Here is a 43,384-nt window from a genome sequence, read left to right on the forward strand (position 1 = left end):
CATTGTGCGTGACGACCTTGTTGCCATAAACGAAAGGACGATTGTTGTAAAATGAAACCCTGATGTAACGGGTAACAGTCTGTATCAGGACGATTTTCGGAAAAGGTGGAGGCTGTCTGGTGGAAGTTCAGTCAGTAGCATGATGATTTATCTGAATTTTTCGGAAAAATGATTACCGAATCTTACGGTTTCAGTCATTTACGCTTAGCGGATTCGCTTATATACTCGTGGGTCTGCTATCAGCAAACAGACGGATTTCATGTATCAACCTGTCGCACTCTTTATAGGCTTACGTTACATGCGTGGGCGCGCCGCGGACCGCTTCGGTCGCTTTGTCTCCTGGCTTTCGACTATTGGCATTACGCTTGGCGTGATGGCACTGGTGACGGTGCTTTCCGTCATGAACGGCTTCGAGCGCGAGCTGCAAAACAATATCCTGGGGCTGATGCCGCAGGCCGTTCTCTCTTCCACTCAGGGTTCCGTTAATCCGCAACAGCTGCCGGAAAGCGCGGTGAAGTTACAGGGTGTCACGCGCGTTGCGCCGCTCACGACGGGCGATGTGGTGCTGCAAAGCGCCCGTAGCGTGGCGGTCGGGGTGATGCTGGGTATCGATCCGGCGCAAAAAGATCCGCTGACGCCGTTCCTGGTCAATGTGAAACAAACCGACCTGGAAGCGGGTAAATACAACGTCATCCTCGGCGAGCAGCTTGCCGGGCAGCTCGGGGTCAACCGTGGCGATCAGCTGCGTGTGATGGTGCCGTCAGCCAGTCAGTTTACGCCGATGGGGCGTCTGCCAAGCCAGCGCCTGTTCAACGTGATTGGCACGTTTGCGGCGAACAGCGAAGTCGATGGTTACCAGATGCTGGTTAACATTCAGGACGCCTCGCGTCTGATGCGCTACCCGGCGGGAAATATCACCGGCTGGCGTCTGTGGCTTGATGCGCCACTGAAGGTGGATACCCTTAGCCAGCAGACGCTACCGGAAGGGACGAAATGGCAGGACTGGCGCGACCGGAAGGGCGAACTGTTCCAGGCCGTGCGCATGGAGAAAAACATGATGGGGCTGCTGCTGAGCCTGATCGTGGCCGTTGCCGCGTTTAATATCATCACCTCGCTCGGGCTGATGGTGATGGAGAAGCAAGGCGAAGTCGCCATTCTGCAAACTCAGGGGCTGACTCCGCGCCAGATCATGGCGGTATTTATGGTCCAGGGCGCCAGCGCTGGCATCATCGGCGCGCTGCTCGGCGCGGCGCTGGGGGCGCTGCTCGCCAGCCAGCTCAACAATCTCATGCCGATTATCGGCGCGCTGCTTGATGGCGCGGCGCTGCCGGTGGCAATCGAGCCGCTCCAGGTGGTCGGTATTGCGCTGGCCGCGATGGCCATTGCGCTGCTTTCTACGCTTTATCCTTCCTGGCGGGCTGCCGCCACTCAACCCGCTGAGGCTTTACGTTATGAATAAGATCCTGTTGCAGTGCGACAACCTGTCCAAACGCTATCAGGAAGGCACTGTGCAGACCGACGTGTTGCACAATGTGAGTTTTAGCGTGGGCGAAGGCGAGATGATGGCGATTGTCGGCAGCTCCGGCTCCGGTAAAAGTACGTTGCTGCATCTGCTTGGCGGGCTGGACACGCCAACCGAAGGCGATGTGATCTTCTCCGGGCAACCGCTGAGTAAAATGTCGTCTACGGCGAAAGCCGAGCTGCGTAACCGCGAGCTGGGCTTTATCTATCAGTTCCACCATCTGCTGCCGGACTTTACGGCGCTGGAAAACGTCGCAATGCCGCTGCTGATTGGTAAAAAGAAACCCGCGGAAATTAATGCCCGCGCCAGCGACATGCTAAAAGCGGTAGGGCTGGGTCATCGCGGAAATCACCGTCCGTCTGAGCTTTCCGGCGGTGAGCGTCAGCGTGTGGCCATCGCCCGTGCGCTGGTCAACAACCCGCGCCTGGTGCTGGCGGATGAACCGACAGGTAACCTCGATGCGCGTAACGCAGACAGCATTTTCCAGCTTCTCGGCGAACTGAACGCCGCGCAGGGAACCGCGTTTCTGGTGGTCACCCACGATTTACAACTGGCTAAGCGGATGGGGCGTCAGCTGGAAATGCGCGACGGTCGTCTGAATGCTGAACTGACGCTGATGGGAGCGGAGTAATGACTTCACCGTTATCGTTACTCATCGGGTTACGCTTTAGCCGCGGTCGTCGCCGGAGCGGGATGGTATCCCTTATCTCCGTGATCTCCACCATCGGTATCGCCCTGGGCGTGGCGGTGTTGATCGTGGGCTTAAGCGCCATGAACGGCTTTGAGCGTGAACTGAATAACCGCATTCTGGCCGTTGTCCCCCACGGTGAAATCGAGCCGGTTAACCAGCCGTGGTCCAGCTGGCGTGATGCCCTTAACAAAGTGGAAAAGGTGCCCGGCATTGCGGCGGCTGCACCTTACATCAACTTTACCGGGCTGGTAGAGAGCGGGGTAAACCTGCGCGCCATTCAGGTGAAAGGGGTAAATCCTCGTCAGGAAGAGCGTCTGAGCGCGCTGCCGCGCTATGTGCAAAATGGCGCATGGGCAAACTTTAAGGCTGGCGAGCAGCAGATCATTATGGGCAAAGGCGTTGCCGATGCGCTGAAGGTGAAGCAGGGCGACTGGGTCTCGATCATGATCCCGAACGCCAGCGCTGATCACAAATTGCAGCAGCCTAAGCGCGTACGTCTGCACGTCACCGGTATTTTGCAACTGAGCGGCCAGCTCGATCACAGCTTCGCGATGGTGCCGCTGGAAGATGCGCGCCAGTATCTGGATATGAGCGACAGCGTGACGGGCATTGCCATTAAGGTTAACGACGTCTTCAACGCCAATAAACTGGTGCGTGACGCTGGCAGCGTGACCAATAACTATGTCTACATCAAAAGCTGGATCGGCACTTACGGGTATATGTACCGTGATATCCAGATGATCCGCGCGATTATGTATCTGGCGATGGTGCTGGTGATTGGGGTGGCGTGTTTTAATATCGTCTCGACGCTGGTCATGGCCGTTAAGGATAAGAGCGGCGACATCGCCGTGCTGCGTACCTTAGGGGCGAAAGACGGTCTTATTCGCGCCATCTTCGTCTGGTACGGTTTGCTGGCGGGGCTGTTTGGCAGCCTCTGCGGCGTGGCGATCGGCGTGGTGGTTTCCCTTCAGCTGACGCCGATTATCAACGGGATTGAAGCGCTTATTGGCCATCAGTTCCTTTCAGGCGATATCTATTTTATTGACTTCCTGCCGTCTGAACTGCACTGGCTGGACGTTATTTATGTGCTGGTTACAGCACTTTTACTGAGTCTGCTGGCAAGCTGGTATCCGGCGCGTCGCGCAAGCCGAATTGATCCGGCGAGGGTATTAAGTGGCCAGTAATTTCGTCATGGTTTAGCAGTCTTTTGGCCGCTGAATCAAACAGAGGAATGCATCATGTATTACGGATTTGATATTGGCGGCACCAAGATTGCGCTCGGCGTGTTCGATAAAGACCTTAAGCTACAATGGGAAACCCGCGTACCCACGCCGCGCGAAAGCTACGATGAATTTTTAACCGCCATTGCCGCGCTGGTGGCGCAAGCGGATGAACGCTTTGGCGTCAAAGGCAGCGTCGGCATTGGTATTCCGGGTATGCCCGAAACCGACGATGGCACGCTGTATGCCGCCAACGTTCCTGCTGCCAGCGGCAAACCGCTGCGTGCCGATCTTTCTGCTCTCCTTGAGCGCGACGTGCGCTTAGACAACGATGCCAACTGTTTTGCTCTCTCAGAGGCCTGGGACGACGAGTTTCGTCGCTATCCGCTGGTGATGGGGTTGATCCTCGGAACCGGCGTGGGGGGCGGGATAGTCATTAACGGTAAGCCCATTACCGGGCGCAGCTACATTACCGGCGAATTTGGTCATATCCGTCTGCCGGTGGATGCGCTGGATGTTGTCGGACGTGATTTCCCGTTGATCCGCTGCGGTTGTGGTCAGCACGGCTGTATTGAGAGTTACCTTTCAGGCCGTGGGTTTGCATGGCTTTATGAACACTTCTATCATCAGAAACATGACGCCCCCCAAATCATTACCCTGTGGGAACAAGGGGATGCGCAGGCGCGAGAGCACGTTGAACGCTATCTCGACCTGCTGGCCGTGTGCCTGGGGAATATCCTGACCATCGTCGACCCGGATCTGCTGGTGATCGGGGGAGGGCTGTCAAATTTCACTGCGATTACGGAACAGTTGTCCGGGCGTCTGCCCCGACATTTATTGCCGGTCGCCCGCGTGCCGCGCATTGAACGCGCGCGACACGGGGACGCAGGAGGCATGCGCGGAGCCGCATTCCTTCATCTCACCGATTAGTTTACGAGGTTATTATGCTGTCGCGTCGCCAGGGTCGACTCAGCCGTTTTCGCAAAAATAAACGCCGCTTACGTGAACGCCTGCGTCAGCGGATCTTTTTCAGAGACAGGATGATGCCAGAAGCGATGGATAAACCCAGAGTGGTGGTGTTGACCGGGGCGGGGATCTCCGCCGAATCCGGTATTCAGACCTTCCGCGCGGCGGACGGACTGTGGGAAGAACACCGAGTTGAAGATGTGGCGACGCCGGAAGGTTTCGCCCGCGACCCGGCGCTGGTACAGGCGTTCTACAACGCCCGCCGTCGCCAGCTTCAGCAGCCGGAGATTGCGCCGAATGCGGCGCACCTGGCGCTGGCAAAGCTGGAGGAAGCGCTGGGGGATCGTTTTCTGCTGGTCACGCAGAACATCGACAATCTTCACGAAAGGGCCGGAAACCACAACATCATTCACATGCACGGCGAACTGCTCAAGGTGCAGTGCGCATGGAGTGGTCAGGTGCTGGACTGGAAAGAGGACGTGCTGGACGAAGACCGCTGCCACTGCTGTCAGTTCCCTTCGCGTCTGCGTCCGCATGTGGTCTGGTTTGGCGAAATGCCGCTGGGAATGGATGAGATCTACAGCGCCCTGGCTATGGCGGACGTCTTTATCGCCATTGGTACCTCAGGACATGTCTATCCGGCGGCAGGATTTGTTCACGAAGCGCGACTGCAAGGTGCCCATACGGTGGAGCTTAATCTGGAGCCAAGCCAGGTCGGGAGCGAGTTTGAAGAGAAACATTACGGTCTGGCGAGCGAGGTGGTGCCAGCCTTTGTGGATAAACTCCTGAAGGGGCTGTAAGAGTAACGGGCGACATTGCGTCGCCCGTTATGCATTAACGGCCTGCTTTTAGCTTCTGATAATACTCTTCATACAGGCGGCTCGCGTCACCGACGTCGTTCTGCCATTCCCCTTTGCTGATGGTTTCAGCGTCCGGATAAAGCGATTTATCATTTGCCACTTCAGGGCTGAGCAGCTTCCGCGCGGCCAGGTTTGGCGTCGGGTAGCCGATGGTTTCCGCCACCTCTTTTGCCACATCCGGGCGCAGCAGGAAATTGATCAGCTTCAGGGCGCCCTCGACGTTTTTCGCATTCGCCGGGATCGCGAGGCTGTCCATCCAGAAGATGCCGCCCTCCTTCGGCCAGACCACCTCCAGCGGCGTCCCGGCCTGACGCGCCACAAACGCAGAGCCGTTCCAGACCATACCCAGATTCACTTCACCTTCCATATACGGGTTAGCCGGGTTATCCGAGTTGAACGCCGCCACGTTTGGCATCAGCTTTTTCAGTTCGTTATACGCCGCTTCGATCTCTTTCGGATCGGTGGTGTTACCGGAATAGCCGAGTTTACGCAGCGCAACCTGGAACACTTCGCGCGCATCGTCGGTTAAGAGCAGGCTGCTTTTGTATTCCGGCTTCCACAGGTCAGCCCAGGATGAAACCGTTTTTGGATCAATGGCATCGCTGTTGACGCCAATTGCCGTCGCGCCCCAGATGTACGGAATGGAGTAGTCGTTGTTCGGGTCGAACGGCTTGTTTAGCATCTCAGGATCGAGGTTTGAAAAATTGGTTAGCTTCGTTTTGTCGATCTTCTGGATCATGCCTTCTTTGCGCATCTTGTCGACGAAATAGGTCGACGGCACCACCAGGTCATACGCGCCATCTTTATAGGTTTTGAGCTTGGCGTACATGGTTTCATTCGACTCGTAGGTCGAATAGATCACCTTGATGCCCGTCTCTTTGGTGAACTGCTCCAGCAGGCCCGGCGGCACATACTCGGTCCAGTTGTAGAAATAGAGCGTTTTGCTGTCATCAGCATGCGCGGAGCCCATTCCGAGCACCAGTGCCGCAGCGGCAAGCATTTTTTTCATTTCTGTGTCCCCTGAGATTTTGTTTTATCACGAGCAATAACCTGGCTGGCAATTACCAGAACCAGCGATAACACCAACAGAATAGTCGCCAGCGCGTTCACTTCGGGTGAAACACCGACTTTAACCATTGAGTAGATCTTCAACGGCAGAATTTCATAGCTCGGCCCGGTGACGAAGGAGGACACGACCACGTCGTCCATCGACAGGGTAAAGCTGAGCAGCCATCCTGCTGCCACGGCGGGCATCGCCAGCGGCAGAATGATTTTGCGCAGAATGGTCATCTCGCTCGCACCCAGATCTTTCGCCGCTTCCAGCATGCGTACGTCGAACCCTTTCAGACGCGCGTAGACGGTTACCACCACAAACGGCAGACAGAAGGTGATATGCGAGAACAGCAGCGACCAGAAACCGAGCTGGACGCCCAGCAGCATAAACAGCACCAGCAGTGAAATGGCCATCACGATATCCGGGGACATCATCACCACAAACAGCATGCCACTGACGAACGGCTTACCGCGAAAACGGTAGCGGTACAGCGCCACGGCGGTCAGCGAGCCAATCAGCGTCGCGAAGGTGGCAGAGAATACCGCCATCGTCAGCGAGTGCTGAGCGGCCTGTAGCAGGCTGTCATTGTTCATCAGCAGGCCATACCATTTGGTGGTAAACCCTTGCCAGTTGATCCCGAAGCGTGAGCTGTTAAAGGAGTTCACGATCAAAATGATTATCGGAATATAGAGATACGCATAAATGGCGGTCATAAAACCGCCGCGAAGCAGTCGACCGATCATTCCAGCTCCACCTTCTTATTCAGCAGGCGTGATGCACGCCAATAAACCAGCAGCATCAGCCCCATCACCACCGTCAGCGTTATGCTGGTGGCCGAGCCGAACGGCCAGTCGCGGATATTCAGGAACTGGCTCTTAATCACGTTACCGATCAGCAGGTTTTTCGCCCCGCCCATCAGGTCCGATACGTAGAACAGGCCCATCGCAGGCAGCATGACCAGCAGACAGCCGGCGATAATACCCGGCATGGTCAGCGGAATAATGATGCGGACAAAGGTTTGTAACTTACTGGCGCCCAGGTCTTTCGCCGCTTCCAGCAGCGGTTTATCGAGCTTTTCAATGCTGGAGTAGAGCGGCATCACCATAAACGGCAGCAGGATATAGACCAGGCCGACAATCACCGCGCCCGGGGTGAACATGATGCGGATCGGCGTCTCGATCACCCCCAGCCATAGCAGAAACTCGTTCAGATAACCTTTGGTGCTGAGGAAGATTTTCAGCCCGTAGATGCGGATTAACGAGTTGGTCCAGAAGGGTACAATCAGTAAAAACAACAGCAGCGGCCGTACTTTTTGCGGCAGGCGGGCCAGGAACCAGGCGAATGGATACCCCAGCACCAGACAGGCGAGGGTGGCAATCAGCGCCATATTGAGCGAGTGCAGCAGCACGTCAAAATAGAGCGGATCGAGCAGGCGCGCGTAGTTGTCCAGCGTAAAGACCATCGCGACGAAGTTCGCATCGTCGCGGGTCAGGAAGCTGGTCACGATGATCATCAGGTTGGGAAGAAAGACAAACAACACAAGCCAACCGACGATCGTGGCAATCACCACATTCTGGAACTTACTTGTGTTCTTCATCAGCCAGTACAACCTCCCAGCTTTCTACCCAGTTGATGACCATTTTCTGATCCAGCGAGTGGTCGAAGTCCGGATCGTCCTCGTTAAAGAACTCGCTGACCATCACCATTTTGCCGTTTTCCAGTTCCACAACGGATTCGAGGGTCATTCCCTTGTAGTTGCGTTCGCGAACGTAACCGATCAGACCTTCGACGTCAGCCGTGTCGTGGATCTCATCAACGCGGAGATCTTCCGGGCGCAGCAGGACGTTGAGCTTTTGCCCCTTCTCGACGGCAAAGTTGACGGTAATATTGCATTCGCGGCCTTCCACGTTCGCGCGAACGCGCTGCTCGTCCAGACGCTCAATCACCGTGGCGTTGAAAATATTGATTTCGCCTATAAAGCTGGCGACGAACAGGTTTTTCGGCTCTTCGTAAATTTCACGCGGGGTGCCATCCTGCTCAATCTTGCCGTCGCGCATCACCACGATACGGTCTGACATGGTCAGGGCTTCTTCCTGATCGTGCGTAACAAACACGAACGTGATGCCGAGCTTACGCTGAAGCGCTTTAAGCTCGTTCTGCATCTGCTTGCGCAGCTTGTAGTCCAGCGCGGAGAGGGATTCATCCAGCAGGAGCAGGCGAGGTTTGTTGACCACGGCGCGGGCAATGGCCACACGCTGCTGCTGACCACCGGAAAGTTGATGCGGCTTGCGCTGGGCGAACGCCTCCAGCTGTACCATGCGCAGGGCTTCGGTAACCCGAGGTGGGATCTCGCTGGCCGGTGTTTTTTGCATCCGCAGGCCAAACGCCACGTTCTCAAACACGGTCATGTGCGGGAACAGGGCATAGCTCTGAAAGACGGTATTGACGTGGCGATCTTCGGCTGGAACCTGGGTTATGTCCTGGTTCTCAAGATGGATATGGCCGTTATCGACGCTTTCCAGCCCGGCGATAAGGCGCAGGACGGTGGTTTTGCCGCAGCCGGAGGGGCCGAGCAGCGTGAGAAACTCACCGTCATTGATGGTCAGATTAAGGTCGGAAATGACATCTTTGCCATCGAAACTTTTACGAATTCGTTCCAGTTGCACCAGCGGTGAAAGGGAACGGGGTTGTGTATTCAATTTTCGCGCTGTCCCATATAGACGCCTCAGGCAGCAGACTGAAGCGGGGTTTGTGTGTAACCACCTTGGTGACTCGTAATGAGGGCGGACATTCTACGGCAAACCCATTGAATCGCCAATCCTTCTCACTTATTCATAAGCTACATTTATTAACGCACAACGATATAAACGTAAAAAGTTCTCGTTTGCGGGATAAAAGTGACCTGACGCAATATTTGCGTTTTGCTGCTTAATGATAATGTTGTCACAAAAAGTGAGGGTGACTGCATGGATAAACTACTTGAGCGTTTCTTACATTACGTTTCGCTGGATACCCAATCTAAGCCGGGGGTCCGACAGGTGCCAAGCACCGAAGGCCAGTGGAAGCTGCTAAATCTGCTGAAAGAGCAGCTGGAGGCCATGGGGCTGGTTGATGTCACGCTCAGCGAAAAAGGGACCGTGATGGGAACACTGCCGGCGAATATTGACGGCGATATCCCGGCAATTGGCTTTATTTCTCATGTCGATACCTCACCTGATTTTAGCGGTAAACACGTAAACCCGCAGATTGTTGAAAACTACCGCGGCGGTGATATTGCGCTGGGCATTGGCGACGAAGTGCTGTCGCCGGTGATGTTCCCGGTACTGCATCAGCTGCTGGGGCAGACGTTAATCACCACTGACGGCAAAACCTTGCTGGGGGCCGATGACAAAGCGGGCATCGCCGAGATCATGACTGCGCTGGCGGTGCTGAAGGGCAAAAATATCCCACATGGCGATATCCGCGTGGCCTTCACGCCGGATGAAGAGGTTGGAAAAGGCGCAAAACACTTTGACGTTGAGGCGTTTAACGCGCAGTGGGCCTACACCGTTGACGGTGGCGGCGTGGGTGAACTTGAGTATGAAAACTTTAACGCAGCATCGGTAACGATCAAAATCGTCGGGAATAACGTGCACCCGGGGTCTGCGAAGGGGGTGATGGTAAATGCGCTGTCGCTGGCTGCGCGTATTCATGCGGAAGTGCCCGCCGAAGAGAGCCCGGAGATGACGGAAGGGTATGAGGGTTTTTATCATCTGACCAGCATCAAGGGGACCGTGGACAGCGCGCAGATGCACTATATTGTCCGCGATTTCGACCGCAAAGCCTTTGAAGCGCGCAAGCGTAAGATGATGGAAATCGCGAAAAAGGTCGGCAAGGGGCTACATCCGGATTGCTATATTGAACTCATCATCGAAGATAGCTATTACAATATGCGCGATAAGGTGATGGAGCATCCGCATATTCTTGATATCGCCCAGCAGGCGATGCGCGATTGTGACATCGAGCCGGTGATGAAACCGATCCGTGGCGGTACCGATGGTTCACAGCTGTCGTTTATGGGCCTGCCGTGCCCGAACCTGTTTACCGGTGGATATAACTACCACGGCAAGCATGAATTCGTGACGCTGGAAGGGATGGAGAAAGCGGTGCAGGTGATCGTGCGGATAGCGGAGTTAACCGCGAAGCGGTAATGTTTTATGCCGGGTGGCGGCTACGCCTTACCCGGCCTACATTTCGATCGTAGGCCCGGTAAGCGCAGCGCCACCGGGCAATGGGCAAGGAGTGCCAATGTCAAACTACCGCCGCCACTACATCCCCGGTGGGACCTGGTTTTTCACCGTCAATCTGCAAAACCGCCAGAGCGATTTACTTACTCGCCACATCGACAGCCTGCGTTCCGCTACCGCCACGGTTAAGCGTGCGAAGCCCTTTACCATTAACGCCTGGGTTATCCTGCCTGAACATATGCACTGTATCTGGACCCTGCCGGAAGGAGACAGTGACTTTTCAGCGCGCTGGCGCGACATCAAAAAAACGTTTAGCCGCAACATTGAAATGCGCCACGTCTGGCAACCGCGTTTCTGGGAGCACACTATTCGCAATGAGCAGGATTATCGGCGGTATATGGATTACGTCTACATGAATCCGCTGAAGCATGGCTATGTCGGGAAAGTCGTCGACTGGCCATATTCAACGTTTCATCGGGACGTGCGGGAAGGGTTATATCCGGCAGACTGGGCGGGTGAGATTGAGGATTTTGCGGCGGGGGAGCGGAAGTAAAACAAAGCCGGGTGGCGGCTACGCCTTACCCGGCCTACATTTCGATCGTAGGCCCGGTAAGCGCAGCGTCACCGGGCATTAAAGCGGCTCAGTCCTCAAAAAACCAGTACCCGCTGTTCACCAGCGCGGCCAGCATGGCGAGGAAGGAGGGATCGTCCAGTGCGTCGCCAAAGGTATCCGCAGTCAGCACCATATGGCTGGCAATCGCTTCCAGCGCCGGGCGATGCGGAGAGTCCAGGCGCTCGCCGTTGACGAATACCTCTTCGCCAATGCGTAGTACGCGTAATCCGCCCAGACGAACCAGCTTATCGCCCTGCTGGAGCGCATCATAGATTTCATCTGCCTGATACGGCGGCTCTGGTGGTGCGACGTCCAGTTCGTGACGCGACTGGCTGATAAACTCGCCAAACCACTGTCTGAAGTGCTCCGGTTCGTTGATCAGATCCAGCATCATCCCGCGCAGCTTATCCAGCTCCTCTGGCAGAATATCCGCCGGGTGCTCACGCGCCGGAACGTCCGGATCGCTGTAACGGTAGCTGCCCAGCTCACGCTGTAAAACATAGTCAGCAAATCCGCTGATCATCTCGCGCCCGCTTGGCGCGCGGAAACCAACCGAATAGTTCAGCGAGTTTTCCAGGGAATAACCTTCATGCGGGAAGCCCGGTGGGATATAAAGAATGTCACCTGGCTCCAGCTCTTCATCAATGATCCCTTCAAACGGATCAACCTGAAGCAGATCCGGGTGCGGGCAGTGCTGCTTCATTGGCACTTTTTCGCCCACGCGCCAGCGACGGCGACCGGTACCCTGAATGATAAACACGTCGTACTGATCCAGATGCGGACCCACGCCGCCACCGGGAACGGAGAAGGAGATCATCAGATCGTCCATTCGCCAGTCTGGCAGGGCGCGGAAGGGACGCATTAAGGCTGCGGTGGGTTCGTGCCAGTTGTTGACCGCCTGCACCAGTAAAGACCAGTTGTTTTCGCCCAGGTGATCGTAGCTTTCAAAGGGACCGTGGCTGACCTGCCATTTCCCATCCTGGTGGCTCACCAGACGGCTGTCTACCTCGTTTTCCATCGCCAGACCAGCGAGTTCGTCAGGAGAAATAGGGTCGATAAAATTGCTGATCCCGCGTTTAAGAACGACCGGGCGTTTTTGCCAGTAACGTTCAATAAATTCGGGCCAGTTAAGCGTTAATTGATAATCCATATTTTTGTATTCCGCAGGCTCTTACTGAGACGGATTATAACGGAAGCACCGCCCCCTGACTGCGAGATCCGCGTATTTTTCACATTTCGGGTCAACTATCGTTCGATACGGGATGCTGGCGGCCAAAAATGACTTCCATACGGGCACCGCCCAGCAAACTTTCACCGGTTTCAATCTTGCCCTCGTACTGATCGACGATTTCCCTGGCGACGGATAATCCGACGCCCTGGCCTGGCCGCAGCGTATCGGCGCGCTGGCCGCGATCGAACACCACTTCGCGTTTATTACGGGGAATGCCAGGACCATCATCCTCAACGATAATATGCAGTTCGTTATCCGTTACCCGCGCGGACACCTCGACAAACTCCAGACAATATTTGCAGGCGTTATCGAGCAGGTTTCCCATCACTTCCATAAAGTCATTTTTCTCACCGACAAAGCTAATTTCCGGTGAGATATCCAGACTGATGTTGACCCCTTTACGCTGGTACACCTTGTTCAGCGCAGAGGTGAGGTTATCCAGCAGCGGGGCTACCGGGTGCAGTTCACGGCTCAACAGGGCGCTTCCGGAACGCATGCTCGCGCGGTGCAGGTAATAGCCGATCTGCTGTGAAATACGGCTGATTTGTTCCAGCATCACCGGCTCGGCGTCATCCACGCTCATTTTCGAACTGCGCATGGAACGCAGGGTACTCTGCATCACGGCCAGCGGGGTTTTTAGGCTGTGCGTAAGGTCGGTGAGCGTCGTGCGATACTTGTCGTAGCGTTCACGTTCGCTTTTCAGCAGGCGGTTGAGGTTGCGCACCAGGCTGGTCAGCTCACGCGTGGTCTCCGGGTTTAGCTTCTCGCGGTGATGTTCCTCCAGCTCGCGCACCTCTTTGGCAAGGGATTCAATCGGGCGGAGGCTCCACCACGCAGCAACCCACAGGAGAGGGATCACCAGCAGCAGGTTGGCAGCCAGAACATACACAAACCAGTTCCAGACCATATACGAGCGTTTCAGCTCAACCGGTATGGTATCTATCACCACAATGGTTAACTGCGGCATGTTCAGGGTGGCGGGGTAAAGGTTGATGGCCACAGAGTGGGTCATCTCCGTGTCGTCATCTTCGGCACGGATCTCATTAAGCTTGATCTGTAAGGCGCGATCGTCACGCAGCAGGCTGCTGGTGGAGTTGAGGTCGGCTTCTATTTCATGAAAACCGTTGGTTTTCAGCCATTCCGGACGGATGCGCTTTTTCAACCACGGGACATCGCGCTGGGCCCAAAGCAATTTCCCTTTTTCATCATAGATCAGCGCCAGCGTCGGGCTCTGCTGATTCAGGTTTTCCGGCATCTCGACGGTGATTCGGTTGTTTTCCCACTTCGCCAGGGTATAAAACAGGTTACTTTCGCCGCGAAGCAGGCGGAAGGTGGTTTTATCGAAGCTCACGCTATAACCGACCAACGCCACCATCCCGTAAGAGAGCGACAGCACCAGCACGACGGCGGCGGTTGCCAGCAAAAAGCGAACCCGCAGCGAAAGGGGTAAAATGTGGCGCAATATCCCTTTCATTTAGCGTAATTCGAACAGGTAGCCCTGACCACGCACGGTGGTGATCACGTCATGCGGGTACTGCGCCTGAATTTTTTTACGCAGGCGACCCATCAGTACGTCAATGGTGTGGCTTTCGCGCAGCTCGGCATCCGGATAGAGCTGAAGCATAAGGGAATCTTTGCTCACCACTTTACCGTTGTTACGGATCAGCGTTTCCATGATGGTGTATTCGAATGCGGTCAGCTTGATCACTTCATCATTAATAGAAAATTCGCGGCGAGAGAGGTCCACCTGGAACGGCGGCAGAGAGATAACCTGTGACGCCAGCCCGCTGTTGCGGCGCAGCAGCGCCTGCATACGCGCAGCGACTTCTTCAATATGGAAGGGTTTGGTCACGTAGTCATCCGCGCCAGCGCTCAGGACTTCAACCTTGTCCTGCCAGCCTTCGCGGGCAGTCAGCACCAGCACCGGCAGGGAAACGTCATGGCTACGCCAGCGGCGGATAAGGGACAATCCGTCTTCATCCGGCAGCCCTAAATCGACAATGGCGATGTCCGGCAGGTGTTCATTGAGATAATAATCGGCCTCTTTTGCGTCTTCAGCATCATCCACCTGATGACCCATCTCCTGAAGTTGAACTTTCAGGTGATGACGTAGCAATGCGTTATCCTCAACAACCAGTACGCGCATCATCACTTCTCCCTTTATAAATGGTATGAATAGTTTAACGCTGATTATTCAGGTTGACACCAGCGCAATGAAATTAAATGATTTTTTCATGCTCCCGAACACAGGGGGGGATGACGCCAGGCACCTGATTATTAAGTATGTTGACCTGAGCCTGGTTCATATCACCCACCCAACTCACGTAAGCCTCATGCGCCCCCAGCAGGCGCGGGTAATATAAACTGACTTGTTTTCGCAAGCTTTCGCAATCCCGATAAAACAGCCATCCGTTTATGAACTGTTGAAGGCGAGTCGCTTTTTAGACAGCACGGGCACGCCAGTTTTGTAAGTATTGCCCTTTTTTTTGTAAGGATGTTCTCACTATGCCTGGCTTTGTCTACGCTTATTTTATGGTGCGAAATTAGATTTGCATAAGATGTGCCAGAAAAGCAGCATTTTTACACAACAAAACAGCAATATAGCGAGTAAAGAGGACTTTATGGAATGGAAGGTTGTTGAGACTATTGCGAGCCCGGAAAGCGGAACCATCTTTTGCAAAGTTGAAACACAGTATGGCCTGAATTATATCCTGTGGTTAAAGGGAGATTATTACGTTCGTACAGGTGAAATCATCACCACTTCAAACCAGGGGATCCTGATTAACGATCGGCGGCGTAGAGTATGGATAGCGCAGGCAATGCCCTTTACATCAATAGGCTGGATGGGGTTCAAACAGAAAAACGCGTGTCCAGGAAACCGACAGGAGATGGATCGCCCGTGCACGGCTGAAACCCCGTGCCAGTTCAAACTGTGCCCGTTCGGCTTAAAACGGTATATTCCGGAAAGTTATTCCACGGCAAAAAATAACAATCAGCCTGACGGCAGGCTTTAATCCCGGCAAAACAGGTAATGTGACGTGAAAACGTCGGCTCGATGATGTAAAGCAGCCCCCTTTCCGGAAGGAAAGGGGGAAGGGCGATTACTTCAGCTCGTCAACCATAGCGATGGCACGGCCAATATAGTTTGCCGGGGTCATCTCTTTCAGGCGCGCTTTTTCTTCTTCTGGCAGCGCCAGACCGTCGATAAACTGTTTCATACCTTCAGCATCAACGCGTTTACCGCGGGTCAGCTCTTTGAGTTTCTCGTACGGTTTTTCGATGCCGTAACGACGCATCACGGTCTGAATCGGCTCCGCCAGCACTTCCCAGTTGTGATCCAGCTCGTCCAGCAGACGGTCGCGGTTAACTTCCAGTTTGCTCACACCTTTCAGGGTGGACTGGTAGGCGATCAGCGCGTAGCCAATACCTACGCCCAGGTTACGCAGCACCGTGGAGTCAGTCAGGTCGCGCTGCCAGCGGGATACCGGCAGCTTGCTCGCCATATGCTGCAACACGGCATTCGCCAGACCCAGGTTACCTTCGGAGTTTTCGAAGTCGATTGGGTTCACTTTGTGCGGCATGGTGGACGAACCGATTTCCCCGGCGATAGTCTTCTGCTTGAAGTGGTTCAGGGCGATGTAACCCCATACGTCACGATCGAAGTCGATCAGGATGGTGTTGAAGCGCGCAATGCAGTCAAACAGCTCGGCGATGTAGTCGTGCGGCTCAATCTGGGTGGTGTACGGGTTCCACTGGATCCCCAGAGAGGTCACAAACTCTTCGCTGAACTGGTGCCAGTCCACTTCCGGGTACGCGGCGATGTGGGCGTTGTAGTTACCCACCGCGCCGTTGATTTTGCCGAGGATCTCAACCTGCTCCAGCTGACGATACTGGCGCTCCATGCGGTACGCCACGTTCGCCATCTCTTTACCCATGGTGGATGGGGTTGCTGGCTGGCCGTGAGTACGGGACAGCAGCGGAATGTCGCGGTATTCCACGGACAGCGCTTTCACCGCATCAATGATTTTACGCCAGTAAGGGAGTACTACCTCTTTCCGCGCGGTAGAGAGCATCAGCGCGTGAGACAGGTTGTTAATATCTTCAGACGTACAGGCGAAGTGAATAAATTCAGATACCGCGTGCAGGGCAGGGACGCTTGCCACTTTCTCTTTCAGGAAGTATTCAACCGCTTTCACGTCGTGGTTGGTGGTGCGTTCGATGGTTTTAATGCGCGCGGCATCTTCTTCGCTGAACTCAGCAACGATTTTATCAAGGTAATCGTTTGCCTTTGCGTCAAAAGCAGGAACTTCCTTGATTGCTGTCTGGGCGGCCAGCTTTTGCAGCCAGCGTACTTCAACCTGAACACGGAACTTCAGCAGGCCATATTCGCTGAAGATCCCGCGCAGCGCGCTGACTTTATCGCCGTAGCGTCCATCGACAGGGGATACGGCGGTCAGTGAGGATAATTCCATAATTCGCAACTCCGGGAGGTTAACAATGAGCAAGAATTTGTTTTGCCTGAGTCGTCAGGCGATGACGAGAAAACATTAACTGTAGGCGGCCACCGCCGACCTGTTGCCACAGCACGGCGGCACGGATGCCTGCCAGCAGCGAAGCGCGTACCTTCGCCTGTACCTGTGGGCTTTGCAATACGGCAGGCGAACCGGTGACCTGAATACGCGGGCCGAGCGGGCTAATCACGTCAACGTAGATACCGGCCATCGCGCTGAGCAGGGTCTCAGACTGGAGGTCAAAGTGGTCGAGCTGGCGCTGTAGCCCGGCGATGCGGTCGCCCAGGGTATTCATTGCGCCTTTTGCCGCATTAAGCTTACGTTCCAGTACCATCAGGCTTAAGGTGTAGCGGGTCAGTTCCGCGTTCAACCCCTGACGGTTGCTGGCGTTGAGCACGCCGAGCAGAGTTTCAAGACCGAGACGAAGATTGGTTTCACTGCCGCCAAAGACGCCCAGCGTGGAGCCTGGGTTAAGATCGATAACGCTGTTGAGTGAAACGTGCAGGGCATCAGCGTCGCAATGACCCTGATGCGCCAGCTGTTGCACCAGACGGGCTGACTGGCAAATTCCCGCCAGCGCCAGGGTGATGTCATAATAGTTCTTCGCCACACGGTCTCCTTTATGTGTGCAAACGGTTTAAACAGCAGGCAGCGGCAGGCGCTGTTCAATGATCCCACCGCCGAGGCAAATTTCGCCGCTGTAGAAAACAGCAGACTGGCCAGGGGTAACGGCGGAAACCGGCTCGTCGAAACGCACGTCAATGCGATCGTCATCCAGTGCGGTTACGGTGCAAGGGATGTCCGTCTGGCGGTAGCGCGTTTTCACTGTGCAGCGTAGCGTGCCTTTCAGCGGCTCGCGATCGACCCAGTGCAGCTGTTGCGCGATCAGTCCAACGGACATCAGGCGCGGGTGGTCGTGACCCTGAGCCACAACCAGAATATTGTTTTCGACGTCTTTGTCGACCACGTACCACGGATCTTCGCTGCCCTCTTTGGTGCCGCCGATACCCAGACCTTTACGCTGGCCGAGAGTGTGGTACATCAGCCCCTGGTGCTGACCAATCTCATCACCGTCAACGGTGACGATTTTGCCCGGCTGTGCAGGCAGGTAGCGCCCCAGGAACTCGCGGAATTTACGCTCGCCGATAAAACAGATACCGGTGGAGTCTTTTTTCTTCGCGGTGATCAGATCCAGATCTTCAGCAATCTTACGCACTTCCGGCTTTTCAAGCTCGCCGACCGGGAACAGGCTCTGGGCAATCTGTTCGTGGCTCAGCGTATAGAGGAAGTAGCTCTGATCTTTGTTGCCGTCCAGGCCGCGCAGCAGCTGGCTTTTGCCATTCACATCCGCGCGACGCACGTAGTGGCCGGTCGCAATGTAGTCTGCGCCCAGGTCTTCCGCGGCGAATTCCAGGAAGGCTTTGAATTTGATCTCTTTGTTGCACAGGATATCCGGGTTTGGCGTGCGGCCCGCTTTGTACTCTTCGAGGAAGAGTTCAAAAACGTTGTCCCAGTATTCTGCGGCAAAGTTAACGGTGTGCAGTTCGATGCCGAGCTTATCGCACACGGCCTGCGCATCGGCGAGATCCGCAGCGGCAGTGCAGTATTCCTCGCCATCGTCTTCCTCCCAGTTCTTCATGAACAGGCCCTCCACCTTATAGCCCTGTTGCTGCAACAGGTAGGCGGAAACGGAGGAATCGACACCGCCGGACATGCCGACGATTACTTTTTTCTGGCTGTTATCTGACATGGAATACTCACGACATTGAACTTCAAGGCGGCGTATTCTATCACGCCCCCCCACCATTGACACCCTCTCTAAACGGCCAGTTAAATTCTGCAATGACATCCAGCGGCAGGCGCGCCGCAGACTGCCAGCAGCGGATGCTTTCCGCCACCAGCGGTGAACGCAGGTTTGGCGCGTTCAGGATCTCCTCGGCAGTCACCCACAGGCAGCGATCGATATCGTCGTCGTGCGGTTTAGTGGCGCACGTTTCGTTAAGTTCAACGGCGAATAAGAAGCGCAGGAAAGGCGTCTGGTCAGGCGCTATCCACTGATGCATACGGATAAAATGCTGCGGTTCGGCGCGGATACCCGTCTCCTCCCACAGCTCACGGGCTGCCGCCTGGCGTAAGGTTTCATAGGCTTCAAGATGCCCGGCAGGCTGGTTCCACAGCGCTTTGCCGTTGATGGTCTCTTCCACCACCAGGAATTTCCCCTGCGCATGGACCACGCAGGCGACCGTAACATGAGGTTTAAACATCAGTTCTCCTTAGGGGTAACATCCCGCCATTCCCCGTTTGCCAGCGAGTCCAGCGTGTAGCTGCCCATGGCATAGCGAATGAGTCGCAGGGTAGGGAAGCCCACATGCGCAGTCATGCGCCTGACCTGTCGGTTGCGGCCTTCATAAAGGGTGATTTTAAGCCAGCTGGTGGGAATGGATTTCCGCTCACGAATCGGCGGGTTGCGCGGCCACAACCACTCGGGTTCATTCACGCGCTCAATACCAGCCGGCAGGGTGGGACCGTCGTTCAGCGTTACGCCGTTACGCAGTTTTGCCAGCGACGCGTCGTCCGGCTCGCCTTCAACCTGCACAAAGTAAATTTTCCCGGTACGCTTGCCCGGCTGAGTGAGCCTGGCCTGGAGCACGCCGTCATTGGTGAGCACCAGCAGCCCCTCGCTGTCACGATCCAGACGTCCCGCCGCGTAGACTCCCTGTACAGGGATAAAATCCTTCAGCGTGCTGCGCCCGGCCTCGTCGGTGAACTGCGGCAATACATCGTAGGGTTTATTGAACAGTATGACCCGCGTTGGCTGGGGTTCTGGCGTTCTTCTGGTGGCTTGTCGTGAGCTGAATCGCTCAACCCGCTGTTTTCTAAAAGAAGTTTTCGTCATGGTATTTTCAGGCGTTATCAATTGCCGCATTATAGCCTAATAACGAAGACCTTTCATGGCGTCGGACAATCAGGTACTATCGGAAGGCTCATTACAATTTATTAACATAAGATCAGTAACAACCAGAAGCGCTCGAAGGAGAGGTTAATGGAAAGCAAAGTAGTTGTTCCGGCGGAAGGTAAAAAGATCACCCTGCAAAACGGCAAGATTAACGTTCCTCACAACCCGATTATCCCGTTCATTGAAGGCGACGGTATCGGCGTAGACGTTACCCCGGCAATGCTGAAAGTGGTTGATGCCGCTGTTGAGAAAGCCTACAAAGGCGAGCGTAAAATTTCCTGGATGGAAATTTACACCGGTGAAAAATCGACTCAAGTTTATGGCCAGGACGTCTGGCTGCCAGCCGAAACGCTGGACCTGATCCGCGACTATCGCGTTGCTATCAAAGGCCCTCTGACCACGCCAGTTGGCGGCGGCATTCGCTCCCTGAACGTGGCGCTGCGTCAGGAACTGGATCTGTATGTGTGTCTGCGTCCGGTGCGTTACTACCAGGGCACCCCAAGCCCGGTTAAGCACCCGGAACTGACCGACATGGTTATCTTCCGTGAAAACTCAGAAGACATCTACGCCGGTATCGAATGGAAAGCGGACTCTGCTGATGCAGAAAAAGTGATTAAATTCCTGCGCGAAGAGATGGGTGTGAAGAAAATTCGCTTCCCTGAGCATTGCGGCATCGGCATCAAGCCGTGCTCCGAAGAAGGGACCAAGCGTCTGGTGCGTGCCGCCATCGAATACGCTATCACCAACGATCGTGACTCTGTGACCCTGGTTCACAAAGGCAACATCATGAAGTTCACCGAAGGCGCGTTCAAAGACTGGGGCTACCAGCTGGCGACCGAAGAGTTCGGCGGTGAACTGATCGACGGCGGCCCATGGCAGAAAATTAAGAACCCGAACACCGGTAAAGAGATCATCATTAAAGATGTGATTGCCGATGCGTTCCTGCAACAGATCCTGCTACGACCTGCTGAGTATGACGTGATCGCCTGTATGAACCTGAATGGTGACTACATCTCCGATGCGCTGGCCGCACAGGTGGGTGGTATCGGTATCGCCCCGGGCGCGAACATCGGTGACGAGTGCGCCCTGTTCGAAGCAACTCACGGTACTGCACCTAAATACGCAGGCCAGGACAAAGTCAACCCAGGCTCTATCATTCTGTCCGCAGAGATGATGCTGCGTCATATGGAATGGTTCGAAGCCGCAGACCTGATCGTTAAGGGTATGGAAGGCGCGATTAACGCGAAAACCGTCACCTATGACTTTGAACGTCTGATGGAAGGCGCTAAACTGCTGAAATGCTCAGAGTTTGGCGACGCGATTATCGCGAACATGTAATCCACTCGCTGGGTTAAATGACAACGGGAGCCTGAGGGTTCCCGTTTTTTATGCACACAAGACGGAAACAACGCTATGACCCATGATATCCCGCTCAAGTATTATGACATCGTCGACGAGTATGCGACCGAAACGGCGAAACCGGTAGAAGAGGCAGAGCGTACGCCGCTGGCACACTATTTCCAGCTGCTGCTCACTCGCTTATACAATAATGAGGAAATCAGTGAAGAGGCGCAGCGGGAGATGGCTGTCCAGGCGGAGATAGACGAAGCGCGCATTGACGATATTGCGAACTTCCTGAATCAGTGGGGCAATGAATAACGCGTCATCGCGCTGAGTCTGCCAGCAGCCTGGCGAGGTCGTGCCGGGTTAGCGACTTTGAAAAGTACCAGCCTTGTACGAGGGCATCGGGGTATCTCTGCGCGATGAACTGATATTGCGTTTCGCTTTCAACCCCTTCAAAAACCAGGGTTTTGTGCAGTTTAGCGAGCGCGTCGCTGAAGATCACCAGGATATCCTGTTTATAGTGCTCGCTGATGCCGTCCACTAACGACTTATCCACCTTGATTTCGTCATATTTGAGATTTGATAGCCTGGCCAGATTAGAGTTTTGCACACCAAAATCGTCTATTGAAATTTTGACGCCTGCCGATTTAAGCTCCTCACAAAACTCTTCAAGGATGGCCGCGGTGGAAACGCCATTCTCGGATAACTCAACTTTGATTAGCGATAAGGGAATCGCGTTCTCTGAGCATTCATGACGTAATACCGCCAGGAATTTGCCATCTTCAATTTCCGTCCGGCCAACGTTCAGTGAAATCATTAACTGATGTTCAGCGGCCAGCGCGGCAATTTCCGCCAGGGATTTCTTTATCATGTTCTGATAATAAACGTTATACAGGCCAATTTTTTTAATTAACGGGATAAACAGCTCAGGAGAAACCTCTTTGTGATTGTTATCCTGCCATCTTGATAACACTTCAACCCCGACGATTTTCTTATCAGCAACCCGAATAACAGGCTGAAAATGAACGCTGATGGTATTCGCTTTTACCGCTTTGACCAGCGTTCGCTCCAGAGAACGTCGGTCTTCATAAAGTCGAAGAGAAAACAGCGTCAGGGATACCCAGATAAAGTATAAAAACAGGCACAGAAGCACCATCACTACGTGGGAGAGCGAAGCCAGTCCGGCATCATGGTGTGTGACGGTAACGCACAAATCCCAGCGTGTACTGCACTCCGTCACAGCCAGCGTAAATAACAGAGACTGTAAGCGGCTGAGGTTTTCTGATGGCGGCGTAACGGTGAAAAAGGTGCGGCCGAAATCTTTAGTGGAAGAAAGAAGCGAATAGTTGGCGGTAACGGGGGCAAATTTATCGTAGGCTGAACGGGAGGTGAAGATAATAAGGTGGTTATAGATTGTCGCATTGCCGACAAAGAAATCTTTCTGCGAAAACTGCGCCAGGCTGAATCCGTTCTGGGTATTATGCAGCTCAGAGGGAAGGGCGATGGGATTTGCCAGCTTGCCCCAAAACGCGGTGCAGGTGATTTTCCCCTTTTCAATAAACCCCACATCGGCGAAATAGAGACTTCGCATCTTTAATTTTCGGTAGACGTTCAGACTGGCGCTATCGCATCCCTGCGCGGAGGTATTTTTAAGCGTACTGGCGATATTTTGCGTTAACTCTTCAGAATAGCTTAAGAGCGTGTGGGAGATCTCCCTCTGCCGGTTCTTTTGCTGCTCAGCGATAATGGCGTTAACCGCATACAGCGACAGGACGACCATAAAGGTTGAGATGATAGCAACGGCAATGGCCTTCTTCATTTTCCTGTTGTCCCACCACGTCCTGAGGTGCAGGGATCTTAACACAGGTCATAAAAGCTACAAGTATGAGAGTTGAGGCTGCACGGAATCGAAAGGAAAGCCACCATGCCAGGCTCCTTTCATCTCAGAACCACTCAAACCGTGTTGAGAGCAGTAGCAGTAACGTACTGGCAGAAACAAGATTAAGGCAGATGACAAACTTGCTTGATACGTTCATGTTATCAACGTTTTTGTTGTTCAGTAGCCACAGAGAATAGCGTTTCACCTCCACTGAAGAAACGCCAGATTTTGGTGGGTTCGGGCAAAAAAAAGCCCACTCAAGAGTGGGCAAGAAATACTGGAAGCAATGTGAGCAATGTCGTACTGAATACCTGAGTGATTTGCTCAACTATTCAGTAATGAGAAAGATAATCTTTCTCAGTAAAAGATGCAACCCCACGATGAGTGTGGAACGGCATTTTTTTACTGCTCATATTTTAATCAAACGAACCGTGTGATTCTTATCACAAATTTCCTTTCTCAGATCCTGTGCTATCCTTTTCTGTGTCGTTGATTTAATGACAAAAACCATACAGAGAGGAAAGCTATGGGAATTTTATCCTGGATTATCTTTGGGCTGATTGCGGGGATCCTGGCGAAGTGGATTATGCCGGGCAAAGATGGCGGCGGTTTCATCGTCACGATCATTCTGGGGATTGTGGGTGCAGTCGTCGGTGGCTGGATCAGTACCCTGTTCGGCTTTGGCAGAGTTGATGGCTTCAACTTCGGCAGCTTTGTCGTCGCGGTGATTGGCGCCCTGGTTGTTCTGTTTATCTACAGAAAAATCAAAAGCTAAATCTGACCTGAGTTAAAAAAGGCTGCCTGACGGCGGCCTTTTTACTTTGGGCGTTACCACCAGCCCAACTGCGTACCGGCGACGGCCACGATGGCGACAATCAGCATGATGATGGTCGTTTTTCTCATTTAAGCCCCCGGCGCGGCGTAACCACCAAGGAAAAACCAGCCTAAAAACACCACCGCCGTGATAAAAATAACCACCGGAAAGAGGATCCCTATTCTCATGCCATCACCTGTTTGAGTTTGTATAAGGCCGTAGAGTGTACGATTTTAATCTAACGCGACAAAGCCTGTTTTGCTTTTTCCTTTTTTATCCTGATACATCGCGAGGTCTGCGGTGCGCAGGGCGCTATCTTCATCAGTGCGGTGAGGATCAACAATAACGACGCCAAGGCTTGCGCCGGGATAAATAATAGTGGCATTACCCAACCCGTATTCGCCCGCGATGAGACCATTGAGGCGGGTTTTGATTGCGTTGACCCCTTTGCTGGCGTCGCCATCATCGCTGTGACTCAGGCTGGCAACCAGAAATTCATCGCCGCCGAGCCGGCCAATAATCTCATCCTGCGTTTGCTCGTGAGTCAGCCGCTTGCCGACCTGTACAAGGAAGCGATCGCCCGCCTCATGCCCGTACTGGTCATTGATTCGCTTGAAATCATCGAGGTCAATAAAGGCCATCATGACGTTGCGGTTAAGATGGCGCGCCAGTGAGAACAGGGTGGTAAGGTTTTCAAAAATGGCGCGACGATTCGGCAGGCCGGTAAGGGCGTCGGTGTAAGAGTGGGCAATGAGCGCCGCATTTGCTTCGCGAAGCTGAAGCACAAGCGACTCTTTCTGAATGTACTGACCAATTAAACCGGCAAAGAGTCTGATCACCTGCTCGCCACGCTCGCTGAACTGTTTCTGTGCGGTGCTGGCCGCGCAAAGCGTGCCATACAGAGAACCGTCAGCCAGGTGAACCGGCACGCTCATATAGGTTGTAATGCCCAGTGCTTTGGCCGCTTCACACTCCGGCCAGCGGTCGGGCACCTCGTTACTGAACAACGTGTCGCTGTCGATGGCGCGCTTACACAGTGTTTCGTCCCAGGGCACGCTGAACCCTTCAGGGATCTGCATTTGCTTGCTGTTACGGGCATATAAAATGTGCTGCAAACGCGCATTGATATCGACTTTCGTCAGGTAGGTTGATTCCATATCCGTCACAATTTCCAGCATTTCCAGTAGCTGACGCACCAGACTGTCGAGAGATTGCTCAGTGGAGAGGGTTTCTGAAACACGGGCAAGAATGATATCTGACATGAGGCAGGATGACTCCCATGCAGAAGACCTCTGTATCTGCATGTTATGCTGAAAATATAGACTCCAGCCATAGTAAAACATGAACAGGATTAATTTTATAGATTCTTCTGGAGGCGGATGAGGGTGAGGCTAAAAAAAGCCCCGATGTTGAGATCGGGGCAAAACATCTTGATTACGGAATGATGTTCTCTGGTCAGTGTGAGAACAGGCATCACTATAAGGGGGAATCGTGCAGGTTTAATGGAGAAATCATGGAGAAAACGGCGATGACCCGTTACTCTGACGTTTTTACACCCTGAAGGATCACGATAATGAAATATCTTCTCCTGGCGCTGGTTTTACCGCTGGCCGCCTGCTCAACAAAGACAACCCCTCCTGATGCGCCTCAACCGCCGCACGCTATTGGTATGGCAAACCCGGCGTCAGTGTACTGTCTGGAGAAAGGGGGAGAGCAAATCCCTGTTCAAAGCCCGCAGGGCGTACGTACCGAGTGCAAATTGCCAGGCGGGGAAGTGATCGATGAATGGGATCTCTACCGCCGCGATCACCCGCAACCGACCAGATGACAACGGCAATAAAACTGCGATACACTTCTCTTTAGGATTATTCTTAGCCAGTTTCTGGCAGTACGTTTGCGAGAAGAAGTATGTTTCAGTTAAAACCGGGCAGCATAGCGATGATCGTGGGTGCGCGTACGGCGGCAGGCCGTCGAAATATCGGTAAATCCGTCGAGCTGTTTGGACTTTGTCAGCCGGGCCAGCGTTTTGTGAACCCGGTTAACGGCGTCATGACGCAATTACCCGCCACGTCAGCGCGTGCGCTGTGGCTGGTCACTGGTGATGTTTATGCCTTTGATAACCAGCACGGTTTTGCGTTTGTTCGCCCGGAACATCTGATGCCGCTTACTCCCGACGAGATGCCACACAACGTGGATGAGCTGGCGATCGGTTAATCACAGTTTACGCAGCCAGTCCGCCAGAACCTGCGCGTGATTCTGCTCCGTATTTTTCGCCCCATAGAGTAGCGTCACGGTCTGCTGTTTGGCGAGAGCCGCCAGGCGTTTGCCTTCATCCTGATGCTGCGCCAACTCTTTACGATAGGCTTCACTGAACGCGGTGAAATCTATCGTTTCACTGTGAAAAGCTTTTCGCAGTTCGCTGGACGGTGTTAGCGCTTTACACCACTCATCACAGGCGAGATCGGTCTTTTTTATCCCTCGCGGCCAGAGTCTGTCGACCAGGATCCGGTAACCGTCTTTTGAGGTCGCCTGCTCATACACGCGTTTACATTGAATCATGGGTCCTCCTCATTTCCTTACGACGTTCTGCAAGAACACTATAGCACCCGGCTTTTATCCACCCAATTTAAGGTATTGTGATAATTGCAAAAGATCGGTAGTCTGAGGTTCCTTATGTTATCTGAAAATCCTCCGGCATAAGGAATCTCTGATGGAACTCTCCCCGGTTAAAACGACGCTGCGCATTGCGCTGGTTGGTGATTACAATCCCGATGTTATTGCGCACCAGGCGATCCCGCTGGCGATTGACGACGCCGCTGCGGTTCTGGATCTCACCGCTGATTATGACTGGCTCGCCACGCCTGAGCTGACCAGCGCCGAAGACCTCGTCGGGTACGATGCCATCTGGCTGGTACCGGCAAGCCCGTATAAAAACACCGAGGCGGCGTTTATTGCGGCGCGTTACGCGCGTGAGAATAGCATCCCCTTTCTCGGCACCTGCGGCGGGTTCCAGCATGCGCTGATTGAGTATGCGCGTAATGTACTGGGCTGGCACGATGCAGGCCATGCCGAAACCGACACCGAGGGAAGGATGGTAATTGCGCCGCTGACCTGCTCGCTGGTGGAAAAAACCGACGCGATCGAGCTGCGGAATAACACGCTGATTGCTAAAGCGTATGGCAAGCCGGAAATTCAGGAGGGGTATCACTGCAATTACGGCGTCTCACCTGAGTTTGCCGACCAGCTTGAGCGGGGCGACATGCGCGTAACGGGCTGGGACGAGCAGGGCGAGATCCGAGCGGCAGAGCTGGTAACCCATCCTTTCTTTGTCCTCACCCTGTTCCAGCATGAGCGGGCCGCGCTGCAAGGGCGCCCGGTCGTGCTGGTACAGGCCATGCTGCGGGCGGCGCAGGGATAAAAAAAGCAGACCTCCGGGTCTGCCTTGAATGTCAGCGGGGTGTGATCTCCCGGTCACGCCCGGCAAGCATACCGCATAACGCCATCACCACCGCGGCCAGCGCGCAGGCGAGCAGCGGAATGCGCCAGTCTCCGGCGGTATCGTGAATTTTCCCCATCAGCGGTGGGCCACAGGCCGCCAGAAGATAGCCAATCGACTGTGCCATGCCGGAGAGCGCCGCGGCCTGATGGGCCGAGCTGGCGCGCAGCCCGATAAACGTCAGGCCGAGGATCATGGTGGCGCCGGATCCAAAGCCAAACACCAGCGTCCAGACGACGGCCAGCCCCGGCACGAACCAGAACCCGGCCGCGCTGACGGCGCACATCAGGGCGACTAGCCCGGCAATGCCACGCTGATCGTTAAGACGGTGCAGGATCAGCGGAATGGCGAGACCGGGAACCGCGGTTGCCAGCTGGAGAAGCCCGTGCATGGAGCCAGCCTGCGTTTCGCTGTAGCCATGGCTAAGCAAAATCGCGGGTAACCAGCCGATAATGACGTAGTAAATCAGCGAGTTAATGCCCAGAAAAAGCGTCACCTGCCAGGCGAGCGCCGAGCGCCAGATAGCCCGATTGTGCAGCGCGCCCGCTCCGGTCAGGGTGGCGGCCGGCTTCTGGCGCCATTGCGGTAACCACAGCAGCAGCGCCACCAGCGGGAAGAACATCAGCATCAGCAGCGCCCCGTGCCAGCCACCACTCCCCAGCGACAGCGGGACGATCAGCGCCGACCCTGCGGCAGCAGCGGCTCCCATCGTCAGCGAATAAGCCCCCGTCAGTTTTGCGACCTGGCCCGGAAAATCACGTTTGATTAAGCCAGGTAACAGGACATTGCCCAGCGCAATCCCACAGCCCACGATCGCCGTACCGATAAACAGCAGCGAGGGCGACGGCAGCGAACGTACGCCAATCCCGATGCAAATCAGCAGCAGAGCGATAAAAAGGCTGCGCTCCATGCCCAGGCGCCGGGCGACGCCTGCGGCAAGGGGAGAGATAAAGGCGAAGGCCAGCAGAGGCAGCGTCGTGAGCAGGCCGGTTTGCGCCGTGCTTAAACCATAGTCCTGTCGGATGGTATCGAGCAGGGGGGCGACACCGGTAAAGGTGACGCGCAGCGTCGTGGCAATCATCAGGATGCCTGTAATCAGCAGCGCACCCTGTTTCCCGGAAGGTTGAATAGCAGTAGTCATTATTGTCTCTTACGTTCAGGCGAGCGCATACCATACCGATTTAAGTCGTGGTTGAAATCAGGCTAAAATGACAGTTTATCGCTAATATCGGACAACTTTATGTACGGACTGGGGCTCGATGGCTACGATCCCGATAGCCAGCACGACGCGGCGGTGGCCTTTCGCATCCGCGTGGTGGCACAGGAACAATATATTCCGCTGCATCAGCACCGCAAAGGGCAGCTGATTATGGCGCTGGGGGGAGCGATCACCTGTGAAGTGGAGAACGCGATGCTGATGGTGCCGCCCCAGTATGCGGTGTGGATCCCGGGACAAACGCCGCACAGCAACAAGGCGACGCCCGGCGCGCAGCTCTGTCTGCTGTTTATTGAACCCGGTGCGCTCGAATTGCCGACGCGCACCTGTACGCTGAAAATATCGCCCCTGGTGCGTGAGCTGGTGCTGGCGCTTGCGGACAGGTCACGGGAGGAACTGCCTCTTCCCGCTACCGGAAGGCTGGTTGACGTCCTGTTTGATGAACTGCCCCTGCAACCGCAGGAGCATCTACAGCTGCCGGTATCTCCGCATCCAAAAATTCGCCTGATGAGTGAGACCATGGCAAACGAACCTGCCGCCTGGCAGACGCTGGCGCAGTGGGCCAGCCACTTTGCCATGAGCGAACGCAATCTGGCGCGGCTGGTGGTGAAAGAGACTGGCTTGAGCTTTCGCCGCTGGCGGCACCAGCTCCAGCTGATTGTCGCATTGCAGTTTTTGATCGGCGGAAAGTCGGTTCAGCAGGCGGCGCAGGCGCTGGGGTATGACTCCACCACCGCCTTCATCACCATGTTTAAGAAAGGACTGGGACAGACGCCCGCCCGCTATATCGCCAGCCTGACTACGACTTCCCGATAAACAGCGAAACCAGTCCGGCAGCAATCAGCGGGCCAACCGGCACGCCACGAAACAGCGCCACGCCTAACACGGTGCCCACCAGCAGCCCGGCCACCAGTGAAGGCTGGCTGCTCATCAGCGTCACGCCGCGCCCGCCAAGCCATGAGACAAAAACGCCCACCGCAATCGCCACCAGCGATTTCCAGTTTACAAAGGAGTGCAGCAGCGTTGAGGCCGGTAGCGTTCCGCTGGCAATCGGGGCCATCACGCCGATGGTCAAAATAATGATCCCGATGGTAAGCCCCTGTTTTTCTATCCACGGGAAGAAGGTATTCAATGGTGTGACGCGAACGATGATCAGGACCAGAATGGAAATCGCGACGGTGGTGTTGTGGCTGACAAAACCCAGAGCAGCCAGGGCCAGAAGTATGAGCAGAGTAGGGTCGAACATGACGGGATCCTTGCCAAAAATAGTAAGCCTGCTTACTTTACGCGCAAACGCGACGGCAGGCAGGCTTTACTGAAAAAATTGTCTATTTTTGGGCACTTGCCTGACGTCAGTCCACCAGCTGCTGGATAAGTGGACTTCCTTCGCGGATAAACACCGGGATGGTTTCCAGCGCCGCAGGCACCCGGATATGCTCCCCACCGGCGTAGCGCTCACCGTTGAGAGCGATCCAGCTATTGCCCGTCGGCAGCCAGACATCGCGCTCACGCTGACCGGCCTGCATAACCGGCGCCACCAGAAGATCTTCGCCAAACAGATACTGATCTTCACACGTCCAGCTCTGCTTATCCTGCGGATAGTGCCAGAACAGCGGACGCAAGAGAGGGTCTCCGTGCAGATGAGCCTGCTGGTACAACGCGTCAATATAGGGGCGCAGGGTTTCGCGCACGGTAAGCCAGTGCTGCATGATGGCGTAATTCTCTTCTCCGTAACTCCACAGCTCATTAGGCGAACCGCTGTTACACTGAGGAATGCCGTCACGGTAGCGCTCCGGGGGCTGGATCTGCGGTACGCGATAGCCGTGCATGCGCAGAACCGGTGTAAACACCGCCCACTGGAACCAACGGATCAGCAATTCGTGGAACGCCGGGTCGTTAACGTTCCCTCCCTGGAAGCCACCGATATCGGTTGTCCACCATGGGATCCCCGCCAGCCCCATATTCAGTCCCGCGGCGAGTTGATTGCGAAAAGCATGGAACGAGGAGTGGACATCACCCGACCACGCCAGCACGCCGAAGCGCTGGCTGCCTGCCCAGGCGCAGCGTACCAGGTTAACAATGTCGGTTTCACCATTTGCCTGGAGCCCATCGTAAAAGCACTGCGCAAAGTCACGCGGGTAGCGATTGCCCACTTCCAGCACCGGACCGGCGTGGTAGCGATAGTTGTCAAAATCATAGGCGCGGTATTCCGGCTCCGCTTCGTCCAGCCAGAACAGCTTAATGCCCATGTCGTAGTAATTTTTCTTCACCGTATCCCAGACGAATTTCCGCGCCTCAGGATGGGTCGCATCAAAGAAGGTGGTATTGCCCATAAAATCGAGGTTGACCTGCACGCCACGTTCACTGCTGACCAGCCAGCCTTTGGCTTTCATCAGCGGGTAGAGAGGGCTGCGCGCCTCTACCGTTGGCCACACCGACACCATCAGCGCAATACCCATTTCGCGCAGCTCGTCGACCATCCCTTCAGGATCGGGCCAGTCTACGGGGTCGAAGCACCAGGTGCCCTGATTCGGCCAGTGGAAAAAGTCGATGACCATCACCGACAGCGGCAGATTACGGCGGCGATACTCTCGCGCAACCTCCAGCACCTCCTGCTGGGTGCGGTAGCGTAATTTGCACTGCCACAGCCCGCTGATAAACGCCGGGGCGGAGGGCGGAGTACCGGTGGCTTTCACATACTGGCGGGTGATATCCGCCACCGTGTCGGCGGCGGTGATCCAGTAGTCCATTTCTCCTGTGACGCGGGCGCGCCATTCCGTCTGATTTTTTGCAAAGCTGGCTTCACCAATCGCCGGGTTGTTCCACAGCAGGCCATAGCCAAGGCTGGACTGCATAAAGGGCACGCTGGCCTGGGAGTTGCGCTGCGCCAGTTCCAGCGTACAGCCTTTCAGATCCAGCCACGGCTGTTGATACTGACCCATGCCATAGATGCGTTCATCCGGACGCGATTCAAACCGGACGGTGAGCTGATATTTCCCCCCCATTAGCGGCTTAAATTCGCGGCCATCCAGCTTCAGGGCGCTGACATATTTATCCTGGCTCTTCTCGCTGGCACCGATACCCACCGTTGAACGCTGGCGCCACATCTCTTCCAGCAGCAGTTCGCCGCGCTGATTGTAGAAGGCCAGCTGACCTTTAAGATTCAGCGTCGCGGTAATATTGCCGTTGCGCAGCGTCAGGCTTTCCGCTTCGGCGACAATCTCAGCCTGGCAAGGGGCGGCGGGCAACAGTGCCTGTAAGGCGTCATCAAAAGCCGGGGAGCAGGTGGCCCTGACGCGCAGGCTGTTTTCACCCCACGGTTCAATACGCAGGGTCTGGCGTTCAAAACGCCATTCGATACTGTTGGAATGTTGGATCAGCTCACTCATGGAAAACGCGTCCTTCTAAACAGGGTGTTTGGCAAGATGGATGGATTGCATTGTGCTGTCGTCGAGCTTGTACCAGCGCAGCGTGGCAAACGCGCAGAGTGACAAGACGCCAGGCACGACGGTGAAGAGGGCGATGATGCAGTACATGGCCGTGGTGGTCTGTTCCGGGGCGTTGGCGACATAGCCGCTTAAGCCCAGCGTCCAGCCAACAATCGCGCCGCTGATCGCCATTCCCAGCTTGAGTACGGCGAGGAAGGTGGAGAAGATCACGCCGTCCATGCGTTTCCCCTGTTTCCATTCGCCGTAATCGGCGACGTCCGCCATCATTACCCACATCAGCGTGGTGGTGGCCTGGTAAAGGGTGGAGACGATAAACGTCATGGGCACCAGAATAAGCACTGACTTAGGCGCAAAGAACAGGGCGAAGCTGAGTACCCCCGCCAGTACGGAACAGTATCCAAACATCTGCACTTTGCTGACGTTCTGCGTCAGACGTTTGGCCAGCGCACTGCCTGCGGCTTTCCCGAGAATATGCGCCCCGAGCATCCACATAAAATAGCTTGCGCTACCGAGATAATAAGTGACGAAATACATCATTGCGCCAAGGCGAATAACGCCAAAACCAATGTTGGTTAATACCAGGACGGCGACAACCCGCCATTGGTCGTTTCGTAATAAATCCCGCAGTTCCGCAAGATAATTATTGTGGGTAGCGGGAGCCTTAATACGTTCACGCGTATTGGCGAAGCAGATCCAGAACATGATGACCGCGATGGTCGCCATAATGGCCATCGCCCAGCGGTAGCCCAGTAATTTATCATCGCCGCCTAAAAACTCTGCCAGCGGCATCATAAAGAATGTCGACAGCGCGCCACCCAGCGTGGCCAGGAAAAAACGATAGGACTGGAGGGAAATTCGCGCATCGTTGTCGGGCGTGATCACCGCGCCCATGGAGCAATAGGGAATATTGATTGCGGTGTACATCAGCATCATCAGGGTATAGCTGACGGTGGCGAAAATCATTTTACCGTGCAGATCGAGCGACGCCGGCACGGCGTAGGTCAGCAGACAACTTGCGCCAAAGGGCAGCGCCAGCCACAGCATCCAGGGGCGGAATTTGCCCCAGCGCGTGCGCGTCCTGTCTGCGATATAGCCCATCGCCGGGTCTATTATGGCATCGGCGGTTCTCGCCAGAAGAAACATGGTGCCCACGAATGCGGCAGGTAGCCCCACCACGTCCGTATAGTAAAACGTCAGAAAAATAATGACGTTATCCAGCCCAATATGGCTCGCCATATCGCCTAACCCATAACTGATCTTTTCTTTACGGGTAATTATTTCGGTCATTGTATTCACCTTGCCAGTGTAAGGTTTATTTTTGAGGTGCTCCGTAAACAAGGTTAACCATGATGAAAAGGTTAACAATTGCGAGATCTGGCATCGGGGTTACGTAAATTTCTTTTCGTGATACCGGTAACAAATAAAGTATTTAAACAGTGACTTTATACGGTGGAGGATAGGTAACAGCGAATCGTTTCAGCGAAAAAATAGTCATTTCACGGACGCGTCATTGTCATTTAACTGTCATTGTGCAGGGGTAAAAAAGAGGCAAATGGGCAAAGCAGAGGGCATCATGAACGATCCTATGTTTGTCGAAACGCTGATTATCTCCTCATCGTTTTTTATTATCGCGATTATTTTGATTGCTTCCGTGCTGCTGCTGGAAAACGGCTGACCGTTAGCCAGCCGCTGTATTTATTGTTTACGGAACGTCACCAGTTCAGGACGGGCGATACGCAGATAGTCCTGGGTGTCCATAATCACCGACTTTTCCAGCAGGCCGGCGTTAAAGGCGATCTCGTCGAAGCGCTCAAACAGCAGCGGATCGGCGACCAGCGTCAGATCCGGATGAAAGCTGAAGGGGGGAATGGCGCCGAAAACGCAGCCGGTAAGCGCATCCACTTCTGCCGGACTGGCGAGCGAGGCCTTTAGCCCACCGAAATGACTGGCCAGCAGGCTCAGATCGGCCTGCCGATCGGCGGCGAGGATTGCCAGAATATGTTTCTTAACACCGTTGCCTTTTACCTTGCAGACCAGTGCTTTTGCACCCTGTCGCAGATCGGTTCCGCGAATTTCACTGACCGCTTCGCATTTCCCAACGGCCTCATGCGCCACCATGCGAAAGCGCGCCTCCTGCTCGGTTAATAAGCTGATTAGCCGCTGATGGGGCGTCGTCCCGATCACGTCATCAGACATAACGATTTCACCTGTGATTTGCCAATACGTAGCTTGCTACATTAGCACGGGACGGAGAGGGCTGAAAGAAAACAGCCAGCGGGTGCGCTGGCTGTTGGGTCATGCGTTGCTGGTGGACGACTGTTTCTGGAACAGTTCCCGGAAGACCGGGTAGATGTCATCCTGGTCACGAATGTGCTGCATCGCAAAGTTATCGAACATCGCTTGCAGATGCTCATACTCACGCCACAGCGTCTGGTGGGCGCGACGGGTAATTTCAATGTAGCTGTAGTAACGCACCACCGGCAGGATCTTCTTCGCCAGAATTTCATGACACAGCGGCGAGTCATCCGCCCAGTTATCGCCATCCGATGCCTGCGCGGCGTAGATATTCCACTGCGCCGGATCGTAGCGCTCCTTCACCACCTCGTCCATCAGCTTCAGGGCGCTCGACACGATGGTGCCGCCGGTCTCCTGCGAGTAGAAGAACTCATGTTCATCCACCTCTTTCGCCTGAGTGTGATGGCGGATGTAGACCACCTCCACGTTCTTATACGTTCTGCTCAGGAACAGATAGAGCAGAATATAAAAACGCTTAGCCATATCCTTGGTGGCCTGATCCATTGAACCTGATACGTCCATCAGGCAGAACATCACCGCCTGACTGGAAGGCTCCGGCCGTTTTTCGTAGTTCTTGTAGCGCAGGTCGAACGTGTCGATAAACGGCACCCGGTCGATCTTCGCCCGCAGTTCGGCGATCTCTTTTCGCAGGCGCTCCTCTTCCAGCAGTTGTGCCGGTTCGGTGTTTTCCACCACTTTCAGGCTGGTTTCCAGCTCGCGCAGTTCGCGCCGTTTGCCTGCCGTCATCGCCGTGCGTCGCGCCAGTGAGTTTTGCAGTGAGCGCACCACGCTGATGTTGGCGGGCACCCCGTTTGCGGTATAACCCGCGCGATGGGTTTTGTATTCGTTGAGCTGACGGTGCTGATTCTTTCTCAGATTCGGCAGGGCCAGATCCTCAAACAGCAGGTCGAGATATTCGTCTTTTGAAATCTGAAAGACGAACTCGTCCTGGCCTTCACCGTCCTGGCTGGCCTGTCCCTGACCGCTGCCAGAACCGCCGCCTCCGCCTTGGGGCCGCTCGATTCTGTCATTCTGGACGAAGTGGTCATTACCTGGGTGCACACGATGGCGAAGGCCGCCACGCCCCTGATGAAACATCGGTTCGCTGATGTCATCGTTAGGGATGGAGACGGATTCGCCGCTGTCGACATCGGTCACCGAGCGTTTGTTGATGGCCTCGGAGATCGACTGTTTAATTTGCGCTTTATAACGGCGCAAGAAGCGCTGGCGATTCACCGTGCTCTTGTTTTTGCCGTTAAGACGCCGGTCAATAAACCAGGTCATATATCCCCCGTACTGCATTTGCCAACTTGCAGCGTCCGTAAGTACCGGACATTTTGTTGGCCCGGTAAGCGCGTTACCGGGCACTTGTTTTAAGACGATTTACGCACGCGCAGATACCATTCACAGAGCAGGCGGACCTGTTTGCGGGTATAGCCTTTTTCCATCATACGGTCGACAAAATCGTCGTGCTTTTTCTGCTCGTCGGTTGAGGTTTTGGCGTTGAACGAGATGACCGGCAACAGCTCTTCCGTGTTAGAGAACATTTTCTTCTCTATAACCGTGCGCAGTTTTTCGTAGCTGGTCCAGTTCGGATTGCGGCCGTTGTTATGCGCTCTGGCGCGCAGCACGAAGTTCACAATCTCGTTTCGGAAGTCTTTCGGATTGCTGATCCCGGCTGGTTTCTCGATTTTTTCAAGTTCCGCGTTCAGGGATTCACGGTCAAACAGCTGGCCGGTATCCGGGTCGCGATACTCCTGATCCTGGATCCAGAAGTCAGCGTAGGTGACGTACCGGTCGAAGATGTTCTGGCCGTATTCGGAATAGGATTCCAGGTAGGCGGTCTGGATCTCTTTGCCGATAAACTCGGCGTATTTCGGGATCAGGTAGCCTTTCAGGAACTCCAGGTAGCGTTCAGCCTGCTCCTGTGGGAACTGTTCACGTTCAATTTGCTGTTCCAGCACGTAGAACAGATGTACCGGGTTGGCGGCCACCTCCGCGTGGTCGAAGTTAAAGACGCGGGAGAGGATCTTAAACGCGAAACGCGTCGACAAACCGTTCATCCCTTCGTCGACCCCGGCGTAATCGCGGTATTCCTGGTACGATTTCGCTTTCGGGTCGGTATCCTTCAGGCTTTCGCCGTCATACACGCGCATTTTTGAGTAGATGCTGGAGTTTTCCGGCTCTTTCAGGCGCGACAGGATCGAGAAGCGCGACAGTGTTTCCAGCGTTCCCGGTGCGCAAGGGGCATGGACCAGCTCACTGTGGTTGAGCAGTTTTTCGTAAATCTTGATCTCCTCGGAGATCCGCAGGCAATAAGGCACTTTGACGATGTACACACGGTCAAGGAACGCCTCATTGTTTTTGTTGTTACGGAAGGTCACCCATTCAGATTCGTTAGAGTGGGCAAGGATAATCCCGTTAAACGGCAGGGCGGAAATACCTTCTGTCCCGTTGTAGTTCCCTTCCTGGGTGGCGGTCAGTAGCGGATGCAGCACTTTGATCGGTGCTTTAAACATCTCGACAAATTCCATAATCCCCTGGTTGGCGCGGCACAGCGCACCGGAATAACCGTAGGCATCCGGGTCGTTTTGCGCGTGATGCTCCAGCTTACGGATATCGACTTTACCCACCAGCGCCGAGATATCCTGGTTGTTCTCGTCACCGGGTTCAGTTTTAGCGATGGCGATCTGCTCGAGGATAGACGGCCACACTTTCACGACGCGGAACTTGGTGATGTCCCCGCCAAACTCGTGCAGACGTTTTGCCGCCCACGGCGACATGATCGTACCGAGATAGCGATGCGGAATGCCAAACTCTTTTTCCAGAATTTGTGCATCCTCTTGCGGATTAAACAGGCACAGCGGATGGTCATTGACCGGGCTGCGTTCGCCGTTGGCGCTCAGCACATAGATCGGCACGCGCTGCATCAGCGCTTTCAGCCGTTCAGCCAGGGAGGATTTACCCCCACCGACAGGACCCAGCAGATAAAGGATCTGTTTCTTCTCTTCCAGCCCCTGAGCGGCATGCTTCAGGTAGGAGACGATCTGCTCAATGGCGTCTTCCATGCCATAGAACTCTTCAAACGCCGGGTATCGGGCGACCACCCGATTCGAAAATAGACGGGAAAGCCGTGGCTCCAGGGCAGTATCAACCATGTTTGGCTCACCAATAGCCATCAATAGCCGTTCTGCCGCATTGGCATAGGCACTGCGATCTTGCCGACAAATGGTAAGAAACTCCTGCAGTGTGAACTCTTCGTCCTTGGCAGCTTCGTAGCGCTGGCGATAGTGATCGAATATATTCATGGCATGCCGTCCTTTCGTTTTTTAGCACAGGATAAGAGCCGTTCGTATGAGTAGTGGAGGCTCCCGGAAGAGAATTTTTCGCACCTCACTGCCAGAGCAGCAACCTGTGTGCCAGGTCGAAGGCTATGAACCGCAGGGTGTTCAGCAAAACCTCTTCTTAAATTAAAGCGTAGATGGCAATTGCAAAACTTGCATACGGATAAAATCTACTTTCAATGACATATCAATAACTCATCCAAAAATTTCCACTGCGGTTATAAGCGAAAAGCGGGTTTTTCATTTATCGGTCACATAAATGAAAGCGGGATGTCATCTGAAAAATGAAAAATAACGGGTTAATCAAACGGATTAGCGCGCAAAAAATTTTGGGATGTACGGGAATGGCGGTTACACTTCACCCGCTGATTATTTGACTACAGGAAAGAATGGATTGTGACCAAACTCAAACTTCTGGCATTGGGCATCCTTGCCGCTACCGCAGCGAGCACCGTACAGGCTGAGAGCCAGTGGACTGTTGGCGCGGGTGCTGGCGTGATTAACAGCCCGTACAAGCAGTATGACCGCGACGTTTATCCTGTCCCCGTTGTCACCTATGAAGGCGATAACTTCTGGTTCCGTGGGTTGGGCGGTGGCTACTATCTGTGGAACGATACGGCCGATAAGCTCTCCATCATGGCCTATTACGATCCAACGCACTTTAAACCAGGCGACAGCGACAGCAATGCGCTTCGTCAGCTGGACAAACGCAGAAGCTCACTGATGGCGGGGCTTTCTTACGTCCATAATACCGAGTATGGCTTCCTGCGCACTGCGCTGGCGGGCGATACCCTGGACAACAGCAACGGCTTCATCTGGGATCTGGCGTGGCTTTATCGCTATACCAACGGCGCAGTGACGCTGACGCCGGGTATCGGTGTGCAGTACAGCAGCGAGAATTACAACGACTACTACTATGGCGTGTCTAAAGCGGAGTCTCGCCGCAGTGGTCTGAAGAGCTACAGCGCGGATGATGGCTGGGATCCGTACCTGGAACTCACCGCCTCGTATAACTTCCTCGGTGACTGGAATGTGTACGGTACTGGCCGTTACATTCGTCTGAGCGATGAAGTGAAAGACAGCCCGATGGTCGACAAGTCCTGGTCTGGCATCTTCTCCGTGGGTGTGACCTACAAGTTCTGACCAGAACGTGATGCATTAAAACGGGGCGCTAGCGCCCCGTTTGTTTTTTATGATGCCTGAACAATATTAGCGCTTCACAATCTTGATCGTCTGGCCTAAGCGGGACGGTTTTTCTTCGCTGGTTTTCTGCGGCGCGGTCACGCACGCGGTTTCCACGCACACGAAGGTCTTGTAACCGTCATCCGGGATATCCGCCATGCTGACGGAAAGGGCAGGGCCCGGGTTCCAGCCCACCACGTTGCTGTGGTGGTGATGAACCACATCAATACCGCGGTTCAGCGCGCTGTCGTGGATGACGCTACAGGCTTCCGGGTGCAGATACACGCGGTCGGTACGATCCGGGAAAGTCTGCACGCCGTCGTCCAGCTTGCCTTCTTTCGCGTTATCCACTTTGTCGATAAAGGTATCGCCAAGTCCGCTCACCTTAACGGCCTGAATATCGCCTACGTTGAAATAGGTGTGCAGGGCGGACGTTGTTTCGAATTCGCCGTGCGCTTCCAGTTCAATTTCGCAGGTTTTACCCAGCTTGAAGCGGGCATACAGGGTGAACTCGTGTGGCCACAGGGCACGCGTTTCATCATTCGCCTGGAGTTCAAAGGTCAACACCGCACCGTTTTCATCTTCATTGTGGGCTTTCAGCGTCCACTGCTGGTTACGGGCGAAACCGTGTGAGGGTAAACCCTGCTGCGCTGACGGGCCAAACCATGGCCAGCAGATCGGTACGCCGCCGCGGATCGCCGCCCCTTTTTTGAACGAGGTGGCCTCGCTCAGCCACAGGCCTTCTTCTTCACCTTCTGGTTTCCAGGAGAGCAGGTGGGCGCCATTGAGCGCTACGGAGGCTTTAACGCGCGGATGATCAACGACGATGATATCGGCACCGTCGATCTGACGGCGGGAGAGCACAGGGGTAAGTTGTTCGACTACCGGAAGTGCAAAAATTTTATTAATCATTAAGCAATCCTCTGTCTAAAAACAATAAAAAAGGCGACCGAAGTCGCCTTTTAGGATCAAGCACTCATCTCAACTTATTTGGAGATGTGAGCGATCAGGTCCAGTACTTTGTTAGAGTAGCCAGTTTCGTTGTCGTACCAGGAAACCAGTTTCACGAAGTTGTCGTTCAGTGCGATACCTGCTTTAGCATCGAACACGGAAGTGCACACTTCGCCGTTGAAATCGGTAGATACAACGTCGTCTTCGGTGTAACCCAGAACGCCTTTCATTGGGCCTTCGGAAGCAGCTTTGATTGCTTTCTTAATTTCTTCATAAGAAGCAGCTTTTTCCAGACGAACGGTCAGGTCAACAACGGATACGTTAGGAGTTGGAACGCGGAACGCCATACCAGTCAGTTTGCCATTCAGTTCTGGCAGTACTTTACCTACTGCTTTAGCAGCACCGGTAGAAGATGGGATGATGTTCTGAGCCGCGCCACGGCCGCCGCGCCAGTCTTTGTGAGACGGGCCATCAACGGTTTTCTGAGTAGCGGTGGTTGCGTGAACGGTAGTCATCAGACCTTCGATGATGCCGAAGTTGTCGTTGATAACTTTAGCCAGCGGTGCCAGGCAGTTGGTGGTGCAGGATGCGTTGGAAACGATGTCCTGGCCAGCGTAAGTTTCGAAGTTTGCACCGCGAACGAACATTGGGGTGTTGTCTTTGGAAGGACCAGTCAGAACAACTTTCTTCGCACCCGCAGTGATGTGTTTACGTGCAGTTTCGTCGGTCAGGAAGATACCGGTAGCTTCAGCTACAACGTCAACACCGATTTCGTTCCATTTCAGGTTAGCTGGGTCTTTCTCAGCAGTAACGCGGATGGTTTTGCCATTAACAACCAGGTGGCCGTCTTTCACTTCAACGGTGCCGTCGAAACGACCGTGAGTTGAGTCGTACTTCAGCATGTACGCCATGTATTCAGCGTCCAGGAGATCGTTGATACCAACGATTTCGATGTCAGAACGTTTCTGAGCAGCACGGAAAACAATACGGCCGATACGGCCAAAACCGTTGATACCTACTTTGATAGTCATATATTCCACCAGCTATTTGTTAGTGAATAAAAGGTTGCCTGTAAAATTACAAAAACCTTACGCAGCGTCAAGCGGAATCGTGTCAATCATTGCGACAAATCAATCCTGTGACTAACGTTTGTGCGACTGACTCGCCTCACTTTCCCTTTGAGCTAGCAACCACATGGGGGCTGCGCCCGGAATTTTAAAGGCCTCGCAGGATTAAAATGTGAAATTGATCACAATTGCCTGACCGCCTTTTCGCGACACATAAGTTTAGAACAAAAGTGCACGCGCGGGTGTTAATGTTTTGTTAGAATCTGGGTTAAAAGATGTCTGTTTCAACAGCGAGATGTAAGCATATGTCGAACCAACGTAACCCCGACGATTTGAAAAAAAACCTTACAGAGATGCAGTTTTACGTGACGCAAAATCACGGCACAGAACCGCCGTTTTCCGGGCGTTTGCTGCACAATAAACGGGAAGGCGTCTACCACTGCCTGGTGTGTGATGCACCGCTGTTTAACTCCCAGACGAAGTACGATTCTGGCTGCGGCTGGCCGAGCTTTTACGAGCCTGTCAGCGATGATGCGATCCGCTACCTGACGGACACCTCGCACGGCATGGTGCGCACCGAAATTCGCTGCGGGAACTGTGACGCCCATCTCGGGCATGTCTTCCCGGATGGCCCGCAGCCGACGGGGGAGCGTTTCTGCGTAAATTCGGCTTCCATGAGCTTTACCGATGATGAAAACGGCGACCAGACCAAGGGTTGAAAAAACGTTTCAGCAAATTATTCCTTTGAAAGGGAGAGATCATGAATATTGATGACATGATTGCAGGTATGACCCCGGAGGTTTATCAGCGTCTGGTAACGGCCGTTGAGCTGGGAAAATGGCCGGACGGTGTGGCGCTCACACCTGAGCAAAAAGAGAACAGTTTGCAGCTGGTGATGCTGTGGCAGGCGCGTCATAATACCGACGCCCAGCACATGACTATCGACACTAACGGTCAGATGGTGATGAAAAGCAAGCGCGAGCTGAAAGAAGAGTTCGGCATCGCGCCGAAGCCGATTGCGACCTTCAAATAAAGATCCCATGTAGGCCGGGTAAGCGCTAGCGCCACCCGGCACACTGCACTTTAGTGCGGGATCCCAAGCGACTCCGCCAGCTGTTTCGCGAGCTGGTTTTCGTCGTCAGCCCCATACTCCCAGAACATGGCGCCAGCCAGACCTTTCTCCTTAATGTAATCCGCTTTGATCGCCACGGATCGCGGGTTCTCATAGGAAATCGCAAACAGCGCCTTCCCGTCGGCGGATTTCACCGACAGCCACGGCACCTTCGCCTGTTCGTCCCAGTGCTCGGTAAAGCGTTTCTGCGGATCGTTCAGCAGCTTGCGGACGATATCGTTGTACTTCACATAGGTATCTTTGGTCAGATCATAGCCAAGCGATTTGAACAGGCCCAGTTCCTGCGGCCCGAAGTAGGGCTGCGTCACCGGATTGTTCTGCGCGTCCGATTTGCTCCAGTCGATACCCGGTTCAACGGCGCGCTTCGGCACGCGCCCATAGAAACCAATTCCGAGGTTCATCTGCTGCGGCTTCAGCCCGGCGGCCAGATAGTTATTCACCACAAAATCGACGCTGTACTTGTCTGCGGCAGCCACCGTTGGCCAGGCGCTGGAGTCATACAGATTCGCGTTAAAATACTGAGTACCGTACGCCATGTCGTAGGTCATCAGGTTGATGTAATCGAGCAGGGGGGCAATGGCTTTCACATCCACCCAGCTTTTCGGACTTTCCGCATTCGCGCCCACCGCAATCGTGACCAGCTTTTTCTTACCAAACGCGTCACGCATCTCTTTTAACAGCGCGGTGAAATTATCCCGGTCGGCAGAGGTGCTCTCGACCAGTCCCCACGCGCCGTTGACCGGATATTCCCAGTCCAGGTCGATCCCGTCCAGACCGTATTTACTGACGATCTCCTGCGCGGAGCGAATAAATACCGCGCGACTCTCTTTGGTTGCCGCTGCGCCAGAAAAACCACGCGCCCCCCAGCCGCCAACGGAAAGCAGGACTTTCAGGTTCGGGTTTTGTTTACGAAGCTGAGGAAGTAACGCCAGATCGGATGCCACCTTAGGTGATAACCAGATTTGATGCAGTTTTGCCGGATCTTTCAGCACGGCGTTGGTTTCGTCTTTCTCGTTGTTATAGACCAGACCAAACGAGTAGTTGAGGTGGGTGATCTGGCGGACGTCCAGTTTATTAATATCGCCACCCGGTCCGGCGGTAACATCGCCACCGCCATTGAAGTAGCCCACGGACATCAGGGGCGCGGCGGAAGCCAGTGACGCGCAAAGCAAGGGTAATGCTGCCAGCAAGGGCAAACGTTTCATATAATTTCCTCTTTGACTGAACAAAAATAACCACGCCACAGAAAAGGCGTGGCGAAAAAACAGCCTGAAGAGAATAGCATCGCCGTTTCGCTTGTGATGCGAGGGAGTTCACTTTATGGGAGATCGGTGAGGGGGTTTGCCGGGTGGCGGGGGGGGGGGG

48 protein-coding genes (1 of these 48 running past the window's edge) are annotated in these 43,384 nt (G+C 54.4%); 19 read left to right on the top strand and 29 right to left on the bottom strand.

The annotated features are described in order from the left end of the window. Positions 1 to 3, bottom strand: partial view of an acyltransferase family protein gene (locus IM290_RS09665; RefSeq protein WP_023296315.1) — the start only. The gene continues 1,071 nt to the left of window position 1, outside the view; the window shows 3 of its 1,074 coding nt (coding positions 1–3); it begins with the start codon at positions 1 to 3; its stop codon lies beyond the left edge, outside the window. Positions 4 to 259: 256 nt separating this feature from the next. On the opposite strand from IM290_RS09665, the gene lolC reads away from it, so the two are divergent. Genes lolC through cobB form a run of 5 tightly spaced genes read left to right on the top strand, consistent with a single transcriptional unit; the run spans position 260 to position 5,199 of the window. Continuing rightward, entirely contained in the window at positions 260 to 1,459 is a 1,200-nt protein-coding gene (lolC, locus tag IM290_RS09670; RefSeq protein ID WP_017384712.1) for a lipoprotein-releasing ABC transporter permease subunit LolC, read from the top strand. Further along, positions 1,452 to 2,153: a lipoprotein-releasing ABC transporter ATP-binding protein LolD gene (lolD, locus tag IM290_RS09675; RefSeq protein WP_015570809.1), complete on the top strand. Its 702-nt coding sequence runs from the start codon at positions 1,452 to 1,454 to the stop codon at positions 2,151 to 2,153. Before lolC ends, lolD begins: the two co-directional genes overlap by 8 nt. Next, the gene (lolE, locus tag IM290_RS09680; protein ID WP_193041538.1) at positions 2,153 to 3,397 is read left to right on the top strand and encodes a lipoprotein-releasing ABC transporter permease subunit LolE; all 1,245 of its coding nucleotides are present in this window, start codon (positions 2,153 to 2,155) and stop codon (positions 3,395 to 3,397) included. The genes lolD and lolE overlap by 1 nt, the downstream gene beginning before the upstream one ends. 54 nt (positions 3,398 to 3,451) lie before the next feature. Then, on the top strand, positions 3,452 to 4,363 hold the full coding sequence (gene nagK, locus IM290_RS09685; protein ID WP_032670943.1) for an N-acetylglucosamine kinase: 912 nt from the start codon (positions 3,452 to 3,454) through the stop codon (positions 4,361 to 4,363). A gap of 14 nt (positions 4,364 to 4,377) precedes the next feature. Further along, on the top strand, positions 4,378 to 5,199 hold the full coding sequence (cobB, locus tag IM290_RS09690) for a Sir2 family NAD+-dependent deacetylase (protein ID WP_193041539.1): 822 nt from the start codon (positions 4,378 to 4,380) through the stop codon (positions 5,197 to 5,199). A 34-nt stretch (positions 5,200 to 5,233) separates the two neighbouring features. Here cobB and potD read toward each other — a convergent pair whose 3' ends face one another. The 4 genes from potD to potA are packed head-to-tail and all read right to left on the bottom strand — an operon-like array spanning position 5,234 to position 9,042. After that, positions 5,234 to 6,268: a spermidine/putrescine ABC transporter substrate-binding protein PotD gene (potD, locus tag IM290_RS09695; protein ID WP_045344131.1), complete on the bottom strand. Its 1,035-nt coding sequence runs from the start codon at positions 6,266 to 6,268 to the stop codon at positions 5,234 to 5,236. Then, complete coding sequence (gene potC / locus IM290_RS09700; RefSeq protein WP_015570805.1) at positions 6,265 to 7,056, bottom strand: spermidine/putrescine ABC transporter permease PotC; 792 nt, start codon at positions 7,054 to 7,056, stop codon at positions 6,265 to 6,267. The genes potD and potC overlap by 4 nt, the downstream gene beginning before the upstream one ends. Beyond that, positions 7,053 to 7,910: a spermidine/putrescine ABC transporter permease PotB gene (potB, locus tag IM290_RS09705; RefSeq protein WP_017693625.1), complete on the bottom strand. Its 858-nt coding sequence runs from the start codon at positions 7,908 to 7,910 to the stop codon at positions 7,053 to 7,055. Before potB ends, potC begins: the two co-directional genes overlap by 4 nt. Beyond that, the gene (gene potA, locus IM290_RS09710; protein WP_162837914.1) at positions 7,894 to 9,042 is read right to left on the bottom strand and encodes a spermidine/putrescine ABC transporter ATP-binding protein PotA; all 1,149 of its coding nucleotides are present in this window, start codon (positions 9,040 to 9,042) and stop codon (positions 7,894 to 7,896) included. Before potA ends, potB begins: the two co-directional genes overlap by 17 nt. A 237-nt stretch (positions 9,043 to 9,279) precedes the next feature. On the opposite strand from potA, the gene pepT reads away from it, so the two are divergent. Then, positions 9,280 to 10,503 (top strand): peptidase T, encoded by a 1,224-nt coding sequence (pepT, locus tag IM290_RS09715; protein WP_006809220.1) that lies wholly within the window; start codon positions 9,280 to 9,282, stop codon positions 10,501 to 10,503. A 97-nt stretch (positions 10,504 to 10,600) separates the two neighbouring features. Further along, a complete protein-coding gene (locus IM290_RS09720) occupies positions 10,601 to 11,092 on the top strand; it encodes a transposase (protein WP_193041540.1) in 492 nt (163 codons plus the stop codon). 88 nt (positions 11,093 to 11,180) lie between these two features. Here IM290_RS09720 and IM290_RS09725 read toward each other — a convergent pair whose 3' ends face one another. The 3 genes from IM290_RS09725 to phoP form a co-directional block, all read right to left on the bottom strand. Continuing rightward, entirely contained in the window at positions 11,181 to 12,302 is a 1,122-nt protein-coding gene (locus IM290_RS09725; protein ID WP_017384706.1) for a cupin domain-containing protein, read from the bottom strand. Positions 12,303 to 12,393: 91 nt separating this feature from the next. Beyond that, complete coding sequence (gene phoQ / locus IM290_RS09730; RefSeq protein WP_015570801.1) at positions 12,394 to 13,857, bottom strand: two-component system sensor histidine kinase PhoQ; 1,464 nt, start codon at positions 13,855 to 13,857, stop codon at positions 12,394 to 12,396. Further along, complete coding sequence (gene phoP, locus IM290_RS09735; protein WP_026094318.1) at positions 13,858 to 14,529, bottom strand: two-component system response regulator PhoP; 672 nt, start codon at positions 14,527 to 14,529, stop codon at positions 13,858 to 13,860. 475 nt (positions 14,530 to 15,004) lie between these two features. On the opposite strand from phoP, the gene IM290_RS09740 reads away from it, so the two are divergent. Then, positions 15,005 to 15,397, top strand: coding sequence for a hypothetical protein (locus IM290_RS09740; protein ID WP_023303483.1), 393 nt, complete (start codon positions 15,005 to 15,007; stop codon positions 15,395 to 15,397). 87 nt (positions 15,398 to 15,484) lie between these two features. On the opposite strand, the gene purB is transcribed toward IM290_RS09740, so the two are convergent. The 5 genes from purB to rluE are packed head-to-tail and all read right to left on the bottom strand — an operon-like array spanning position 15,485 to position 19,820. Next, positions 15,485 to 16,855, bottom strand: coding sequence for an adenylosuccinate lyase (purB, locus tag IM290_RS09745; protein WP_017693620.1), 1,371 nt, complete (start codon positions 16,853 to 16,855; stop codon positions 15,485 to 15,487). A 19-nt stretch (positions 16,856 to 16,874) separates the two neighbouring features. Beyond that, a complete protein-coding gene (gene hflD / locus IM290_RS09750) occupies positions 16,875 to 17,504 on the bottom strand; it encodes a high frequency lysogenization protein HflD (protein ID WP_006809213.1) in 630 nt (209 codons plus the stop codon). A gap of 27 nt (positions 17,505 to 17,531) precedes the next feature. After that, a complete protein-coding gene (gene mnmA / locus IM290_RS09755; protein ID WP_032103856.1) occupies positions 17,532 to 18,644 on the bottom strand; it encodes a tRNA 2-thiouridine(34) synthase MnmA in 1,113 nt (370 codons plus the stop codon). Positions 18,645 to 18,684: 40 nt separating this feature from the next. Further along, positions 18,685 to 19,158 (bottom strand): NUDIX domain-containing protein, encoded by a 474-nt coding sequence (locus tag IM290_RS09760; protein ID WP_193041541.1) that lies wholly within the window; start codon positions 19,156 to 19,158, stop codon positions 18,685 to 18,687. Continuing rightward, positions 19,158 to 19,820: a 23S rRNA pseudouridine(2457) synthase RluE gene (rluE, locus tag IM290_RS09765; RefSeq protein WP_193041542.1), complete on the bottom strand. Its 663-nt coding sequence runs from the start codon at positions 19,818 to 19,820 to the stop codon at positions 19,158 to 19,160. The genes IM290_RS09760 and rluE overlap by 1 nt, the downstream gene beginning before the upstream one ends. Positions 19,821 to 19,937: 117 nt before the next feature. Here rluE and icd point away from each other — a divergent pair, with 117 nt between their 5' ends. Next, positions 19,938 to 21,188, top strand: a complete 1,251-nt coding sequence (gene icd, locus IM290_RS09770; RefSeq protein ID WP_003857898.1) for an NADP-dependent isocitrate dehydrogenase — start codon at positions 19,938 to 19,940, stop codon at positions 21,186 to 21,188. 75 nt (positions 21,189 to 21,263) lie between these two features. After that, positions 21,264 to 21,509 carry a YmjA family protein gene (locus IM290_RS09775; protein WP_022650806.1) on the top strand — a complete coding sequence of 82 codons (246 nt, stop codon included), beginning with the start codon at positions 21,264 to 21,266 and terminating at the stop codon, positions 21,507 to 21,509. Between the two features lie 4 nt (positions 21,510 to 21,513). On the opposite strand, the gene IM290_RS09780 is transcribed toward IM290_RS09775, so the two are convergent. Next, positions 21,514 to 23,013, bottom strand: a complete 1,500-nt coding sequence (locus IM290_RS09780; protein WP_193041543.1) for a cyclic diguanylate phosphodiesterase — start codon at positions 23,011 to 23,013, stop codon at positions 21,514 to 21,516. Between the two features lie 124 nt (positions 23,014 to 23,137). Beyond that, positions 23,138 to 23,230: a stress response membrane protein YncL gene (gene yncL / locus IM290_RS09785; RefSeq protein ID WP_071524166.1), complete on the bottom strand. Its 93-nt coding sequence runs from the start codon at positions 23,228 to 23,230 to the stop codon at positions 23,138 to 23,140. A 369-nt stretch (positions 23,231 to 23,599) separates the two neighbouring features. Here yncL and IM290_RS09790 point away from each other — a divergent pair, with 369 nt between their 5' ends. Beyond that, entirely contained in the window at positions 23,600 to 23,848 is a 249-nt protein-coding gene (locus IM290_RS09790) for a GlsB/YeaQ/YmgE family stress response membrane protein (protein WP_003857896.1), read from the top strand. 53 nt (positions 23,849 to 23,901) lie between these two features. On the opposite strand, the gene yoaJ is transcribed toward IM290_RS09790, so the two are convergent. From yoaJ to IM290_RS09805, 3 genes are read right to left on the bottom strand one after another with little or no spacing between them, the layout of a single operon-like run. Continuing rightward, positions 23,902 to 23,976 carry a protein YoaJ gene (yoaJ, locus tag IM290_RS21800; protein ID WP_015570794.1) on the bottom strand — a complete coding sequence of 25 codons (75 nt, stop codon included), beginning with the start codon at positions 23,974 to 23,976 and terminating at the stop codon, positions 23,902 to 23,904. Next, a complete protein-coding gene (locus IM290_RS09800) occupies positions 23,977 to 24,075 on the bottom strand; it encodes a YoaK family small membrane protein (protein WP_015570793.1) in 99 nt (32 codons plus the stop codon). 45 nt (positions 24,076 to 24,120) lie between these two features. Then, complete coding sequence (locus IM290_RS09805) at positions 24,121 to 25,149, bottom strand: sensor domain-containing diguanylate cyclase (RefSeq protein WP_193041544.1); 1,029 nt, start codon at positions 25,147 to 25,149, stop codon at positions 24,121 to 24,123. A gap of 311 nt (positions 25,150 to 25,460) precedes the next feature. Here IM290_RS09805 and IM290_RS09810 point away from each other — a divergent pair, with 311 nt between their 5' ends. Beyond that, positions 25,461 to 25,715, top strand: a complete 255-nt coding sequence (locus IM290_RS09810; RefSeq protein WP_015570791.1) for a DUF333 domain-containing protein — start codon at positions 25,461 to 25,463, stop codon at positions 25,713 to 25,715. Between the two features lie 80 nt (positions 25,716 to 25,795). Next, on the top strand, positions 25,796 to 26,101 hold the full coding sequence (locus IM290_RS09815; protein WP_193041545.1) for a hypothetical protein: 306 nt from the start codon (positions 25,796 to 25,798) through the stop codon (positions 26,099 to 26,101). Here IM290_RS09815 and IM290_RS09820 read toward each other — a convergent pair whose 3' ends face one another. Then, positions 26,102 to 26,446, bottom strand: a complete 345-nt coding sequence (locus IM290_RS09820; protein WP_045339680.1) for a DUF488 domain-containing protein — start codon at positions 26,444 to 26,446, stop codon at positions 26,102 to 26,104. A 151-nt stretch (positions 26,447 to 26,597) separates the two neighbouring features. Between IM290_RS09820 and IM290_RS09825 the strand changes: the two genes are divergently transcribed. Further along, on the top strand, positions 26,598 to 27,305 hold the full coding sequence (locus IM290_RS09825) for a CTP synthase (RefSeq protein WP_017384697.1): 708 nt from the start codon (positions 26,598 to 26,600) through the stop codon (positions 27,303 to 27,305). 31 nt (positions 27,306 to 27,336) lie between these two features. On the opposite strand, the gene IM290_RS09830 is transcribed toward IM290_RS09825, so the two are convergent. Beyond that, positions 27,337 to 28,524, bottom strand: a complete 1,188-nt coding sequence (locus IM290_RS09830) for a CynX/NimT family MFS transporter (protein WP_193041546.1) — start codon at positions 28,522 to 28,524, stop codon at positions 27,337 to 27,339. A gap of 99 nt (positions 28,525 to 28,623) precedes the next feature. Between IM290_RS09830 and IM290_RS09835 the strand changes: the two genes are divergently transcribed. Continuing rightward, positions 28,624 to 29,415, top strand: a complete 792-nt coding sequence (locus tag IM290_RS09835; RefSeq protein WP_017384695.1) for a helix-turn-helix transcriptional regulator — start codon at positions 28,624 to 28,626, stop codon at positions 29,413 to 29,415. Here the strand turns inward: IM290_RS09835 and IM290_RS09840 are convergent. From IM290_RS09840 to IM290_RS09850, 3 genes are all read right to left on the bottom strand, one after another. Further along, positions 29,399 to 29,845 carry a DUF441 domain-containing protein gene (locus tag IM290_RS09840; protein WP_003857881.1) on the bottom strand — a complete coding sequence of 149 codons (447 nt, stop codon included), beginning with the start codon at positions 29,843 to 29,845 and terminating at the stop codon, positions 29,399 to 29,401. The genes IM290_RS09835 and IM290_RS09840 overlap by 17 nt on opposite strands. A 106-nt stretch (positions 29,846 to 29,951) precedes the next feature. Continuing rightward, a complete protein-coding gene (locus tag IM290_RS09845; protein ID WP_193041547.1) occupies positions 29,952 to 31,988 on the bottom strand; it encodes a TIM-barrel domain-containing protein in 2,037 nt (678 codons plus the stop codon). Positions 31,989 to 32,003: 15 nt separating this feature from the next. Further along, positions 32,004 to 33,335 (bottom strand): glycoside-pentoside-hexuronide (GPH):cation symporter, encoded by a 1,332-nt coding sequence (locus tag IM290_RS09850; RefSeq protein WP_193041548.1) that lies wholly within the window; start codon positions 33,333 to 33,335, stop codon positions 32,004 to 32,006. A gap of 286 nt (positions 33,336 to 33,621) precedes the next feature. Here IM290_RS09850 and yoaI point away from each other — a divergent pair, with 286 nt between their 5' ends. Further along, positions 33,622 to 33,723, top strand: a complete 102-nt coding sequence (yoaI, locus tag IM290_RS21610) for a small membrane protein YoaI (protein WP_017384693.1) — start codon at positions 33,622 to 33,624, stop codon at positions 33,721 to 33,723. Between the two features lie 20 nt (positions 33,724 to 33,743). Here yoaI and IM290_RS09855 read toward each other — a convergent pair whose 3' ends face one another. The 3 genes from IM290_RS09855 to yeaG all read right to left on the bottom strand — a co-directional run bounded on the left by IM290_RS09855 (position 33,744) and on the right by yeaG (position 37,651). Next, the gene (locus IM290_RS09855; RefSeq protein WP_193041549.1) at positions 33,744 to 34,244 is read right to left on the bottom strand and encodes a YbaK/prolyl-tRNA synthetase associated domain-containing protein; all 501 of its coding nucleotides are present in this window, start codon (positions 34,242 to 34,244) and stop codon (positions 33,744 to 33,746) included. A gap of 99 nt (positions 34,245 to 34,343) precedes the next feature. Then, the gene (locus tag IM290_RS09860; protein WP_017384692.1) at positions 34,344 to 35,627 is read right to left on the bottom strand and encodes a YeaH/YhbH family protein; all 1,284 of its coding nucleotides are present in this window, start codon (positions 35,625 to 35,627) and stop codon (positions 34,344 to 34,346) included. 89 nt (positions 35,628 to 35,716) lie between these two features. Then, entirely contained in the window at positions 35,717 to 37,651 is a 1,935-nt protein-coding gene (yeaG, locus tag IM290_RS09865; protein WP_006809140.1) for a protein kinase YeaG, read from the bottom strand. Positions 37,652 to 38,083: 432 nt separating this feature from the next. Here yeaG and IM290_RS09870 point away from each other — a divergent pair, with 432 nt between their 5' ends. After that, positions 38,084 to 38,830 (top strand): MipA/OmpV family protein, encoded by a 747-nt coding sequence (locus IM290_RS09870; protein ID WP_017384691.1) that lies wholly within the window; start codon positions 38,084 to 38,086, stop codon positions 38,828 to 38,830. A gap of 66 nt (positions 38,831 to 38,896) precedes the next feature. On the opposite strand, the gene IM290_RS09875 is transcribed toward IM290_RS09870, so the two are convergent. Further along, entirely contained in the window at positions 38,897 to 39,781 is an 885-nt protein-coding gene (locus IM290_RS09875) for a D-hexose-6-phosphate mutarotase (RefSeq protein ID WP_032104146.1), read from the bottom strand. 74 nt (positions 39,782 to 39,855) lie between these two features. Further along, positions 39,856 to 40,851, bottom strand: a complete 996-nt coding sequence (gapA, locus tag IM290_RS09880; protein WP_006809136.1) for a glyceraldehyde-3-phosphate dehydrogenase — start codon at positions 40,849 to 40,851, stop codon at positions 39,856 to 39,858. 341 nt (positions 40,852 to 41,192) lie between these two features. On the opposite strand from gapA, the gene msrB reads away from it, so the two are divergent. Further along, a complete protein-coding gene (msrB, locus tag IM290_RS09885) occupies positions 41,193 to 41,606 on the top strand; it encodes a peptide-methionine (R)-S-oxide reductase MsrB (RefSeq protein WP_003857865.1) in 414 nt (137 codons plus the stop codon). A 41-nt stretch (positions 41,607 to 41,647) separates the two neighbouring features. After that, positions 41,648 to 41,920, top strand: coding sequence for a YeaC family protein (locus tag IM290_RS09890; RefSeq protein WP_017384688.1), 273 nt, complete (start codon positions 41,648 to 41,650; stop codon positions 41,918 to 41,920). A 50-nt stretch (positions 41,921 to 41,970) separates the two neighbouring features. Here IM290_RS09890 and IM290_RS09895 read toward each other — a convergent pair whose 3' ends face one another. Then, positions 41,971 to 43,224: a glycoside hydrolase family 18 protein gene (locus tag IM290_RS09895; protein WP_193041550.1), complete on the bottom strand. Its 1,254-nt coding sequence runs from the start codon at positions 43,222 to 43,224 to the stop codon at positions 41,971 to 41,973. Between the last annotated feature and the right edge of the window lie 160 nt (positions 43,225 to 43,384).

Source organism: Enterobacter cloacae complex sp. S1, from assembly GCF_014930525.1.
Lineage (GTDB): Bacteria > Pseudomonadota > Gammaproteobacteria > Enterobacterales > Enterobacteriaceae > Enterobacter > Enterobacter hormaechei_C.

What these genes read in the sequence shown, in the direction of transcription:
- IM290_RS09815 (WP_193041545.1), top strand. Translation starts at nt 25,796, where the DNA reads ATGTTTCAGTTAAAACCGGGCAGCATAGCGATGATCGTGGGTGCGCGT.
- potC (WP_015570805.1), bottom strand. Translation starts at nt 7,056, where the DNA reads ATGATCGGTCGACTGCTTCGCGGCGGTTTTATGACCGCCATTTATGCG.
- IM290_RS09720 (WP_193041540.1), top strand. Translation starts at nt 10,601, where the DNA reads ATGTCAAACTACCGCCGCCACTACATCCCCGGTGGGACCTGGTTTTTC.
- purB (WP_017693620.1), bottom strand. Translation starts at nt 16,855, where the DNA reads ATGGAATTATCCTCACTGACCGCCGTATCCCCTGTCGATGGACGCTAC.
- lolE (WP_193041538.1), top strand. Translation starts at nt 2,153, where the DNA reads ATGACTTCACCGTTATCGTTACTCATCGGGTTACGCTTTAGCCGCGGT.
- IM290_RS09830 (WP_193041546.1), bottom strand. Translation starts at nt 28,524, where the DNA reads ATGACTACTGCTATTCAACCTTCCGGGAAACAGGGTGCGCTGCTGATT.
- IM290_RS09845 (WP_193041547.1), bottom strand. Translation starts at nt 31,988, where the DNA reads ATGAGTGAGCTGATCCAACATTCCAACAGTATCGAATGGCGTTTTGAA.
- IM290_RS09835 (WP_017384695.1), top strand. Translation starts at nt 28,624, where the DNA reads ATGTACGGACTGGGGCTCGATGGCTACGATCCCGATAGCCAGCACGAC.
- phoQ (WP_015570801.1), bottom strand. Translation starts at nt 13,857, where the DNA reads ATGAAAGGGATATTGCGCCACATTTTACCCCTTTCGCTGCGGGTTCGC.
- nagK (WP_032670943.1), top strand. Translation starts at nt 3,452, where the DNA reads ATGTATTACGGATTTGATATTGGCGGCACCAAGATTGCGCTCGGCGTG.
- IM290_RS09875 (WP_032104146.1), bottom strand. Translation starts at nt 39,781, where the DNA reads ATGATTAATAAAATTTTTGCACTTCCGGTAGTCGAACAACTTACCCCT.
- IM290_RS09800 (WP_015570793.1), bottom strand. Translation starts at nt 24,075, where the DNA reads ATGAGAATAGGGATCCTCTTTCCGGTGGTTATTTTTATCACGGCGGTG.
- IM290_RS09825 (WP_017384697.1), top strand. Translation starts at nt 26,598, where the DNA reads ATGGAACTCTCCCCGGTTAAAACGACGCTGCGCATTGCGCTGGTTGGT.
- IM290_RS09820 (WP_045339680.1), bottom strand. Translation starts at nt 26,446, where the DNA reads ATGATTCAATGTAAACGCGTGTATGAGCAGGCGACCTCAAAAGACGGT.
- yncL (WP_071524166.1), bottom strand. Translation starts at nt 23,230, where the DNA reads ATGAACGTATCAAGCAAGTTTGTCATCTGCCTTAATCTTGTTTCTGCC.
- IM290_RS09840 (WP_003857881.1), bottom strand. Translation starts at nt 29,845, where the DNA reads ATGTTCGACCCTACTCTGCTCATACTTCTGGCCCTGGCTGCTCTGGGT.
- IM290_RS09775 (WP_022650806.1), top strand. Translation starts at nt 21,264, where the DNA reads ATGACCCATGATATCCCGCTCAAGTATTATGACATCGTCGACGAGTAT.
- IM290_RS09860 (WP_017384692.1), bottom strand. Translation starts at nt 35,627, where the DNA reads ATGACCTGGTTTATTGACCGGCGTCTTAACGGCAAAAACAAGAGCACG.
- IM290_RS09805 (WP_193041544.1), bottom strand. Translation starts at nt 25,149, where the DNA reads ATGTCAGATATCATTCTTGCCCGTGTTTCAGAAACCCTCTCCACTGAG.
- IM290_RS09780 (WP_193041543.1), bottom strand. Translation starts at nt 23,013, where the DNA reads ATGAAGAAGGCCATTGCCGTTGCTATCATCTCAACCTTTATGGTCGTC.
- msrB (WP_003857865.1), top strand. Translation starts at nt 41,193, where the DNA reads ATGTCGAACCAACGTAACCCCGACGATTTGAAAAAAAACCTTACAGAG.
- yeaG (WP_006809140.1), bottom strand. Translation starts at nt 37,651, where the DNA reads ATGAATATATTCGATCACTATCGCCAGCGCTACGAAGCTGCCAAGGAC.
- icd (WP_003857898.1), top strand. Translation starts at nt 19,938, where the DNA reads ATGGAAAGCAAAGTAGTTGTTCCGGCGGAAGGTAAAAAGATCACCCTG.
- IM290_RS09890 (WP_017384688.1), top strand. Translation starts at nt 41,648, where the DNA reads ATGAATATTGATGACATGATTGCAGGTATGACCCCGGAGGTTTATCAG.
- rluE (WP_193041542.1), bottom strand. Translation starts at nt 19,820, where the DNA reads ATGCGGCAATTGATAACGCCTGAAAATACCATGACGAAAACTTCTTTT.
- IM290_RS09760 (WP_193041541.1), bottom strand. Translation starts at nt 19,158, where the DNA reads ATGTTTAAACCTCATGTTACGGTCGCCTGCGTGGTCCATGCGCAGGGG.
- IM290_RS09740 (WP_023303483.1), top strand. Translation starts at nt 15,005, where the DNA reads ATGGAATGGAAGGTTGTTGAGACTATTGCGAGCCCGGAAAGCGGAACC.
- cobB (WP_193041539.1), top strand. Translation starts at nt 4,378, where the DNA reads ATGCTGTCGCGTCGCCAGGGTCGACTCAGCCGTTTTCGCAAAAATAAA.
- IM290_RS09855 (WP_193041549.1), bottom strand. Translation starts at nt 34,244, where the DNA reads ATGTCTGATGACGTGATCGGGACGACGCCCCATCAGCGGCTAATCAGC.
- IM290_RS09790 (WP_003857896.1), top strand. Translation starts at nt 23,600, where the DNA reads ATGGGAATTTTATCCTGGATTATCTTTGGGCTGATTGCGGGGATCCTG.
- lolC (WP_017384712.1), top strand. Translation starts at nt 260, where the DNA reads ATGTATCAACCTGTCGCACTCTTTATAGGCTTACGTTACATGCGTGGG.
- gapA (WP_006809136.1), bottom strand. Translation starts at nt 40,851, where the DNA reads ATGACTATCAAAGTAGGTATCAACGGTTTTGGCCGTATCGGCCGTATT.
- mnmA (WP_032103856.1), bottom strand. Translation starts at nt 18,644, where the DNA reads ATGTCAGATAACAGCCAGAAAAAAGTAATCGTCGGCATGTCCGGCGGT.
- pepT (WP_006809220.1), top strand. Translation starts at nt 9,280, where the DNA reads ATGGATAAACTACTTGAGCGTTTCTTACATTACGTTTCGCTGGATACC.
- IM290_RS09810 (WP_015570791.1), top strand. Translation starts at nt 25,461, where the DNA reads ATGAAATATCTTCTCCTGGCGCTGGTTTTACCGCTGGCCGCCTGCTCA.
- phoP (WP_026094318.1), bottom strand. Translation starts at nt 14,529, where the DNA reads ATGCGCGTACTGGTTGTTGAGGATAACGCATTGCTACGTCATCACCTG.
- IM290_RS09895 (WP_193041550.1), bottom strand. Translation starts at nt 43,224, where the DNA reads ATGAAACGTTTGCCCTTGCTGGCAGCATTACCCTTGCTTTGCGCGTCA.
- IM290_RS09725 (WP_017384706.1), bottom strand. Translation starts at nt 12,302, where the DNA reads ATGGATTATCAATTAACGCTTAACTGGCCCGAATTTATTGAACGTTAC.
- lolD (WP_015570809.1), top strand. Translation starts at nt 1,452, where the DNA reads ATGAATAAGATCCTGTTGCAGTGCGACAACCTGTCCAAACGCTATCAG.
- potB (WP_017693625.1), bottom strand. Translation starts at nt 7,910, where the DNA reads ATGAAGAACACAAGTAAGTTCCAGAATGTGGTGATTGCCACGATCGTC.
- yoaI (WP_017384693.1), top strand. Translation starts at nt 33,622, where the DNA reads ATGAACGATCCTATGTTTGTCGAAACGCTGATTATCTCCTCATCGTTT.
- potD (WP_045344131.1), bottom strand. Translation starts at nt 6,268, where the DNA reads ATGAAAAAAATGCTTGCCGCTGCGGCACTGGTGCTCGGAATGGGCTCC.
- IM290_RS09850 (WP_193041548.1), bottom strand. Translation starts at nt 33,335, where the DNA reads ATGACCGAAATAATTACCCGTAAAGAAAAGATCAGTTATGGGTTAGGC.